This window comes from Candidatus Saccharibacteria bacterium oral taxon 488, from assembly GCA_010202115.1.
Classification (GTDB): domain Bacteria; phylum Patescibacteriota; class Saccharimonadia; order Saccharimonadales; family Saccharimonadaceae; genus Nanosynbacter.
This window is the reverse complement of record CP047917.1, coordinates 862,165-919,835: the sequence shown is the minus strand read 5'-3', so window position 1 is coordinate 919,835 and position 57,671 is coordinate 862,165. Positions and strand designations below refer to the sequence as shown.

54 protein-coding genes, 1 tRNA gene and 2 pseudogenes (2 of these 57 only partly in view) are annotated in these 57,671 nt (G+C 47.5%); 39 read left to right on the top strand and 18 right to left on the bottom strand.

Going from position 1 to position 57,671, the window contains the following annotated elements:
- On the bottom strand, positions 1-291 hold the 5' portion of the coding sequence (locus GWK74_04965; protein ID QHU90820.1) for a hypothetical protein. The gene continues 1,716 nt to the left of window position 1, outside the view; the window shows 291 of its 2,007 coding nt (coding positions 1-291); it begins with the start codon at positions 289-291; the stop codon falls past the left edge of the window.
- Positions 292-425: 134 nt separating this feature from the next.
- Here GWK74_04965 and GWK74_04960 point away from each other — a divergent pair, with 134 nt between their 5' ends.
- From GWK74_04960 to GWK74_04940, 5 genes are read left to right on the top strand one after another with little or no spacing between them, the layout of a single operon-like run.
- Positions 426-1,523 carry an aminotransferase class V-fold PLP-dependent enzyme gene (locus GWK74_04960; protein ID QHU90819.1) on the top strand — a complete coding sequence of 366 codons (1,098 nt, stop codon included), beginning with the start codon at positions 426-428 and terminating at the stop codon, positions 1,521-1,523.
- Positions 1,513-2,505, top strand: a complete 993-nt coding sequence (locus GWK74_04955) for a Gfo/Idh/MocA family oxidoreductase (GenBank protein QHU90818.1) — start codon at positions 1,513-1,515, stop codon at positions 2,503-2,505. The genes GWK74_04960 and GWK74_04955 overlap by 11 nt, the downstream gene beginning before the upstream one ends.
- A gap of 21 nt (positions 2,506-2,526) precedes the next feature.
- Entirely contained in the window at positions 2,527-3,609 is a 1,083-nt protein-coding gene (locus GWK74_04950) for a carboxylate--amine ligase (GenBank protein ID QHU90817.1), read from the top strand.
- On the top strand, positions 3,609-4,493 hold the full coding sequence (locus GWK74_04945; GenBank protein QHU90816.1) for an NAD-dependent epimerase/dehydratase family protein: 885 nt from the start codon (positions 3,609-3,611) through the stop codon (positions 4,491-4,493). The genes GWK74_04950 and GWK74_04945 overlap by 1 nt, the downstream gene beginning before the upstream one ends.
- A gap of 31 nt (positions 4,494-4,524) precedes the next feature.
- On the top strand, positions 4,525-5,136 hold the full coding sequence (locus GWK74_04940) for an HAD hydrolase-like protein (protein QHU90815.1): 612 nt from the start codon (positions 4,525-4,527) through the stop codon (positions 5,134-5,136).
- A gap of 1 nt (position 5,137) precedes the next feature.
- Here GWK74_04940 and GWK74_04935 read toward each other — a convergent pair whose 3' ends face one another.
- On the bottom strand, positions 5,138-6,094 hold the full coding sequence (locus GWK74_04935; GenBank protein ID QHU90814.1) for a glycosyltransferase: 957 nt from the start codon (positions 6,092-6,094) through the stop codon (positions 5,138-5,140).
- A gap of 62 nt (positions 6,095-6,156) precedes the next feature.
- Here GWK74_04935 and GWK74_04930 point away from each other — a divergent pair, with 62 nt between their 5' ends.
- Complete coding sequence (locus tag GWK74_04930) at positions 6,157-6,570, top strand: hypothetical protein (protein QHU90813.1); 414 nt, start codon at positions 6,157-6,159, stop codon at positions 6,568-6,570.
- Positions 6,571-6,682: 112 nt separating this feature from the next.
- Here the strand turns inward: GWK74_04930 and rfbA are convergent, their stop codons facing one another.
- Positions 6,683-7,531, bottom strand: a complete 849-nt coding sequence (gene rfbA / locus GWK74_04925) for a glucose-1-phosphate thymidylyltransferase RfbA (GenBank protein QHU90812.1) — start codon at positions 7,529-7,531, stop codon at positions 6,683-6,685.
- A gap of 167 nt (positions 7,532-7,698) precedes the next feature.
- Here rfbA and GWK74_04920 point away from each other — a divergent pair, with 167 nt between their 5' ends.
- Positions 7,699-8,937, top strand: a complete 1,239-nt coding sequence (locus GWK74_04920) for a hypothetical protein (protein QHU90811.1) — start codon at positions 7,699-7,701, stop codon at positions 8,935-8,937.
- Here the strand turns inward: GWK74_04920 and GWK74_04915 are convergent.
- From GWK74_04915 to rfbB, 3 genes and pseudogenes are all read right to left on the bottom strand, one after another.
- A pseudogene (locus GWK74_04915) lies at positions 8,934-10,371 on the bottom strand (sugar nucleotide-binding protein). The gene GWK74_04920 and the pseudogene GWK74_04915 overlap by 4 nt on opposite strands.
- Positions 10,368-10,913: an NUDIX domain-containing protein gene (locus GWK74_04910; protein QHU90810.1), complete on the bottom strand. Its 546-nt coding sequence runs from the start codon at positions 10,911-10,913 to the stop codon at positions 10,368-10,370. Before GWK74_04910 ends, GWK74_04915 begins: the two are co-directional and overlap by 4 nt.
- A 3-nt stretch (positions 10,914-10,916) precedes the next feature.
- A complete protein-coding gene (gene rfbB / locus GWK74_04905) occupies positions 10,917-11,921 on the bottom strand; it encodes a dTDP-glucose 4,6-dehydratase (GenBank protein QHU90866.1) in 1,005 nt (334 codons plus the stop codon).
- A gap of 53 nt (positions 11,922-11,974) precedes the next feature.
- Between rfbB and GWK74_04900 the strand changes: the two genes are divergently transcribed.
- Positions 11,975-13,018, top strand: coding sequence for an NTP transferase domain-containing protein (locus GWK74_04900; GenBank protein QHU90809.1), 1,044 nt, complete (start codon positions 11,975-11,977; stop codon positions 13,016-13,018).
- A gap of 79 nt (positions 13,019-13,097) precedes the next feature.
- Here the strand turns inward: GWK74_04900 and GWK74_04895 are convergent, their stop codons facing one another.
- The 4 genes from GWK74_04895 to GWK74_04880 are packed head-to-tail and all read right to left on the bottom strand — an operon-like array spanning position 13,098 to position 18,237.
- Positions 13,098-14,204 (bottom strand): glycosyltransferase, encoded by a 1,107-nt coding sequence (locus GWK74_04895; protein ID QHU90808.1) that lies wholly within the window; start codon positions 14,202-14,204, stop codon positions 13,098-13,100.
- A complete protein-coding gene (locus tag GWK74_04890) occupies positions 14,188-15,333 on the bottom strand; it encodes a glycosyltransferase (protein QHU90807.1) in 1,146 nt (381 codons plus the stop codon). Before GWK74_04890 ends, GWK74_04895 begins: the two co-directional genes overlap by 17 nt.
- Positions 15,333-16,757, bottom strand: coding sequence for an exopolysaccharide biosynthesis polyprenyl glycosylphosphotransferase (locus GWK74_04885; protein ID QHU90806.1), 1,425 nt, complete (start codon positions 16,755-16,757; stop codon positions 15,333-15,335). Before GWK74_04885 ends, GWK74_04890 begins: the two co-directional genes overlap by 1 nt.
- Positions 16,741-18,237 carry a hypothetical protein gene (locus GWK74_04880; protein ID QHU90805.1) on the bottom strand — a complete coding sequence of 499 codons (1,497 nt, stop codon included), beginning with the start codon at positions 18,235-18,237 and terminating at the stop codon, positions 16,741-16,743. The genes GWK74_04885 and GWK74_04880 overlap by 17 nt, the downstream gene beginning before the upstream one ends.
- Before the next feature lie 45 nt (positions 18,238-18,282).
- On the opposite strand from GWK74_04880, the gene GWK74_04875 reads away from it, so the two are divergent.
- Together GWK74_04875 and GWK74_04870 are read left to right on the top strand one after the other, a co-directional pair.
- A complete protein-coding gene (locus GWK74_04875; GenBank protein QHU90804.1) occupies positions 18,283-18,615 on the top strand; it encodes a hypothetical protein in 333 nt (110 codons plus the stop codon).
- A gap of 41 nt (positions 18,616-18,656) precedes the next feature.
- Positions 18,657-18,731, top strand: a tRNA-Asn gene (locus tag GWK74_04870).
- Here the strand turns inward: GWK74_04870 and GWK74_04865 are convergent.
- Entirely contained in the window at positions 18,690-19,202 is a 513-nt protein-coding gene (locus tag GWK74_04865; protein QHU90865.1) for a hypothetical protein, read from the bottom strand. The genes GWK74_04870 and GWK74_04865 overlap by 42 nt on opposite strands.
- A gap of 131 nt (positions 19,203-19,333) precedes the next feature.
- Here GWK74_04865 and GWK74_04860 point away from each other — a divergent pair, with 131 nt between their 5' ends.
- The 8 genes and pseudogenes from GWK74_04860 (at position 19,334) to GWK74_04825 (ending at position 26,164) form a co-directional block, all read left to right on the top strand.
- Positions 19,334-20,632, top strand: coding sequence for an AAA family ATPase (locus GWK74_04860; GenBank protein QHU90803.1), 1,299 nt, complete (start codon positions 19,334-19,336; stop codon positions 20,630-20,632).
- Positions 20,633-20,730: 98 nt separating this feature from the next.
- Positions 20,731-20,967, top strand: coding sequence for a hypothetical protein (locus GWK74_04855; protein ID QHU90802.1), 237 nt, complete (start codon positions 20,731-20,733; stop codon positions 20,965-20,967).
- Positions 20,927-21,268 carry a hypothetical protein gene (locus GWK74_04850; GenBank protein ID QHU90801.1) on the top strand — a complete coding sequence of 114 codons (342 nt, stop codon included), beginning with the start codon at positions 20,927-20,929 and terminating at the stop codon, positions 21,266-21,268. The genes GWK74_04855 and GWK74_04850 overlap by 41 nt, the downstream gene beginning before the upstream one ends.
- A gap of 144 nt (positions 21,269-21,412) precedes the next feature.
- Positions 21,413-24,118, top strand: a complete 2,706-nt coding sequence (locus GWK74_04845) for a glycosyltransferase (GenBank protein QHU90800.1) — start codon at positions 21,413-21,415, stop codon at positions 24,116-24,118.
- Between the two features lie 19 nt (positions 24,119-24,137).
- On the top strand, positions 24,138-24,524 hold the full coding sequence (locus GWK74_04840) for a hypothetical protein (GenBank protein QHU90799.1): 387 nt from the start codon (positions 24,138-24,140) through the stop codon (positions 24,522-24,524).
- A 150-nt stretch (positions 24,525-24,674) separates the two neighbouring features.
- Positions 24,675-24,906: pseudogene (locus tag GWK74_04835) on the top strand (hypothetical protein).
- A complete protein-coding gene (locus tag GWK74_04830; protein QHU90798.1) occupies positions 24,903-25,520 on the top strand; it encodes a hypothetical protein in 618 nt (205 codons plus the stop codon). Before GWK74_04835 ends, GWK74_04830 begins: the two are co-directional and overlap by 4 nt.
- Positions 25,521-25,891: 371 nt before the next feature.
- Positions 25,892-26,164 carry a hypothetical protein gene (locus tag GWK74_04825; protein QHU90797.1) on the top strand — a complete coding sequence of 91 codons (273 nt, stop codon included), beginning with the start codon at positions 25,892-25,894 and terminating at the stop codon, positions 26,162-26,164.
- Between the two features lie 34 nt (positions 26,165-26,198).
- Here GWK74_04825 and GWK74_04820 read toward each other — a convergent pair whose 3' ends face one another.
- Both GWK74_04820 and GWK74_04815 read right to left on the bottom strand, forming a co-directional pair.
- Positions 26,199-26,972: a ferredoxin reductase gene (locus tag GWK74_04820; protein QHU90796.1), complete on the bottom strand. Its 774-nt coding sequence runs from the start codon at positions 26,970-26,972 to the stop codon at positions 26,199-26,201.
- On the bottom strand, positions 26,969-27,535 hold the full coding sequence (locus GWK74_04815; protein ID QHU90795.1) for a TetR family transcriptional regulator: 567 nt from the start codon (positions 27,533-27,535) through the stop codon (positions 26,969-26,971). Before GWK74_04815 ends, GWK74_04820 begins: the two co-directional genes overlap by 4 nt.
- A gap of 247 nt (positions 27,536-27,782) precedes the next feature.
- Here GWK74_04815 and GWK74_04810 point away from each other — a divergent pair, with 247 nt between their 5' ends.
- The 17 genes from GWK74_04810 (at position 27,783) to GWK74_04730 (ending at position 49,323) form a co-directional block, all read left to right on the top strand.
- Positions 27,783-28,316, top strand: a complete 534-nt coding sequence (locus GWK74_04810; GenBank protein QHU90794.1) for a DUF1697 domain-containing protein — start codon at positions 27,783-27,785, stop codon at positions 28,314-28,316.
- Between the two features lie 3 nt (positions 28,317-28,319).
- Entirely contained in the window at positions 28,320-28,994 is a 675-nt protein-coding gene (locus GWK74_04805) for a response regulator (protein ID QHU90793.1), read from the top strand.
- On the top strand, positions 28,991-29,959 hold the full coding sequence (locus tag GWK74_04800; GenBank protein ID QHU90792.1) for a hypothetical protein: 969 nt from the start codon (positions 28,991-28,993) through the stop codon (positions 29,957-29,959). Before GWK74_04805 ends, GWK74_04800 begins: the two co-directional genes overlap by 4 nt.
- Before the next feature lie 117 nt (positions 29,960-30,076).
- The gene (locus GWK74_04795) at positions 30,077-30,982 is read left to right on the top strand and encodes an ATP-binding cassette domain-containing protein (GenBank protein QHU90791.1); all 906 of its coding nucleotides are present in this window, start codon (positions 30,077-30,079) and stop codon (positions 30,980-30,982) included.
- On the top strand, positions 30,979-31,758 hold the full coding sequence (locus tag GWK74_04790; GenBank protein ID QHU90790.1) for an ABC transporter permease subunit: 780 nt from the start codon (positions 30,979-30,981) through the stop codon (positions 31,756-31,758). The genes GWK74_04795 and GWK74_04790 overlap by 4 nt, the downstream gene beginning before the upstream one ends.
- 42 nt (positions 31,759-31,800) lie before the next feature.
- On the top strand, positions 31,801-32,340 hold the full coding sequence (locus GWK74_04785) for an AAA family ATPase (GenBank protein ID QHU90789.1): 540 nt from the start codon (positions 31,801-31,803) through the stop codon (positions 32,338-32,340).
- Between the two features lie 158 nt (positions 32,341-32,498).
- Positions 32,499-34,634, top strand: coding sequence for a ribonucleoside triphosphate reductase (locus tag GWK74_04780; protein QHU90788.1), 2,136 nt, complete (start codon positions 32,499-32,501; stop codon positions 34,632-34,634).
- Positions 34,588-35,325, top strand: coding sequence for an anaerobic ribonucleoside-triphosphate reductase activating protein (locus GWK74_04775; GenBank protein QHU90787.1), 738 nt, complete (start codon positions 34,588-34,590; stop codon positions 35,323-35,325). The genes GWK74_04780 and GWK74_04775 overlap by 47 nt, the downstream gene beginning before the upstream one ends.
- On the top strand, positions 35,310-35,972 hold the full coding sequence (locus tag GWK74_04770) for a hypothetical protein (GenBank protein QHU90786.1): 663 nt from the start codon (positions 35,310-35,312) through the stop codon (positions 35,970-35,972). Before GWK74_04775 ends, GWK74_04770 begins: the two co-directional genes overlap by 16 nt.
- Entirely contained in the window at positions 35,969-38,221 is a 2,253-nt protein-coding gene (locus GWK74_04765) for a hypothetical protein (protein ID QHU90785.1), read from the top strand. The genes GWK74_04770 and GWK74_04765 overlap by 4 nt, the downstream gene beginning before the upstream one ends.
- 48 nt (positions 38,222-38,269) lie before the next feature.
- The gene (locus GWK74_04760) at positions 38,270-40,375 is read left to right on the top strand and encodes a DUF262 domain-containing protein (GenBank protein QHU90784.1); all 2,106 of its coding nucleotides are present in this window, start codon (positions 38,270-38,272) and stop codon (positions 40,373-40,375) included.
- A 55-nt stretch (positions 40,376-40,430) separates the two neighbouring features.
- Entirely contained in the window at positions 40,431-41,093 is a 663-nt protein-coding gene (gene radC, locus GWK74_04755; protein ID QHU90783.1) for a DNA repair protein RadC, read from the top strand.
- Positions 41,094-41,213: 120 nt separating this feature from the next.
- On the top strand, positions 41,214-42,371 hold the full coding sequence (locus tag GWK74_04750) for a Fic family protein (GenBank protein QHU90782.1): 1,158 nt from the start codon (positions 41,214-41,216) through the stop codon (positions 42,369-42,371).
- Positions 42,372-42,638: 267 nt separating this feature from the next.
- Positions 42,639-44,219 (top strand): site-specific DNA-methyltransferase, encoded by a 1,581-nt coding sequence (locus GWK74_04745; GenBank protein QHU90864.1) that lies wholly within the window; start codon positions 42,639-42,641, stop codon positions 44,217-44,219.
- Entirely contained in the window at positions 44,219-44,983 is a 765-nt protein-coding gene (locus GWK74_04740; protein ID QHU90781.1) for a hypothetical protein, read from the top strand. Before GWK74_04745 ends, GWK74_04740 begins: the two co-directional genes overlap by 1 nt.
- Positions 44,970-46,574, top strand: a complete 1,605-nt coding sequence (locus tag GWK74_04735; GenBank protein ID QHU90780.1) for an AAA family ATPase — start codon at positions 44,970-44,972, stop codon at positions 46,572-46,574. Before GWK74_04740 ends, GWK74_04735 begins: the two co-directional genes overlap by 14 nt.
- Positions 46,575-46,578: 4 nt before the next feature.
- Positions 46,579-49,323, top strand: coding sequence for a DEAD/DEAH box helicase family protein (locus GWK74_04730; protein QHU90779.1), 2,745 nt, complete (start codon positions 46,579-46,581; stop codon positions 49,321-49,323).
- Positions 49,324-49,335: 12 nt separating this feature from the next.
- Here GWK74_04730 and GWK74_04725 read toward each other — a convergent pair whose 3' ends face one another.
- On the bottom strand, positions 49,336-49,962 hold the full coding sequence (locus GWK74_04725) for a helix-turn-helix domain-containing protein (protein ID QHU90778.1): 627 nt from the start codon (positions 49,960-49,962) through the stop codon (positions 49,336-49,338).
- A gap of 142 nt (positions 49,963-50,104) precedes the next feature.
- Between GWK74_04725 and GWK74_04720 the strand changes: the two genes are divergently transcribed.
- Positions 50,105-50,335 (top strand): DUF167 domain-containing protein, encoded by a 231-nt coding sequence (locus GWK74_04720; GenBank protein ID QHU90777.1) that lies wholly within the window; start codon positions 50,105-50,107, stop codon positions 50,333-50,335.
- A 37-nt stretch (positions 50,336-50,372) separates the two neighbouring features.
- Here GWK74_04720 and GWK74_04715 read toward each other — a convergent pair whose 3' ends face one another.
- The 3 genes from GWK74_04715 to GWK74_04705 are packed head-to-tail and all read right to left on the bottom strand — an operon-like array spanning position 50,373 to position 53,205.
- A complete protein-coding gene (locus tag GWK74_04715) occupies positions 50,373-51,884 on the bottom strand; it encodes a polysaccharide deacetylase family protein (GenBank protein QHU90776.1) in 1,512 nt (503 codons plus the stop codon).
- The gene (locus tag GWK74_04710; GenBank protein QHU90775.1) at positions 51,884-52,600 is read right to left on the bottom strand and encodes a thioredoxin domain-containing protein; all 717 of its coding nucleotides are present in this window, start codon (positions 52,598-52,600) and stop codon (positions 51,884-51,886) included. Before GWK74_04710 ends, GWK74_04715 begins: the two co-directional genes overlap by 1 nt.
- Positions 52,597-53,205, bottom strand: a complete 609-nt coding sequence (locus GWK74_04705; GenBank protein ID QHU90774.1) for a hypothetical protein — start codon at positions 53,203-53,205, stop codon at positions 52,597-52,599. The genes GWK74_04710 and GWK74_04705 overlap by 4 nt, the downstream gene beginning before the upstream one ends.
- A gap of 201 nt (positions 53,206-53,406) precedes the next feature.
- On the opposite strand from GWK74_04705, the gene GWK74_04700 reads away from it, so the two are divergent.
- From GWK74_04700 to GWK74_04690, 3 genes are read left to right on the top strand one after another with little or no spacing between them, the layout of a single operon-like run.
- Positions 53,407-53,949 (top strand): PadR family transcriptional regulator, encoded by a 543-nt coding sequence (locus GWK74_04700; protein QHU90773.1) that lies wholly within the window; start codon positions 53,407-53,409, stop codon positions 53,947-53,949.
- Positions 53,930-54,658: an ATP-binding cassette domain-containing protein gene (locus GWK74_04695; GenBank protein ID QHU90772.1), complete on the top strand. Its 729-nt coding sequence runs from the start codon at positions 53,930-53,932 to the stop codon at positions 54,656-54,658. The genes GWK74_04700 and GWK74_04695 overlap by 20 nt, the downstream gene beginning before the upstream one ends.
- A complete protein-coding gene (locus GWK74_04690; protein QHU90771.1) occupies positions 54,655-56,880 on the top strand; it encodes an FtsX-like permease family protein in 2,226 nt (741 codons plus the stop codon). Before GWK74_04695 ends, GWK74_04690 begins: the two co-directional genes overlap by 4 nt.
- Before the next feature lie 167 nt (positions 56,881-57,047).
- Here the strand turns inward: GWK74_04690 and GWK74_04685 are convergent, their stop codons facing one another.
- Positions 57,048-57,671: the 3' portion of an AAA domain-containing protein gene (locus tag GWK74_04685; GenBank protein ID QHU90770.1), read on the bottom strand. Its footprint extends 1,611 nt past the window's final position; only the last 624 of its 2,235 coding nucleotides appear in the window; the start codon falls outside the window, past its right edge; the stop codon is at positions 57,048-57,050.

Genomic DNA, 57,671 nt, shown 5'->3' with positions numbered 1-57,671 from the left:
TCCAGAATCACCGAAGTTCTTGTTGATGAGCGGATAACCGGCTGCTTTTTGTGCAATTGTAAACTGCGTAACAACCAGCCACTCATCGCTACGAATATGTCGGGTCTCACCAGCTATGAGATTTGACGACGGTTTCCCTTGAAGAAATAGATCGTAGTACGGGCCAAACGAAGACCCGGAAATTTTTAAGCCAGTTGCAAAAAGCAAACAAATGATAACCGCCGATGGAAACAGCCATTTTTTACACGAGTCGTTTTTAAGCCTTGTGAGTATAGATCGTAGTGATTGCATGGTATTAGTATACAATAAAAACAGGAAGCATAATGCTACTTTATGAAGCACATCTCTCAGAAACAAAAAATAAAAAACGAGTAGTATGCTATACTATTAAATATAGAATAGGAGTAAGAGAGGAGATTATATACATGATAAGTATAGCAGCGCCAGTTATCGAAGAGGAAGAGCGTCGGGCGGTAAATGAAGTTATAGAATCAGGCATGTTGGCTCAGGGGCCAAAGGTTGCCGAGCTAGAAAAGAACTGGGCGGAGTATTGCGGGGTAAAACATGCGTTAGCAGTAAACAGTGGTACGGCAGCTATTCACTGTGCCTTGTATGCTACTGGTGTGAGAGAAGGCGATGAGGTCATTACTACGCCGTATAGCTTTATTGCTACTATTAACCCGATAGTAATGTTGGGTGCTCGACCAGTCCTTGTAGATATTGATGAAGAAACGTTCAATATCGATGTTTCTAAGATAGAAGCTGCTATTACTGAAAAAACAAAAGCCATCGTGCCAGTTGACTTGTATGGTCAGCCATGTAATTGGGCCAAGCTACAGGAAATTGCCAAAAAGTACGACTTAAAAATTGTTGAGGATGCGTGCCAGGCCATTGGTGCAGAATATCAAGGAGTAAAAGCTGGCGCGTTGGGTGATTTCGGTTGTTTCTCTCTGTATGCCACCAAGAATATTATGTGTGGCGAAGGTGGTATCGTAACGACAAATAGTGATGAGGCTGCAGCAGCGATTCGTTCGTTTAGGCAACACGGTATGGTTGCGCCATACGAATACGCAGATTTGGGATATAACTATCGTATGTCAGATTTGCACGGTGCTATTGCTATTGAACAGTTGAAGAAGGTAGAATACTTCACAAAGAAACGTCAAGAAAATGCTCACAAATTAAATGATGCCTTAGCAGGCGTTGCGGGCATTAAAACGCCGACCGTTAGCGACAATCGAAACCATGTATATCATCAATACACCATTTTACTAGACAAAAACATACAACGAGATCAATTTATTGCCACCTTGAGGGACAAGGGTGTTGGGGCTGGTATTTACTATCCAAAGCCTTTGCACGTATATCCACATATCGCAAAGCTTGGCTATAAGGTCGGTGATTTCCCAGTGGCTGAAGACTTGGCGGCACGAGTTGTATCTCTGCCGGTTCATCCAAAGGTTACAGATGAAGATATTGAGGTAATCGTCGCGGCGATCAAGGAGTCTATCAATGGCCAATAAACAAGAGGGGAAATTGAGGGTCGCCGTCATTGGTACTGGTAACATGGGCAGAAACCACGTTCGTAACTATTTCATGCTTCCAGAGTCAGAGCTAGTAGCAATTGCCGACGTAAATCCTGAGGCAAAATCTCTCGCTGAGGATTATAAGGCGAAATTCTTTACTGACTACAAAGAGATGCTTGAAGAGGCGCGACCTGATGCGGTTTCTGTGGTGGTGCCAACACCATTTCATCTTGAGGTGGCTACGGAAGTTATGTCGCGAGGTATTCACTGTATGCTTGAGAAGCCGATTGCCTCGTCGGTGGAAGAGGCTGACAAGTTGATTGCTTGTGCTAAGAAGAATAACGTTACCTTTACGGTTGGTCACATTGAGCGATTTAATCCAGTCATCAAGAAGTTGAAACAGATGGTTGACGACGATGCCATTGGCGAGATCACCTCGGTGGTATGTAAACGCGTTGGTGGATTTCCAGCGGTGGAGCCAAAAACTGATGTCATCATTGACTTAGCAGTACACGATGTTGATATAGCGAACTACCTTTTGGGCCAAAAACCAAAATCTATTTCTAGTCACGGCTCACGCACTCGCCACAGTAGAAAGATTGATTCGGCGGAGATACTAATGGATTACGGTCGGGCTTCTGGGTTTATTCAGGCCAATTGGCTCACACCAGTGAAGATTCGCAAAATTGCTTTGACCGGATCGCTCGGTTATCTGGAGGCAAATTATATTACTCAGGAACTTGTCTACTACAAACACAATATGAAAAAGATCGAAAAAGAAGGTTTCACAGAGTTTGTGTTGCAGGTTGGCGATCCAGAAAAGCGAATTATTAAGGTTGATTTTGAAGAGCCGCTCGCCGCTGAGCTAAAAGCTTTTCTGGCGAAGGCAATGGGCCGTACCGCCGCGATAGTTGATCCAAGTGATGCTCGTGAGGCGCTAAGGGTGTCGCTAGAGGCTATTGCACCATTTGAAAAATAGTAAGGAAAGGAGTTAAGTATTATGAAACGAATTTTAGTCACAGGAGCTGGCGGCTCGCCATCAGCAAACTTTATTCGCTCGCTAAGGGCGGCTGATGAAGAATATTATATTGTTGGCACAGATGCAGATAAGTATTATTTGCAGCGTGCTGAAGTTGATGCCAGGTACCTGGCGCCACTTGCGAGCGACCCAAAATATACTGATTTCTTGAACTACGTTATCGAAAAAGAAAAGATTGAATTTGTCCACGCACAGAATGATGTCGAGGTCGGTTTCTTGAGTGAAAATCGAGAAAAGATCAATGCCAAGACATTTTTCCCGGCTAAGGAAACGGTGAAAATTTTGCAAGATAAGTTTGAGTCATTTAAGCTCTGGGAAAAGGCTGGCATTAAGGTGCCAAAGACTAAGCTGATAGAAGGCCGAGATACTGACTTGGCTGCGCTCCTCGAGGAGATGGGCGGCTCGATGTGGATTCGGGCTATATCGGGTGCTGGTGGGCGTGGGTCGCTTCCGGTTCACGATGTTAAGAGCGCTAAAAACTGGCTCGATTTTCAAGAAAAAAATGGCTCATGGGATGGTAACTTTACTGTGTCTGAGTTACTTGAGCCAGAAACGGTTACGTGGATGTCTCTCTGGAAAGATGGCGAATTGGTCGTGGCGCAGGGCCGTAAGCGGCTATATTGGGAATTGGCAAAGATTTCACCGTCTGGCGTGACCGGCGCCACTGGTACGGGCGTTACGTATTCAAGTGACGAACTGGATGATATTGCACGTCGAGCAGTGTTGGCAGTTGATGATAAACCAGATGGTTTGTTTGGCGTTGATATGGCGTATGACAAAAATGGTATACCAAACCCAACAGAGATTAACATCGGTCGCTTCTTTACAACACACGAATTCTTTACTCAAGCGGGCCTAAATATGCCAGAAATGTTTGTGAAGCTTGGGTATGGCGAAGATGTACCAAAGCTAGACAAGAACACTAACCCGCTACCTGATGATCTAGTATGGATACGCGGTATGGACTTTAAGCCGGTTTTGTCAGATATGAAAACAGTTGAAGAGGGTGTTGCCGAGCGCGACCGTATTCTTCAGGAGTTGTAATGAAACTTCTTGTTACGGGAGCCTCGGGCTTCGTTGGTAGACGTTTCTTAGAAATGGCGCCGGCTGATTGGGGGATTGTTTGTTTGGGCCGGTCTCAACCAGCCAATCTCACTGAGCGCTGGATCCAGTGTGATTTAGCAGATCAAAAAAGTGTAGAGTCAGCGGTCAAGCAGGTGAGCGATGAGGCATTTGATGCCATTGTCCATTTGGCGGCATTTGTACCAAAAACAGCTGCTGATGACACACTTGAGAATGCAAGACTGGGCAATATAGATGCAACAATTAATCTATTAACTTATTTTGGTGAGAAATCTGAGAAGATTATTATCGGTAGCACAGCAGAGGTATATGATCAATCAAAAATCCACGGCCCAATCACAGAGGATAATGTCATCGCTGGCGGTTCGTACTATGGCTCTACTAAACTGGCTAGTGAACTCATTGCCCAGTCGTACGCAAAAAAGCTGAATAAAGAACTAACTATTTTGCGGTTTTCGGTAATGTATGGCGGGTATGACTCTATCGCCCGAGCGATACCAAACTTTATTCGAGCAGCGAAAGCTGGTGATGATTTGACGATTCGTGGCGCAAATGTACTGCGTGATTATGTACATACTGATGATGTTGCCCGCAGCATTATCTGTGCGGTGAATGCGAACGGTGCTGGGGTTGTTAATATTGGTACGGGTCGGGGTATTTCTATTCGGGAGACGGCTCAGACAATTGTTGATAGTACGCAGTCAACAAGCCGCATCATTGTTTTATCTGAAGACGGTGGTTCTGATATAGTCATTGATATATCTCGAGCGGAGAAGTTACTTAATTATCATCCTGAAGTGTTTTTTCCAGATAAACTTAAAGAAATGGAGAAATTGTATAAATAATAAAAATATATTCGTTGATTTTGACGGTACGTTGGTTAATATTGCCCCGCGACACTATCGGGTTTATGAAAAATGTGTTAAGGCGCTGGGCGGGACTCCGCTTAACAAAGAAGAATATTGGGAAATGAAGCGCGCTAACCTGTCTTGGGACAGGCTACTACCACTGAGCGGCCTGAGCATTAATGAAAAAGATGCATATCTCAAGTTGTTTATTGACCGAATCGAGTCGCAAGAAGAATTGGGTGCGGATGAACTCTTTAAGGATAGTTTGCGCACACTAGAGCAGTTACGGGCAAACGATAACAAGTTGTATCTATTAAGCTTGAGACGAAATGCAAATGCTCTTGATTGGCAGATTGAACATTTGGGAATTCGGCATTTGTTTGAAAAGATTTTGTCGGGCCATAGCGACACGAAAGAGGGGACGCTGCTGAAAAAGGCGGATATCGTCAGGCAAACAGTGGACAAGCCAAGTGAAGTCGTTATCATTGGCGACACCGAAGCAGACATCGCGGCGGCTCAGCAGCTCGGTGCAACCAGCATCGCCCTTATGAGCGGTATTCGTAACGAGGAATTTTTATCAGCCATGCATCCAAACCATCTCGTTGATGGTATCGGCGATGTAAACAATATCAAGCTGTAGTTTATTTCTTAAAATTGTTGTTCTCATTAGAGACATCAATGGTGAGCGCTGTTAAAACTAGCTGTACACTTAAAATAAATGGTAGTACAGCTAGCATAACGCTGCCAGCGGTCGGTGATTGATGAGCGAATAATTTAACATACAACAAGAAAGCTGCAATTAACAGCGAGATAATCAAGAAAAACATACCAGTAAACAAGAACAGGGCTACGGGATGAAATCCATACAGGACGTATTTATAGTAAATTCGTCGCCAAAAACCCTTCCATACGGCCTTGAGGTTACGCCAAGCGGTTGGGATTAGTTTAATAGTTGACTTCTCATCACCGTAATGAGCTGGTACGGCGTGGTCAATAACTTTAGCATTGACTATGGATAAGGCGGTCAGCATGCTGGTTTCATAGTCGTAGCGCTTTTCAACTATGGAGAAATCGACCTTTTCAATTATGTCGCGGCGTAGCCAACCGCAGCCATTAGTGATGTCTGTGATAGAATAATATCCAGTCGAGAATTTTGTTAGCAATGATATGAAAATATTGCCGAATTGCCGGTATTTTGGCATAGTCTTAAAGGCTTCTCGGTGGAAGAAGCGGCTAGCTTTCACGTAATCTGCTGATTGATCGATAAAATCGTCTAGCATTGCTTCGAGGTATGTCGAGTCAAACTGGTCGTCGCCCGCCACGATCCCGATAGCGGTCGCTTTGGTCTGCTCAATAGCGTAATTATATCCTGCGATGAGAGCGCCGCCGACACCTTGATTTGTTTCGTTGTCAACGACAATCAGTCGATCATTTTGCTTTTTTAATTTATTTAGAACCCCAATGGTGTCATCAGTGCTGGCATCATTAACGGCTATAACATGGTCAATGTACTTTGGTAATTTCTTGATCGTTTGAGTGATCATTTTTTCTTCGTTATAACAAGGTATAACAACTGCGGTCTCTAATTTTCTATACATACCTTTCATTATACTATAAAACATGTATCGTTGTTGAGTGTGCTATGATTAATAAAGGCAGTATGAAAAATATTAGTTTCCAGATATTTTTGTTTGGTGTTGTTGGCGGTGTAACGTTACTGATTGATACGTTGGTGACGTACATTCTTTATCACGGCGCTCACTTGCCGGTGTTTTTAGCAAGTGGTATTGGTTTTTTGTCTGGATTTTTCTTTAATTTCCCCATGAATCGTAAACAGGTTTTTCGCCACAACGAACATGACCGTTTCTCACTAAAAACACAAATTATCCTCTATGTGCTGCTGAGCGTATTTAACCTGTTCGCTACTTCGGCGGCAGTTGATGCGCTCGTTAACTTCCATATATTAGAGATTCAGTGGGCAAAGGTTGTCATAACGGCAATTTTTGCGGTTTGGAACTTTCTAGTGTTTCGATTAGTTATTTTTACCAAGAGAAAAAATATCGAAGAAAAGTAGCGGCACTGTTCCAGACTTGTTTATAGACTAAGCAGCCGTAAATAGTATGGCTGCTTAGTATACGATAAATCAATTTTACAGTAGTGAGTTACCAAAAATAGGGTAGAACATCCTAGACCAAGTATGTTCCATACCCTGATTTTTTGAGCGGTTTGGCAAGTTTCTCGAGCTGCTCGCGAGTAATCCAACCATTTTGAAAGGCAGTTTTTTCTGGACTACCAACGATTTGCCCAGTACGGGTTTGAACGACACGAACGAAGTCCTCGGCGTCGGTTAGGCTGCTGATAGTTCCTGTATCAAGCCAGACATCACCGTTATCAAGTGCTTGCACTTTTAATTTGCCACGGCGTAGGTATTCAGCGTTGACTGAAGTAATCTCTAGCTCGCCACGATCGCTCGGCTGAACGCCTTTGGCAATTTCAATCACATCGTTGTCATAGAAATAAAGTCCAACCACCGCAAAGTTTGACTTTGGCTGGGCCGGTTTTTCTTCAATTGACACTGCTTGATTGTCTTTGTCAAACTCGACGACGCCATAGCGTTCCGGATCAGACACCTCATACGCAAAGACGACACCGCCCTCCGGATCGGTACATGCCCGTAACGAATCATCAAGTGCCGCGCCGTAAAAAATATTGTCACCAAGTACCAAGGCCACCTTATCGTCACCGACAAACTCCTCACCAATGATGAACGCCTGGGCGAGACCGTCTGGGCTTGGTTGCACGGCGTATTGTAAGTTGATACCCCACTGTGAACCATTACCCAGTAGTCGTTGAAAGCCGCTTTGCTCTTCGGGTGTGGTAATAATCAAAATATCACGAATCCCAGCTTGCATCAGTGTTGTAAGGGGGTAGTAGACCATCGGTTTGTCGTAGATCGGCATCAGCTGCTTACTGATTGCCTTGGTAATTGGCCACAATCGTGTACCTGATCCACCCGCTAAGATAATTCCTTTCATAAACCTCCTTCGTGTTACATACCCACTATAACATATATTTCACCAAGTGATACAAGGAATCATCCTTGACTTTTTCCTCTAAATCTGCTAAAGTCTAAATCGTAAAACACGTATTGTATGAGATAGTCTTCAGCGAGAAGCTTCTATCTCTAAAAGGAAACTACTACATGCCAGAAAGAGACACATTTCATCACGGTAACACTGTTCCGTCTGAGGGACAGGCCACCGGCTCTCCGGAACAGACCTCGGTACCTAATACAGCAGTACAAGAGTCTGATCGGCAATATGAGGATTATGCCTTTCATCATCAGCTAATGTGCGAAGTTACCGAGGCGTTGGGCGGCAAGCGCGACATTACTTACGTACCATTTGTGCCAGACAGTTTTGGTTATAATAATATTACCAGTGTTGACAGGAATAATGCGGCGGTGAAAGAGGCGCTCAAAACAGCGGGCGCAGTCATTTGTGTTGGTCGTGAAATTGTAGTTGATCCAAATCATGACCCAGCGTTTCCAGAGCGAAACACTACGGACACGGCATCCGCTCGGTCGAATGTTGCCACTTCAAGCGAGTTGTTTCATGAGGCATGTAAGCTAGGCAATGAAGATGTAAAAGTCATTCCTACCGCTTGGATGCACAACCGCTATATTGATATGATGTTTGCATTGCCAGTTCTGGCTGAGGCTGCAGGCGTGAATGTCGAGGACGTTACTCATATATCAGAGGGGCAGATGCTTCGGCTGTTGGCAGACAAGGATCTTGGTATTTTTAATGAAGTTGCCAAACAGATGCAGGTAAAATCCAAACTAGCGCACCAAGCGTTTCATAATATTATGGCCAAGTGTGGGGTCGATGCCGATAATAACTACGAGGTAGCAAAAGCATTTCTTAAAGAGTACAAAAGTTATCCACGAACTGGTGAGTCGGTACTTATGAAAGAGTCAGCCCTAGAACATGGCGTACCAGCGGATCGCGTGATAGAGGAACCCGATTCGGTTGATACGAATACTAACCTCCTCAATGTTGCGACTGCTATTGAGAATGGTGTTTATGGCTTTGAGTTTAGTGAGGAAACTCCGCTCGTGATCGTTGCTGGTCAAGATCACTTGCCGCGCACAATGTGGATTGCTGACAAGATATTTCCTCCAAATGTTCCACTCGTATTTGTTGAAAGTGATGCGGCGCTGCCGGATAAGGAAACTCTCCACGATTCGTGTAATCGTGAGCTTGCATCATTTAGAAAAGGCAGGGAGTGGCTTCGTAATGTCCAAGGTTCAGACTATCAAGATCACCTCGAAAAACTTGAACACGTTATTGGTGGTGGCTATTTTGGTAACGAAGATATACCAAGAAAAAATCTGGCTAAATTAGCAAAAGAGATTCAAGAGGAGGCAGCAGCCCGCTAGGCGTGGGCTGACTGCTGCTCGTTGTTGATATACTGACGAAGGTCTTCGGTCCAGTCGTGGCTAATGAAACCGGTTGCGTGTAGTTTGTCGAGACTCATATCGCTACCGAGCGGTCGAGGAGCAATGCCTTCTTTGCCAGCAAAGTACTCAGCGGTTGTCGTGTCAGTAACGGTGAGGTCGTCACGTCCAGCTAGGTTAAAGATACGGCGGGTGATGTCTGCCCAAGAAGCAAGCGGGCCATCGTTTGTGGCGTTGTATGTGCCGAAGGGTGCCCGTGTAGTTAACAGATGATCAATAATCCGAACGAGTTCGCTCGTGAATGTCAGGCGGCCAATTTGATCGCTAACCACCGTCGGCGAGATGTTCTTCTCGGCGAGTCCCAACATGGTACGAACGAAGTTTTTACCTTCGCCGATAACCCAGGTGGTGCGGAGGAGATAGAATTTTTCTAGCTGTTCAACAACGAGATCACCAGCAGCCTTACTCTCGCCGTAGACATTGAGTGGGCTAAACGGCTCATTTTCAGCGTGGGGTTCTTTCGTGCCGTCAAAGACGTAATCGCTGGAAATATGCACGAGAGTCATGTCGTGCTGGCGGCAGACTCGGGCAAGGTTTGCGACTGCTGATGCGTTTACTTTCCAGGCGGCAACGCGTCCTTCTGAAGCCTCGGCACCATCAACATTGGTGAAAGCGGCAGCATTCATAATGATCGAAATACCTGACCAGTCAAACGATTCAACTGAATTGCGGTCTGCAATATCAAGTTCGCCTACATCAGCAGATCGGCTGCCTGGGTATCGTTGTCGTAGTGCAGTACCAAGCTGACCATTGGCGCCGACGATAAAAATATGACTGTTATCCATGTTAAACCTCCATTGGGATTACGTTTGCAAGTAGCGGATGAGCAGCATCCTTTTCAGAAATAATTGCCTGGTCCTTGTTGATCGGCCAATCAATACCAAGCTCCGGGTCGAACAGATTCACAAAGGTATATTTAGCATCTGGTGACCAGTGAGCGTCAACAAGATAAGTATAAGCAACGTTGTCGTCTAATGTCTGAAAGCCATTCGCGACGCCATTCGGTACGAAGATAGCCGTGCCTGGGTTGATTTCGTGGGTAAAGACCTGACCAAAGCTGTCGCCTTGACGTAGATCACACCAAGCACCAAAGACGCGTCCATTGGCGGTGGAGATAAATTTGTTCCACGGCTCGGCGTGGAGGCCGCGGGTAGCACCGGCTTTATCGTTAAAGCTGATGTTGTTTTGCACAATGTCAAATGACGGCAGTCCCAGTGCTTCCATTTTTTCCTTTTGGTAGTTTTCTTTGAACCAGCCGCGATTATCACCGTGGACAGGCATTGTGATTACAAATAATCCTGGGATTGGTGACTCAGTGACGGTGAGTTCGTTATAATTTGATGGGTCAAAGTTCATACTTCCTCCTCCAAGAACTTTTTAAAACCTTTTCTAATATCATCATTGAACACGATCTCGGGGTTAATTCCGTCAAGCGGTAACGTGACTATTTCAGCAACGTCATCGCCTGGTTTCGGTTGTGCATCGGTATGCAGGATTGCCCAGAATAGACTGGTGAGGACTGGTAGGTCTTCACCCTGGAAATGATAGGTCGCAGGTACTGAGCAGAAGTAGGTGAGCGGGCTATACCATTCTTTCGTTAGCCCTGTTTCTTCGGTGATTTCACGATGTGTAGCATCCTCAATGCTTTCACCCGCTTCTAGGAAACCACCGATACAATCAACCATACCCTTACCGGGATTAATAGCTCGCCGGGACAATACGACATGTTGTCTGTCAGATGTCAAAAAGAATACCCCAGCAGTTGGCAGGGGATTGTTAAAAATACTATGCTGATTATCGCAGACCCAAAACCCGCCAGATGTTTGATTCAGTGCTGTGCCGCATCGTCGGCAAAAGTTCATTTCGCGCTGAGAATATATATCTTTTGTAGCAACCATTCTCTATTGCCCCTGCTTTGCATAAGCTGCCTCAACGGCCTCTTTTTGCGCTTTCCACCAATCTTCGTGATCGCGGTACCATTCAATGGTTTGCAGTAGACCGTCGTGCATGCCAGTTTGGTTATCGGTGTATTCAGGCCGCCAACCTAGTTCGCGGCGTAGTTTGCTGGAGTCCATGGCATAACGCATGTCGTGGCCGGGGCGGTCATTGACGTGCTCGTACCAATCTTTACCTTTACCCATCAGCTCGCAAATCAGTTCAATCACCATCTTGTTGTTGACGTGATCGTTGTCGGCACCAATGATGTAGGTGTCGCCCAGTTTGCCTTTTTCTAGGATGAGATGGACGGCAGCATTATGATCATCGACATGAATCCAGTCGCGAACTTGCTCGCCAGTGCCGTACAGCTTGGGCTTGATATCGCTCAAGATATTGGTGATTTGGCGCGGAATAAATTTTTCGATGTGTTGGTAGGGGCCGTAGTTGTTGGAACAATTGGAAATTGTCGCTTTGACATTGAAGCTGCGAACCCAAGCACGTACCAGCATATCGCTAGATGCTTTGGTGCTGGAGTAGGGGCTGGACGGATTGTACGGCGTATCTTCAGTGAAGCGGTTTGGATCGTCGAGTTCCAAGTCGCCAAACACTTCGTCGGTCGAGATGTGGTGTAGGCGCTTACCGTGCTTGCGGATAGCTTCAAGAATTGTGTAAGTACCGACCACGTTGGTTTCGACAAACGGCCGCGGGTTGCGCAGAGAATTATCATTATGGCTTTCGGCGGCGAAATGCACGATGATATCATTTTCAGCCACTAATTTATCCATCAACTCTGCGTCGCAAATATCACCTTCCACAAAGTCGATCTGGTCAGCCACTGGCTGTAAATTAGCGCGATTACCCGCATACGTTAGTTTGTCGATAACGGTGATGTCGTATTCTGGCTTATGTTTGACGGTATAATGCACAAAATTCGAGCCAATGAACCCCGCGCCTCCCGTGACTAGCATCTTTGTCATAGCCTCATTATACATGAGATGATGAATATTGTATAATGACCATTATGATTATCGTCATTATCGCCGGTGGCTCAGGCACGCGCCTCTGGCCACTCTCAACCTCCACTCAACCCAAACAACTATTAGCTCTCACATCAGAGCGCACCATGGTCCAACAAGCCTATGACCGGGCCAGAAAGCTTGGTGATACTATCTACGTGGTGACCGAGGCGAGCCACGCTGGGGCGCTGCAGGCGCAGCTACCGGAGCTACCGGACGAGGCCTTTTTGATCGAGCCGGGACGGCGGGGGACGGCGCACTGTATCGTGTTGGCTCTGGATTATATCAATCGCCACCATGACCGGACTGAGCCGATTGCCTTTATTCATTCCGATCATAATGTACGTGACGTCCAGGGGTTTGCCCACTCGTTTGCTACGGCGGGTCAGGTGTCAACCGAGCAGCAGTGTATTACGCTGATTGGCATCGAGCCGACCTTCCCGTCAACTGGCTTTGGTTATATTCAGCGCGATGGGGTGATTGATGTTCAAGCGGGCGTCTATAATGTCGAGTCATTCAAAGAGAAGCCTGATTACGAGACAGCGAAGCAGTATGTTGAGTCGGGAAATTATCTGTGGAATTGCGGCTACTTCGTTGGCTCAGTCGAGGTGTTTATGCGTGAAATGCAGCAGAGCGCTCCAGATTTGTGGTCGAACTATCAGACGCTGGCGTCAATTGCTGACTTTGGTAGCGAGGCCTACAATCACGCGTACCTGGCACTGGACAATCAAGTCATCGACATCGCCCTGATCGAAAAAGCTCATCAGCTGGCTATGGTATCGGCTAGCTTTGACTGGATGGACATCGGTAATTTTAAGGATCTACACGACGCGGTCGCCAAGGATGAGTCGGGTAATTACGCATACGGTGACAACATTCATACCATTGACGTCGCTAGTACCTATATTCGCAACGAGCAGCCGGATAAGCCAGTAGCAGTCATCGGCCTTGATAATGTGGTGGTGGTCAACACACCAGACGGTGTGTTGGTGGCACGGCGGGATGTGGCCGCCAAGTGTGGCGACATCGCGAAGAAATTGCAAAAATAGCCCAGTAGCCGAGCCGCAGTCTAAAAAGTTATGGTTGCAGACGTAAGTGCCTCGTGTGTGGATGAGCCAGGATCGTCCTCTATGAGTTGGCACTCTGGCGGCCATACTGTTCGTACACCGCCAGCGTCTGCTCGGCCATTCGCTGCCACGAGAAGGTTTTGACGTGCTGTTTACCCTTCTTGATGAGGTCACGGCGCCGTTTCTCGTCAGTTAAAAGTTCGTCAATTGCCCGCGCCATGTCCTCGACGCTATACGGATCAAAGTAGTGAGCTGCCTCGCTATGGGTTTCTGGTAGGCAAGTGGCGGTGCTCGAGGCGACCGGTGCGCCGTGCAGCATGGCTTCAAGGCCGGGTAGACCAAAGCCCTCGCTTAGTGACGGGAAGCAATAGACAGCCGTATGCTCGTACATCCAGCGCAGCTGCTCGTCCGACACAAAACCGGTGAAGACGACATTTGTGATACCGCGTTCAGTAACGTATGCCTCATGGCGAGCGTAGTTACCGTCCTTTTTGCCAGCCAGCGCCAGTATCAGCTCGGGGTGTTTTTGTTGCAATAATTCAAATGCATCAATCAGCCGCCGCAAATTTTTATGCGGTGTCGGTCGGCCAACATACATGATGAACTTTTTTCCAACCAGCTCCTTGATCGGATCATTGCCCTTTGGTAGCTCGTCAGCGGACTCGAGTGTCACGGTAATCTTGTCTGGACTAACCCCGGTAAAATCCACCAAGTCACGCTTCACAAACTCAGAAATGGTGATGATATGAGCCGATTTTCGGGCGACTTTTTTGTTGACCCATTTATAAATTTGCTGTTTCACCCAAAAGACTGCCGGGTTCTTGTCGGGGTTGTTGAACCGAACGGTGGTCAGGTCTTGCATGGTGGTGACGACTGGGCTGGCGTGATAGCACACGGGCTGCTGAACCATCGCAAAATGCACGAGATCTGGGTGCAGCTCCTCCAGCTGTTTCTTAAAACCTCGTTGCTCGGCAAACGAAAATTCAGCAAATGGACAGGCGACTTTTTGAAAGCGCGGGTTATCGGCCTGCCAGCTGTCCATGTCCTTTGGCTTGAGCAAGATAATATAGTCGTTCCTGTTATCAATTTTTTGTAGATAGTGAATCAGCCGTTCGACGTAACGGCCGGTGCTCGTCCGTAGTGTCCGAGCATCAATGGCGATGCGCATGAGTACCTCTCCTTTCGTTAGTCACAATTTTCTTGATGGCGAGTGTAAAGGCATGCTCGGCAAATGGTTTGGCGGAGGCGGTGATAGCCCGCGGCGAGACTCGCTGGTCGGGTAGTGTCTGGAGCGTTGCCACCAAGCTCTCGACCGTTTGTTCGGTAAAAAACCAGCCGTTCTTACCGGGGTTGATATAATCCAGTGCGCCACCAGCCTGGTAGGCCACTACTGGCAGCCCGGCGGCCAAGGCTTCGACTGGTGCGACACCAAAATCTTCGTGGGCGGTAAAGATAAATAAGTCGGCTTGTTGAATGGCGGCAGCCCGGGCCTCGTCACTGACGTAGCCAAGAAAGCGCGTTGATTCGCCCGCTAGCTTCTCTAGCTGCTCGCGATCAGGCCCATCGCCCATGATGTCGAGCGGCCAACCAAGTTGCTGACAGGCCTCAATCACCAAATCCAGCCGCTTCATCGGCACCAGTCGCCCCCACACCAGGCAGCGCGGCCGGGTGGGTAGTGTGACGGAGCGTGGCCTGGTTTTTGCGAGCGCCATAAAGCTGGTTGTTTGTACCGGCGGAAAGACGACGATACTGTCTCGGTCATAGAATTGCTTGATATCAGCTTGAATGGCGGTGGAATTAGCCAAGAAAACATCAACCCGCTGCGCCGCCTGATAATCACGTCGCCGGAGGGGCCGGACTAGCAGCCGCAAGCCCAGTCGCGCCAGCCACCGCGGTCGAAAGCTCGGTCGACGCAGGTATTCCTGGTAGTGCCGCCAATAAAAATGCGTCGGCGTATGACAATAACAGATATGTCGTTGATCGGGGCGGGTGGTTCGGATAAACTTGGCCTCGCCGTTACCAGAGCTGGAAATGATAATATCAAATTGCCCGAGATCCAGCCGCGCAAACCACCGCTGCCTGAGCACTGGCAGTAGTCGCCTGAGCTGGGCAAATGGCCAATGCTGCAAATAGCCAGTTATCACCTTGTTATCAAGTTTTTTCCGCCACGTTCGGGAGCAGTACGAGGTATAAATCGGAGCATCAGGATAGAGCTGGTGTAGCGCCAGGACAACCTGCTCGGCGCCACCACCATACAACCAGTCGTGAACGATCGCGATGGTCGGCTGGGCGCGCATCACGACTCCTTCTTAAAGATGACCAGGCAGGTCTTGAGGAGGATGGTGATATCCAGCCACAAACTCCAGTTTTGCACATAATAAAGATCCAGTCGCCGCCGCTCTTCAAAGCCGATACTACGTCGCCCCGACACAACCGCCAGGCCGGTCAGGCCAGATTTGACCGTCAGCAGCGTGTGCTTTTTCTCGTAGTTACTCAGCTCGTGCGGCACCAGCGCCCGCGGCCCAACGAGGCTAATATCGCCCTTGATAACATTAAATAACTGCGGCAGCTCGTCGAGGCTAAACCGGCGAATGAAACGACCAACCGGCGTGACGCGAAAGTCGTGATTGAGCCTATCACCGTTCTGGCGATATTCGTCGATCAGCTCTGGCTTGCCGATCATCGTGAATACTTCCTCGTCGGTCTTGCCATCAAACTTGGCGTAGTGCGAGCGAAATTTATACACCTTGAACGGGCGATTAAACTGGGTCAAGCGTCGCCGCTGCTGCCCATGCATCAGGATGGGGCCACGCGGGTCACCGAGCTTAACAGCGATTGCCACTAGCAGCATAATCGGCGAGGTAATGATGATGCCAATGGTCGCACCGATCAGATCCATCAGCCGTTTGACCACGCGTCCGTAGCCGGTAGCCAGCGGTGTTGGGTGAATGTATGCCAGCGGCACGGAATTGATAATCTCGACCGTATGGCGCGCCGTCATCAGGCCATCGAGGGCCGGCGCTTGATAAAAATCGAGATAGTGCTGCTCGGCCAAGTTATAGTGCGCTTCGCTGCGGGTGGTGTCGGTCTGGATAATGGCGTCAATTTTATCGCGAGTCAGCGCCGATGCCAGTGTCGAGCGCCGCAAACCCTTGAGTCGTGGCGGAATGAGCTCATCTTTGGATACAATAGCACTGAGGTGAAAGCCGGTTGAGGGGTGGGCACTGATAAATTCAGCTAGCGTCCGCGTCGATTCGGCATTGCCAACCAGCGCCACGCGCTTGATGCCAATGTTTTTGCGCAGCAGATGTAGCCTGACGATATTGGCAGCGCTACGCAGAATGAGCAAGATAATAAAGCTGATGATCAGCGCATAAATCACCACCATCTTGGCCGGAAATAGCGGTGTGTTGCTAAAGAAGCTAAAGGAAATCATCATCATAATGCCGCAAACTGCCGCCATGCCCAGCCGCCAAAACTCGCGCAGCGGATGAATGTAGTGCTCACGGTCGTATAGCCCAAAAAATGAGAACAAGACAACCCACAGCGGCAGCATTAGCACAATCGACGTGATAAACTCCAGTGCCCCGATTTGCACATGGAAGGGTCGCGTGTCGAGTGATACGCGCATGATGTATGCCGCCGTGAACGCACCAACTAGCGCCAGTACGTCCAGCCCGATCAACACCAATTTGAAGTAAAAATCAGAGTTCTTCTTCATGACCTTTGGGGTGATTATACAAGAAAATACCAATCCATGCAAGGCAATGTACCGAGTTGATCAAGCTGCCAAAAAACCAAAAGTGGATAGCGATAGCTGCTGTGAGCAGTAGGGCAAATTGCCCCCATGGCTTTGACGAGCATTGGCCGCTGCGCCATAGCGTGACGACGAGCAGCGCTAGTAGCGGTATCATGCCGACAACGCCGATATTACTCAGCAGCAAAATGTAGAAAATATACACTGTATGGTCGGTCGACACCGGTTGATGCAGCTGATGTTGGATAAAACTGCCGAGATTGCCAAGGCCAGTCCCAAAGAGTATGGTGCGCGGACTTGACGCCCAGGCTCGGAGTGCCAGCTGGGCGGCATTGAGTCGATCATCAGCCGAAGCGACGACGAAACCCGATGGCTGGAAATTGGCTGATGGTGCGAGCGGGTTTGGCTGGGTGGTGGGCGGTGACGGTGATGATTGCGGTGCCGTGGTCTCGTTGGTTGGTGGTGCTTGCGGTGAGGGCGTGCTGCCCGGCGTTGGGATGGTATTTTTTTGCGGTAATTTAATGCGGCCGAGCGACAACTGGTCAAGCATGCTCACTGCAGTATTATAGGCAATATGCGGTGTGTTGTGATAGCGAACCGCCGCTGATACCAGCAGTAGAGTGCATCCAATCACGAATCCGGCCGTGATGATGCCGAGTTGACGCCACGTATCACGACGAATAGGCTCCACGGTGTCAATAGAACGAGACCCGCTTCTACACCGCTGCCACCAGCGGACGATACCATACACGATACCCGCACCAATTATCGCGATAAACGCGCCGCGCGAAAACGTCAGGCTGATTGCCACGCTGCTACCAAAAACGCTCCAGCCAGCCAGTCGCCGTCGCTCTCGCCAGCACAGTCCAACGAACAGGGCTGGCAGTAAGCTGCTTGCTAAAAATTGCGGCTCAGCGGCAAACAGATTGATCCTGACAAAGCCAAACACGCCAGCATGACAGCCCGAGCAGAGCGTACCAAACGCCGTTGGCTCAACGTGAGCAAAGATGAGCTGCAGCACCGCTAACACACCAAACACGATGCCGCTCCACAAGCCAATTGTCATGAGGCGCCGCCGATCACTCGTCGATAACGCCCGGTACATCAGGGCAGCACACGCCGCGGTCAGCAGTAGCAGCAAGAGCGATGCCGTATATAATGCGGTACGCGCTCGGACATAGGATAATAACAGCCCAACGATACTGGTGACAGCCAGCATACCAATGCTCAGCCACCACCATCGCCCCCGAGGCCACAGTCGCTGGCGCACCATTATGCCAAGACCGCAGCCAACCACGCCGATCACCGCCACTTGATATAGTCCAATGCGGAATGACGGAAAATCGAGCATTACCAGGCTGATGCTCGGCTGCAAGGACAGTGCGCCGCCAAACAGTACGGCGGCCAGCAGCCACACACGTATCGTCGATGATATTCGCTTCACCTCTTTAGTATAGCGCAAATAACTCGGGCGGGTTATACTAAAAGTATGCAACCAACGAAAAAACAAAAAATACTGCTGGATTTTATCGATGGATTTATCAAGGGCAATGGCTATAGCCCGACGCTGCGGGAAATTATGCGGGCGCTGGGGTATAAGTCAGTCTCAACGGTGGCCAAGCATGTCGATAATTTGGTGGCAGCCGGCATGCTCGATAAGCGTGATGGTGAGATACGATCACTGGTGCTGCGGCAGGAAAAGCCAGCAGCGTGGTGGCATAATTTAGAGAGGGAGATTAACCGGCGGGAAGCGGCGGATGATGAAAAGTCGCGCTCGGAAGCAGCAATCTTGAAAAAAGCCCTGGCAATCGTCCGCCAGTAACTTTACAACCGCTGTAAAACTCGCTATAATACGACAGGTATTCCGGGGTAGCTCAGCGGTAGAGCGGTTGGCTGTTAACCAATAGGCCGCGGGTTCGAACCCCGCCCCCGGAGCCATGAAAAGGCACTTCTACGGAGGTGTTTTTTCTTTGTTCCTTGAAATACAATTCGGTACCACACGAAATTCCACGCTGGGCTGACGCTAGTGGCGGCTAATTTTGCCACGCTCAAACCAAAAGTGCTGGTTATCCCGAGCAGTTGGACGAGCAGCCATATGACGACTGGTTGCAAAACCCACAGGCCAGTGAGGGTGATGCCGATAAACTGAACAATTGGCTGGCGGTCGGTTTTGAAGGTGAAGCGCCTATTGAGAACATAACTACAAACCATTCCTGCGGTGGTTGAAATGATGACGGCCAATAGTAGCGGTGCGGTGAGCCATATTAACAGAGTGTATAGTGTGGCATCAACAGTAGTGTTGATAATGCCGATGGCGGCAAAGGTGGTGAGTTGCTTGTGAATAGTCATGTCGGTGAGTATAGTAGGTGGGGCTGTAAAAAGGCTGTAAATAGAATTATAAGAATTCATCTGCCAAATTGAACACTCATTGCAGTAGTAATAATAAAATTAAGCTAAAATATAGATATTTTTAGTAAGTATGCGATTTTTTCGCATTACTTATTGTTTTATAGGGGGTAATATGATACAATGTGTACACTATGATTATAGACTTCACTATTAAAAATTATAGGTCATTCAAGGAAGCGGCTAGTATATCTTTGCTGGCAGAACCACTTAAAAATGATGGTATTGCAATATCAACTACCGATTTCAAAGATAATATTCTACCTGTTGCCGGTATATTTGGCCAGAACGCTGGAGGAAAGTCTAATATCATTAGAGCTCTTTCGTATATGATAGATTCAATGTTAAATACAGACCATATAGGCTCTCCTATTAATAAACACCCGCTCCTACAACCATTCTTACTAAACACCAATAGTAGCAGTCTACCAATACATTTCGAACTATCTTTATGGGATAAGGACACTGTTTCGCAGTATAATTATGGATTTGAAGTTGATAATTCTGGCATAGTTTCAGAATGGCTCGGTCTAGTAGACAGACCGAAAACAAATCGACGCTCGCGTATGATTTTTGAGAGAAGCCGTAATAACTTTACGTTCGATAGTACGGTTAAGAGTGACCTTGAGCCTTTGTCGAGGCGCGTCTTAGATACGGCGTTGGCCGTTAATGTTTTTGCCAATTTAGCAGATCCGTACTCACGTAAGTTACTTGAGATAGTAAAAGAACAAATAAAAATTATAGACAGTACCGATATTGACGAATTAAAGCGTTATATATTAGAACGTTGTATTGTTGATCAAAAATTACGAATGCAGGTTATAAATTTTATAAATAAAGCAGATATAGGCATAAATAATATATTAATAGACAAGTCAGAAGTAAGCGTTGCCGAACTACCAGCGGGTATTCCGGAGGAATTGAAGAAAGCAATGTCTAATGGGGCTGGTTTTAGCTATCAAGTGGAGTCGAGTCATTTTATTTATGACAATAGTGGTCATAAACTTACAGAGAGCCGGAACTTTAACTTTGGTGATGAGTCGTTGGGTACACAAAAGATATTTATATTGGCAGTTGTACTACTGGATGCTTTAAATAAAGGCGAGATGGTTGTGATTGATGAACTTGGATCAAGTCTACATCCTTTCTTGACTAAGAGAATAGTTGAGGCGTTTCAAAATCCTGAATTAAATAAACACGGGGCTCAACTTATTTTTACAAGTCATGAAACTTTTCTTCTCGCAAAGAATTCCCTAAATGGCAAGCTTGATCTCCGGCGAGATCAGATTTGGTTTGCCGACAAAGGCACTGGCGAAGCTTCAGTACTGCGATGTTTATCGGAATACAAAACAAAAAAAGAGTACGATCTTGCCAAACGTTATTTGGAGGGTAGGTTTGGCGCAGTGCCTGTTATAAAATCTTGGGAAGCTTAATAAAGGTGATACATGACTCATCCTAGCAGTAAAAGCCGAAGCCAGTTCTCTTTAAGCGGAAAAAGACCTTCTGGAAAGTTAGATGAGCGAATTTTTTCTTGATTGTTACTGAAGGAAAAACAGAATCTCGTTATTTTGAACATTTTAGAAGCACAACAGGACCTCGTATTGAGTCTGTTGATAAACAAGATTCAAGGACTAGGTTGGTTGAAAAGGCGATTGAATTAAGGGGGCAATATAAGAAAGAAAAACGCTACACAAGAGGCGACGAGACGTGGGTTGTGTTTGATCGTGATGTCGATCCTGGTAAACCAAACGACAAGGAAACATTATAATCGTGCATTAGAATTAGCATATAGGGAAGATATACAGGTGGCATATTCGAATGATTCATTTGAATTATGGCTCTTACTTCATCTACAAGATATATCAACACCTATGCATAGAAAGGTTATTGAGAAGAAGTTGAAATCTCACCTGGGCGGTTATACTCATGGTGACGATGTTTTTGATAAAATTAACTCTAACTACAGTAGAGCAGTGAAGCGAGCAGAGCAAATGCTTGAGGAGGCTAATAAAAACGAAACAAGTCCTGTAAATGCAAATCCTTCAACAACAGTACATAATGCTCACTGAAAAATTGCGTAAATCTATGAATGACTAGTTATATCATCAAAAAGCTCATTATCTGGTTCGTATAGTAATTGCATCTTAGTATCATAGCTTACTTATCTTGTTGTCTACAGCAAAATTACAGACCCCTCATCTATAGTTGCTGGCATGACTATGAAAGCAGCAACCATACCCCAACCGCTGGCTCGGTCGCGACACCTCGCCGCTACTGAGAGCCAGCCGGCGTTTCGGGCGATTGCCCGTCCATTCATTGATGTTGTCGTGCCGGTGCTTAATGAGGAAAAAATCCTCCAGCAAAGTATCACGACAATTGATGAATATATGGCGAAACATTTGCCGTATCATTATCAAATCACTATCGCGGACAATGGCAGTCAGGACAAGACGCTGGAAATTGCCAAGAACTTAGCGGAAAAGCACCAATCAGTTCAGGTCGTTAGCCTGGCGGAGCGTGGTCGCGGGCGGGCGCTCAAACGAGTGTGGCAAAGTAGTCCAGCTGACATTTTGGCGTACATGGATGTCGATCTGTCCACGAATCTGGACGATTTTCTGCCAATGATTCAGCCGCTGATGGCGGGCGAAGCTGGCGTGGCGATCGGTTCGCGGCTGGCCAAGGGTGCCAAAACGACGCGTGGGCTGAAGCGGGAATTTATCTCGCGTTGCTATAACAATATTATCAAATGGACGTCAGGTACTAAGTTTAGTGACGCGCAGTGTGGTTTCAAGGCGATCCGCCGGGATGTCGCCGCAAAATTCTTACCGAAAATCAAAGACAACGAGTGGTTTTTTGACACTGAACTACTGATCAAAACTGAGCGGGCGGGCGTGCCGATTTACGAACAGCCAGTGACTTGGATTGAGGATACGGATAGCCGCGTGAAAATTGTGAAAACGGCCGTCGATGATCTGAAGGGGCTGTATCGCGTCAACAAGGAACTAGACAAGCGGTCGTGGCTTGAAAAGTGGACACTACCAGTGCTATTGGCACTGACTGGTGCACTATATCTGTTTGGTGCGTTGCATAATGGCATGGCAAATAGTTACTATGCGGCAGCGGTACAGGCAGCCAGTCAAGATTGGACAGCGTGGTTGTTTGGCAGTCTGGATGCGGCAAATTACGTGTCGGTTGATAAGCCACCATTAGCGACAATGCTGATGGGGCTGAGCGCTCGGTTGTTTGGCTTTTCGAGTTTCTCGATGTTGCTGCCAAGCGTGCTGGCGGGAGTTGGTTCGGTGTGGTTGGTGTACGGAGCGGTGAAACGACAGTTCGGGTTCACTAGCGCTGTGATTGCTGGAGCGACACTGATGCTAACGCCGGTGGTGGCACTGATGTTTGGTTTCAATAACCCCGATGCGATGTTGACATTGATGCTGACCGCTAGTGGTTATACGTTTTTACGCTCGCTGGAAGGGAAACGACCACTGTTGTGGCTGGGTCTAGCAGGGCTATTCACGGGGCTAGCATTTAATACCAAGATGCTCCAGGGGTTGATGGTGTTACCGGCAATGGTGCTAGTCTATCTGGTGTTTGCCAAGCCGCCGATTGTCACGCGATTTTTGCACGTGGTGTTTGCGGGCGTCATCACCACGATGTCGACGCTGTGGTGGAGTGTGCTGGTTTGGCTGACGCCAGCTGGTAGTCGGCCGTGGGTGGGTAGCACTAACGATAACAATATTTGGAGTTTGATTTTTGGCTATAACGGCTTTGGTCGATTGCTTGGCGGACGCGGTGGCGGTGGTGGCCCGGGTGGTGGAATCGGCGGTACTACAACACTTCAAACTGCTGGTAGCACCACGCAAACTATGGCAGATGGCGCCGGTATGATGCCGGGTGGTATGGGCGGTGGCCCAGGTGGCGGACATGGTCCAGGCGGTACGGGCTTCGGTGGGCAAACGGGAATCTTTAGGATCTTTAACAATGATTTTGGGCCGAACATTGCTTGGTTGCTAGTCTTGGCGCTGGCGGGCGGTGGATTGATGCTATGGATTTTGCGAAAAACACCCCGAACCAATCGTGGGCGGGCGGCAGTAATTTTCTGGATGCTGTGGCTGTTGATTCACATCGTGATTTTCAGCATGACTAGTGGTGTGATTCATCCGTACTACGTGGTGGTGATGGCGTCAGCGGTGGCGGCACTCGTCGGTATCAGCCTGCCGTTTCTGTGGGGTGCCTATACCAGACGTAAACCGTATGCGTGGCTACTGCCGGTGCTGGTCGGCGTGACGGCGGCGATAGCGGTGATTATCCTCGGTTACGCTGGCACGATGACGTGGCTGATATGGACGGTTGGGTTGCTGGGTCTTGCGGGGATGATTGGACTGCTGGTTAATCTCTATGTGCCGCGGCGGTGGCTACAAAACTTGGCGATTATCACCGCCATATCCGCCTGTACACTTGCCCCGACGGTTTATACATTGGCGACAGTCAACGTCGCGCACACCGGTAGCATTCCGACGGCTGGGCCGAGTTCCACGGCGATGCGGGGTAGTAATAATGAATCGTCGCAGGCCAATAGCCAGTTGGTGCAGTATCTCGTAGAGCATCAACATGGCGCAACCTGGTTGGTGGCGGTAGCCAGTGCTAATGAATCAGCAGCCATCCAGCTCACCAGCGGTCAGCCAGTCATGGCGGTCGGTGGATTTAACGGTAGCGATACACCGCTGACGCTGGAGCAATTTAAACAGTTAGTGAAGGCCGGCAAAGTCAAATATTACGCCATCAGCTCGCACAGCCGTGGTGGCGGCGGGCCAGGCGGCGGTAATAATGAAATCGCGGCGTGGGTCAAACAGACTGGCACCGTCATTAACTATGGAGGCAGCGATGTAACATTGTACGAATTATCGAGAGAGTAACGTAACGAAAGGAGACATTATGGCAATCTCACAAACCAAGCAAGCACAACTCACCACGCCAGAAGCGGTCTATGATCAGCCGCCCGCACCGCGTCCAAACGGCACAAATTCTGGCAAGAACGGGTTAAGTGCCGGGGCAATTACTGGTATAGCGGTCAGTGGCGTAGTGGCCTGTGCGCTCAGTTTTGTCGTCGGCATGCAAGTCGGTGGCACGCAAAACGGCATGAATAATCAGGCTGGCGGCCCGCCAGGAATGAGTCGAACCCAGAACGGCCAGCCAGGCGGGCCAGGTGGACAAACGGGCGGCGAGGCGCCAGGTGCCAACCAGAACCAGACTGGTCAAAATTCACAAACACCATCTAGGCGGAACAATAATAGTGCTACACAAAACAACCAAAAGGATTAACCTTTTAGGGACAGAGAAAATAATAAAAACCCGGAAAGGAGGTAACTCTCATGTCAAACAGGCGCTACTTGTCGATAAAGAGAGTTCAAAGGTCGTAAAACGCATTGTGCGGCTTGCACAACAAGAGATGATATTTTTTCAGAGGACGTAATTTATATTGAGAGCTGGTGCCCTAAGTATGAAAATCGGCAAATAGTAAAGTACTGGTTTAACGAGTTGAATACAAGAGGAAAAGTGCTTGCGTGGGATAGTATATAATAAGATAAAAGCATTGAAAAAGTTTGGTTGTAATTGCAATAACTACAATCCTGATAAAAAAGTGAAACCTCCATTATTCAGAGATGAAAAAATAAATTGGTTTCGAGAGGAGATAAAAGATTGACAAAAAATAGACCTGAGTTTGATAAAATTACATCGTTTGCTGAGTTTAATAAATACTATTGGTATCGTGAGGAAATTTCACAGATTTGCAAGTCATTAGGATTAGAATATAAAGGTACAAAACAGGAACTCAATTATATTATTGAGCAATACTTTAAGGGTAATTTGATTAAAAAGTCATCAATAAAAAATGAAAAGAAGCAAGTTGAAAATATTACGTTAGATACGCTATTGCTTGAATGTGGTTTTTCCTTTAACGCAAAATTCAGAGAATATTTTTCTGCTTTAACGGGTATCTCACCATTTAAATTTACTGCTGATATGGCTACCGCTTGGAGAAAAGTAAAGAAAGAAAAAGATTTGAGTTTTACAATTCAAGATATGCTAAAAGTTTATTATGGAGAGTCAGATTATGCCAAGTATGATAATTCGGTTTGTCAATGGAATCAATTCTTAAAGGATTTCTGTGCAGATGAAAATAGCCGCGACTATTCTAACAAATTAAAAGTAGCTGCTATTCTTTGGAAAGAAGTCAGAAATTCAAAAAATGAAAAAATTTATTCAAAGAATCTTTTGACTGAATATGCCGATAAGATAAAAGAGTATTGCAAGTAGGATATTCTTAGTTTACTAAACTAACAATTCAAAAAACTAATACAAGGGTAAAATACTAAAGCTAATCAAGAGAGAAACAGAGAAGATATACATTTATCAAAGAAGTTTTGTTTTATGTCCTTGACAAATCTTCCCAAACTGCTCCGTCGTCACAGACTGGCTCGGCGCAGCCACCAACCGCCAATACCGCGCCGGTAGACTAATTAGTTGGTGGCGAATAGTCATAAAGCAGCGCCTACCTTCTCGGGCGCTGCTTTTTCATGTAGTAATTTTCCCCACACCAAATAACTAACACTTGCCCCGAGCGACCTTACAGCGAAATTACAGATTGTTTGGCTATCATATACTCATCATTAACAGAAAGGATGATCATGAACAAGGTACACGCAAACGAAATCAATCTAACAACCAACGAGGCGCTGGTACTGCAGCAAGTCTACGAAGACGGTGGTTATGAGGCGGCCATATTGGCAGCACAAATGGGCATGCCGCGCCGAACGGCGATGAATGTGCTGGCGGACTTACGGCATAAAGGTTTGATGGCGATCGACCAGGCCTATGGCGACGCTTGGGTGTGGCTAACCACGCGCGGCAAGCGGCTGGTACAGCGAATTTGGCCGGAGGCGCAGGCTATAGCTGCCTAAGTATTACCTATCGGCAACCATGCAGTCATATTGACTACTTCAACCCCCGAAAAGTACTTGATTTGACGTTATCATGCATCGCATTGTCTCCAAGGAGTTTCTTCATCGTTTTCACATCGTCGGGCTGTCCTGCTACAAGATATTGAGCCTTGTTGCCATGTCTATCAATCGCCTGCTTGAAGCGTTCTTGGCTTTGAGAAAGGCTAGCACTGGTCTCATAAGTCATATTGGCTGTTTTGTTTGCTAGCTCTGAGAGTTCCTTGTCAAAGACCTTTACTCCCTTGTCTAGGTGATAGAGCATGATAGGGCGTTTACCGGCCCACTGCCTGACAATTGGTCGTATTGCTGAGATACCGACATCAGACGCGAAGCAAACCAGTGGCTCGTTGCCGTCTGTAACCGACAAAGAGGATTCCAGCCAACTCATCTTGATCTGGCTACCTGCTGGTAGGCTAGTCAAAGCTTTTTTATAAGGACTACCGCTATTGTGGGTTAGGATAATAATTTCATTATCCTCAGGACTAGAGGCGATACTCAGCCAACGACTTGTCTGTTCGCCCTTATGATCATTCTTTTCACCACCAGATGCCGTACTAGGTAGCGTGATCTTGGCAGAAGAGCCTGCCTTCCATGTCATGTTGTCGGGCTTTGCTAAGCGAATGACATGAAGGTCTCCGCTAGGGTTTTCAATAGATTTGACCGATAACGTTTGGCCTCTCCCTAAGTAGGCGATGACACCCCAAGTGGCAAGGCCTATAACTGTAAGAATAGATATAACGATGATTACCATTTTTTTACTCCTTTTCATGATGTAAAAATCCCTTTAACAAAGTTAGTGGCAAGTATCTCCAGTGTCCTACTGATACCTGGAAAATCGCCTTCAGTGATATGTATATCCATGTAGTAAAACAAATTATAAACCTGTAAAATATCCTGAATCTTCTCCTCTGAATATCCTTCTGCTACCATGCGACTAGTAAAGGTCTCGACCAAAAATTGATGGAAGGTGTTCCTGGCTTTACCCTTACCCGAAGAATAATAACCACGTAGTGTGCGAGAGACGGCTGGATTATGCCATTCCGCCAGAATTTTATTGGATGAAACGAGGCTTCGTGACTGTTCAAAAATCTGTCTCACAAGTTCAACCAAATCTTGCTGCCAATCAATGTCGTCCATCATCGCTTGGCGAATGCGATTGTTTTCTTCAATGTACACATCCAGAAAGATAGTTTCTTTGCCGTCGTAGTAGTTGTAGAAAGAACCGACTGCTACCCCAGCACGTTTAGCAATTTCTGAGATACCGGTCTCTTTATATCCCTTTTTTGAGAAGACATCATAGGCAGCTATTTTTAATGCTTGTCTTTTATCCAACGCTGGTGACCTCCTTCATGTTAATAATATGAATGAATAATTTTTTATATTCATTCATATCGTATCGAACTATGACCATCGTGTCAATAGGAGGGTGGCTGAGTGGCTGTCGGTAGATTCGTGATATCCAAGGACTGATGGCAATCAACCGGGTGTACGGCGACGCTTGGGTGCGGCTAACCATGCGCGGCAAACGGCTGGTGCAGCGAATTTGGCCGGAGGCGCAGGCGATAGTATACTAAGGAATATGAGATATATCCTGTTGCTTCGAGGCATCAATGTCGGCGGTAAAAACAAGGTCTCCATGAAAGACCTCACGGCGAGCCTCGAAGATTTGGGGTATCAGCATATCGTAACTTATATCAATAGTGGTAATGCCATATTTGACACTGATGATGACCTGACGACAGTCAAAGAGAATATTGCTATCTTGTTGGGGTGTTTTCCGTTTACCATCAAACACGTCATCCTGACGAAAAATGAGTATTTAGATGAAGTATCAAATCTGCCGAAATGGTGGCATCAGCCTCTGGCGCGGACTGATGTGTTGTTTTATACCGATGATGTTGATCCTGAGTATGTCAAGGAGCGGATTGGTCAAATGCCGCTTCATGATGAAATCATTCATTTTGGTAAAAAGGCGGTATTTTGGGGTAAATATAGCGAGCAAGAATTTTTGCGTACGTCATACCATAAATTACTAATGAAAGAAAAGTTTTACTCATCAATCACTATCCGCAATGGGCGAACATTTGATACGTTAGGAAAGATGCTGGGGTAGGATATGCGGATTTTACTAGTAGAAGATGACGTGGCGATTGCCCAGTCGCTGAAGGAAGGCTTGGAAGACGAAGCTTATGCAGTTGACGTGGTGCATGACGGTGACGAGGGGTATCGGACGGCGATGGCGGATGACTATGATGTGATTATTCTTGATGTGATGCTGCCAGAAATGAATGGCTATGAAGTGTGCCGGGCGCTACGCAAAGATGGTAATCAGACGCCGATTTTGATGTTGACGGCGCGTGATGCCGAGCGGGATATTGTCGAGGGCCTGGACGTGGGCGCTGATGATTATCTGGCAAAGCCGTTTAGCTTTGAGGTGCTATTGGCGCGTCTTCGTGCCTTGCTGCGCCGTCCAAACGAGAAGTTGGAAGAAGTCTTGCGGGTTGGTGATTTGACGCTTGATCCGAGTTTGAAAAAAGTGACTCGTGCCGCGCAGGAAATTAGCCTAACTGCCAAAGAATACGCCGTGTTGGAATATCTGATGCGTAACGCTGGCAAGGTCCTGTCCAAAGAGCAGATCATCTCGCACGTGTGGGATTTTGATGCCGATGTCTTGCCGAACAATGTTGAGCTATTCATCATGTTTTTGCGGCGCAAAATCGATAAACCATTTGACTCAAAACTGATCCATACCGTTCCAGGCTTTGGCTACAAACTGGAGGATAAATCATGAAACAGCAGCGCGTCAGGCGTCTAGCGCTGAGCTACTTGGCGGTGATTATGACGCTGTCGCTAGCCTTTAGTGTGATTATTTATGCCATCACTTCTGTGCAATTAAATCGTCCATTGCCACCGAGCGAACACGCTCAGCAGCCACCAGAGCTCGTCGAACGTCAGTTTAGTCGCCGCCTGGAGCAGCGCAACCGCGAAACCCGTGGGTCGGTCGTTATGTCATTGATAGTGCTGAACGGCGTGATGTTGTTGGTTGGGTATTGGTTGAGTTTGTTGTTGGCGCGGCGGACTTTGGCGCCGATTGAGCGGGCAATGCGGGCCCAGGTGCAATTTGTGTCGGATGCTAGTCACGAGCTGCGGACGCCACTGACGGCGCTAATGACCACCAACGAGGTGGCGCTACGCAAAAAAACGCTGGATGAGAAAAAGGCGAGGGTAGTTTTCCAGCGCAACATTGACGAGGTTGAAAAATTACGCGAGCTGACGGACAATTTGTTGCAACTTACCCAGGTCGATAATCAGCAGATTGAAAAACAGGCGGTCGATATGGCGAAACTTGTCCGCGACACGGTTGATCGCTATCAGCCGGTGGCTGACAAAAAACAAGTGGCACTGGATATGCAAGTGCCGTCAGTAACGCACACGGTCGCAGTCGCGGCGGTGACGCAAATTTTGGGTACGCTGATCGATAATGCCATCAAATATTCGCCACTAGGTGGTACAGTAGTCATTCGGCTGGACGGCCAAACTCTCTCAGTTGTCGACCAAGGCATTGGCATCGCCAAACAAGACCAGGCGAAAATTTTCGACAGATTTTATCGTAGTGATGAAGCGCGTACGCGTGGGTATGGTTCGGGCTATGGACTCGGGCTAGCTATCGCTAAGGCGGTGGCTGACAAAAACGGTTATCAATTGAGCGTTAAAAGCGAAGCGGGTCAGGGCTCTACCTTCAGCTTGCATTTCTGAGGGTTGGCTGGCTGATACTACTTGCAATTAAAGAAAGTTACGTTTTGATCTGGTGGCGTAAAAGCCTACCATGCGATATACTGAAACTATAGCAAATGATGACCATAAGAAGTCGCTATGAGTGATACTTCACCGCTGATGTTACACGGGCTGACCAAGCGCTTTGGGCATAAGCTGGCAGTCAACAATGTGTCGCTGGAGCTGCATGAAGGCGAGGTGTTTGGTTTTCTGGGACCGAACGGTGCGGGTAAAAGTACAACGATTCGGTCGGTGATGGATTTCTTGAGGCCGACGGACGGCTGGGTAGAGTTGCTGGGTGGACGGAATTCCAAGGAACGAACAGCCCTTCATGATCAGGTTGGGTATCTAGCGGGCGACATCGTGCTGTATGAAACTATGACTGGTCGGAAATTGCTGAAGTTCTTGGCACGGACGGGTCGGAAGGTTGATTGGCGCTATGTTGATGAATTGGCTGGGCGTTTTGAGGCGGCGCTGGATCGACCGATTCGTCAACTTTCCAAGGGTAATCGTCAGAAAATTGGCCTAATTCAGGCCTTTATGCACCGCCCGAAACTGCTGATTTTGGACGAGCCGACCAGCGGTCTGGATCCGCTGATGAAGCAGGTATTTTACGAGTTGGTGCGCGAAGTTTCTGAGCAAGGCGCCACAGTATTTGTCAGTAGCCACGACCTAGCCGAAGTGCAAAAGATTTGTCACCGCGCTGGCTTTATTCGCGATGGAAAATTGATTGCCATTGAACCTATCGTCGCCATGAAGCGCCTGTCAACGCACCGCTACATTGTGACATTTGCCAAAAAACCGTCCCTAGCGGCAGCCAGAAAACTGCCATCCATCACCGATGTTCAACGTCGCGGCGATGAATACGAATTTACGGTCAAGGGCGACGCGACGGAGTTTGTCTCGTTTATCGCCGAGTACAAACCAAAACTATTGCGCGAATCAGAGTTAGAACTAGAAGAATTATTTATGCGCTATTATGAAGGCGAGGAGGCAAAGCGATGATGTGGCAGACGGTGCGGCAAAATTACAAGTTGCCGCTGTTTTTGGGCGTTGGAATTAGCGTTGTGGCGGTGTTGTTTTCGGCGCTGTTCAATAAATTTAGCGATCAATTGAGTCCGTTCATCGATATGATACCGCCTGGCATGAAAGCAGTGGTTGGCGATTTGGCGATTGGCACCACACCAGAAGGTTGGCTGAGCATTGAGCTGTTTCCGCTGGTGGCGATGGTCGGGGTGGTGATTACGGCGATTATTTTGGGCGCTGGGGTAATTGGCCAAGAAGAAGATTCGGGCACGTTGGAGTTGCTGCTTGCTAGTCGGCGGACTCGCGTGATGATTGTACTAAAAAAATATGTGGCGATGGCAGGATTGTTGGTGATTCCTCCCGTGCTACTGTGTATAACCATTGCGTTCATCGGTCCGCTGTTTGATTTTCACCCAAACCTCACGCACGTTGCCGGGGCTTGTGTGAGTTTGTGGTTTTTGGGGCTTAGTTTTGGTAGCCTCACCTTTGTCACTCAGGCAGTGACAGGTAGGCGCGGGCTGGCTGTCGGCGTTGGTAGCCTAATTTTTCTAGCAATGTACGCCCTATCGATTACCGCTGAACTGATCGAAAGTTGGAAAGACTACGATGTCTGGTCGCTGATCCATTATTACAATATTCCGGGTACTTTGATGGACGGGTTGGACTTGGGGAAATTGGTCGTTTTGGTTTGTGTGAGCTTGGTGGCACTCGGCGTGGCGGTGGTCGGATTTTGTCGGCGAGACACGGGGGTATAATACGGAGACTGTTGTTATAATCTATGATTTGTTGGAGCGTACGTGACAGCCTCTCATCCACTAATCATTCTCCGTGGTAATTCTGGTTGCGGTAAAACCAGTACGGCGCGCTTGCTCCAGCGTCAGCTAGGCTACGGCACGATGTTGGTATCGCAGGATGTGGTGCGGCGGGAGATGCTTCGCGTGAAAGACAGTGAAAGCAACCCGGCGATTCAGCTGATTTATGATCTATGTATGTACGGCAATAACGTTGGTTATACGGTGATTCTGGAAGGTATTTTGAGCAATAAAAAATACGGCGCGATGCTGCGTCGGCTGCTGGATGATTTTCAGGGCGAAAAATTGATTTATTATTTTGATATATCATTTGAGGAAACGGTGCGCCGCCACGCTACCAAGCCAAACGCTCATGAATTTGGCGAATCGGAGATGCGCCAGTGGTGGAAAGATCAAGACGTTTTGGGTGTGCCAGGCGAGCGGCGAATTGGCGAACGGCTGACTCAGGCAGAAATTGTTGATATGATTTACCGCGACATTTTGGCGTTACTAGAGGGAACAAATACTTCCGCCTCTCATATGTAAATAATACAATGTATTTTCGTTGACAAACGCTATATATCGCGTGTATATTCTATATTAAGCACTAGATATGGTGTTTTAGAAAATAAATAACGTTTTTTGCAACACGAGCCCCTCGGGGAGGTTGGGGCTGGTTTGCTATTGCCATAATAAGGAGGGGTATGTACAAATCAATCAAAAAACGCGATGGTCGGACTGTTAAATTTGACCGTAAAAAAATTGAGAAAGCCATCGAGAAGGCGGGTCTGGAGACTGGCGAATTTGATGCCAAGCAGGCCGTCAAACTGACCGACAAGGTGCTGGCGGTACTAGAAACTCGCAATCAAAAACGCTTGCCGGGCGTTGAAGATATCCAGGATGTCGTCGAGGATATTTTGATTGATTCTAAGTTCAAGAAGACCGCCAAGGCCTACATCATTTACCGCGACCAGCATAAAAAGTTGCGCGAGATCGCCTCGGGCATACATGTTGATTTGATTGATAAGTACATTAACAATCTCGACTGGAAGATCAAAGAGAACTCTAATATGGGCTATAGCTTGCAGGGGTTGAATAACTATATCTCGGCAGAGATCACCAAAACATACTGGCTAGACAAGGTTTATTCGCCAAAGATTGGCCGGGCGCACAAAGAGGGCGATTTACATATTCACGATCTGAACCTACTGAGCGTCTACTGCGTCGGCTGGGATTTGATGGATCTACTCCGCAAAGGATTCACGGGGGTAAAGGGTAAAGTTGCCTCTAAGCCGGCCAAGCATTTCCGTTCAGCTCTTGGACAGGTGGTCAATTTCTTTTACACTTTGCAGGGCGAGGCGGCTGGCGCTCAGGCGTTCTCTGATTTTGATACATTGTTAGCGCCGTTCATTCGCGCTGATAAGCTGAGCTATGACGAGGTCAAGCAAGCGCTGCAAGAATTCGTCTTTAACGTTAACGTGCCAACGCGGGTTGGTTTCCAGACGCCGTTTACCAACATCACGCTTGATCTGGAGTGTCCGAAGCATATGGCCGGCAACCCGGTGATTATCGGCGGTGAGATGCAGGATACCAACTACGGCGATTACCAAGAAGAGATGAATATGCTTAATAAGGCGCTGCTGGAGGTGTTGTCTGAGGGCGACGCCAATGGCCGAGTCTTTACCTTCCCGATCCCGACAGTCAACATTACCAAGGATTTCAACTGGGATAATCCGGTCATTGAAAATCTTTGGGAAGCTAGCGCCAAATATGGTATCCCGTACTTCTCGAATTTCATCAATTCCGACATGGATCCAGAGGATGCGCGCTCGATGTGCTGCCGCCTGCGTATTGATAATCGCCAGCTGGAGTATCGCGGCGGCGGGTTGTTTGGCAGTAATCCGATGACCGGCTCGATCGGCGTGGTGACGATTAACCTGCCACGCTTGGCGCTGAAATCAAAGAACGAGAAAGAGTTTTTCAAAGGCCTGGGTGAATTGATGGACATGGCGCGCGACAGTCTGGAGACCAAACGCAAGGTGCTGGAGCAGCTGACCGATTCGGATATTAGTCTGTATCCGTACACCAAGTTTTACCTGCGCGATATCAAAAAGCGGTTCAATGAGTACTGGAAGAACCACTTCTCGACGATTGGCTTGATCGGTACAAATGAGGCGGCACTGAATTTGCTGGGCGTCGACATTGGTACCGAAAAGGGCAAGGCTTTTGCTGAAAAGACACTTGATTTTATGCGCGATCGGCTGGTCGAATACCAGAAAGAAACTGGCAATAATTACAATTTGGAAGCAACGCCAGCTGAGGGTACAACCTACCGTTTGGCTCAAATTGACAAAGCCAGCTTCCCGGATCGAGCACACTTTGCCAATGGTTTGGGCGCGGCGGTTAAGCATCCGTTCTACACCAACTCCAGCCACTTGCCGGTCAATTACACCGACGACTTGTTCGAGCTGATGGATTTGCAGGATAATTTGCAGACCAAATACACTGGCGGTACAGTGATTCACTTCTTCCTCGGTGAGCGCATGGATGATCCACAAACGCTCAAGAAATTGGTCAAGACAATTTGCGAAAACTACAAATTGCCGTACTTTACCTTCACGCCAAGCTTTTCAATTTGCGCCAATCACGGCTATATCGTCGGCGAGCACCCGGCTTGCCCGAATTGCGGCGAGAGTACTGAGGTCTACTCGCGGGTGGTTGGTTTCTTGCGCCCAGTTTCCCAGTGGAATAACGGTAAGCAGGCTGAATTTGACATGAGGGAGCATTATGACGATGCCGCCGAACACCAGCGAGCTTGCGCCGTCGCCGTCCCAGCTTAGGGTGGCGATTGGTGGGATTCAGAAGCTGTCGCTGGTGGACTATCCAGGGCATGTGGCGGCAGCGCTGTTTCTCTCGGGCTGTAATATGCGCTGCGGTTATTGCCATAATCCCGAGCTAGTACTGCCCGAACGCTTGGCACCGAGCATCCCGGTCGAGGAGGCGATGATTTTCCTAAAATCGCGCATTGGTCGGCTGGACGGTGTGGTGATTTCTGGTGGCGAGCCGACAGTCAACGAGGATTTGCCGGTGCTGTGCCGGATGATCAAGAGCCTCGGCTTTGATGTCAAGCTGGATACTAACGGCACGCATCCTGACATGGTGCGCGGTATGGTCGAGGAGGGGACGATTGACTTCATCGCTATGGACGTCAAGGGTTCATTGGAAAAATACGTGGAGATTGCGGCGCGGCCGATTGATCTAGCGGCGATCAAAGACAATGTGCGGCTGATGATTGACTCAGGGATTAGCCATGAGTTTCGGACGACCATCGTTCGCGAGCAGCTGGAAGTCGCGGATTTTGAAAAGATTGGTCAGTTGGTTAAAGGCGCTAAACGGTTTGCTTTGCAGCATTTTCGCACCGGCACCACCATTAGTCCGAAGTTTGCCAATTACCACACGTTCACTGACGAAGAGTTTAGAGCCGCCCAAAACATAATGGAAAGGTACGTTGAGGAATGCGTGATTCACTAACCGTCGAAATTGTGCGTGTGCGCCAGGAAAACCCCGAGGTGACGACGCTGTATGTTGCGCGGCCGTTTGACTTTATGGCGGGGCAATATATCACAGTGTTTATTGAGGGCAGCCAGGTGCGCGAAGGCAAGGCCTATAGTATTTCTTCGCGCCCGAGTGAGGAGCTGATGTCGATTACCGTGAAAAATGTTGGCGGTGAATTCTCGAGCTATTTGTGTTCGCGTCACGTTGGCGACACGCTGCAGATTAGCCGGGCGTACGGCGATTTCAATCCGCAGACTGAGCGGCCGCTGGTTGGCATCGCGGCGGGGTGCGGGCTCAGTCCGATTTGGAGTATTTTGGCGGACGCCCAGCAGCCGACCTTTCTCTATTTGAGTCAAAAATCATCAGAGTATATGGTGTTCTCGGAAGAGTTAGCGGCCTCATCCATTCAGGTCCATAAGTTTAGTACCCGCCAGCAGGTTGAGGAAACAGACGGCTGGTACAACGGGCGGTTTGAGGTAACGAAGATTGCCAGTGAAGTGCCAAGTGATGCGCATTTTTTGGTCTGCGGCAGCTTGCCGTTCGTGCGCGATGTTTGGCAAAAGCTAACCGCCGCCGGTGTCGATGAATCACATATTTCAACGGAGACATTTTTTGAACGATGATTGGGGAGGCGACTACAGTAGAATCATCACCGGCAGGAATTGACGGTGATGGTTTTGATGTATTTTCGTCGTTGAGGAGTGGTGCTGAGAGTGACAATTTTTCGTCTGGTGCTGGCGAAGCAGGTGGTGCTGATACAGACGAGGCGGCAAGCAGTCTTGATTTGGTGGCGGTGGCCAGTGGTGAGGCAGAACTCAACACTGTTACAAACAGCAAACCCGAATCAAAAGAAACATCAGCACCAGTCAATCCCGAGCAGTGTCAAAAGTATGGGACGATTGCTTGTATTGGCTGCGGTCTCAGACAATTTTGTGAAGAGCGTCAAGCCGCAATGATGGCAGACAATACTGAACTTCAGCCCGGGGAACAGCTAAGCACCCTAGAGCAATTACTCCGAGAAGACGACGTGCCGGGCGAGATTGTCTGGGCACGGCCCTTACCTGACGACTTTGATGGCGGGGAACTGCCAATTGCTGATAGTCCAAGAGTGATTGAAACTAGCGCCGACAAGACAGATGGGTCAACTGAGAAGATCACGCCGCAGGAACAAGAAAGTAAAGCTTCGACTAGCGAGCCGGTCGGAACTTCGGGCGAAGATATGGATACTGAAGCGGCAGAAGCGCCATTCTTTGGACTAAAAACAACCCCAGAAACTATCGCTGACGATACTAAAGATGTCGGAGAATCTCGGCCAGAAAGTACTAGCGAATTTTCTAACGAAGGGTCTTTTACCGAAGTGGCAGAGGTGAGTAGTCCTCCATCGGAGGTGAAGACGCACGTCATTGATACTATTTCTGACGCAGTACATAATAATAAACAGCTGACGCCGGAACTCTTAGACACACCGGCGCAGGCGGAAGCTGCGCCAGTACCATTAGCGATAAATAAGGATGCTCAAACTGGTGATGAGAATCGCAATCCGCTGAAAAATGAAACAGTTTACCCTATGGCTAACGAGGATAAGGTCACTACTAGTGTTGTGGAAAATACATATGATGGTGATGAAACCGTTGCGCCATCAAGTGTAAAAACACCATCAATTGAACGCCAAGAAGAAAACGAATTCGTTATAACAGGGTCAGAATCAGCCAATTCTGAGCCGAGCCGAGTAGCAGAAAAGGATAAGGATGCTATACCAGTTTCCGAGCAGCAGCACTTGGCAGCGCAGTTTGAGGCGGTAAAGGTGGATGAATCTGCGACCACGGGACCAATTGATAATTCTGGCACGAAAGCATCAACAGACGCTCAACCTAGCGAGATTAGTATAGATGCGGCGCCGGATTATAATAATTTTGTCGAATCGACCGATGGCGTTGATGTCGAACAGCCCAAGCATGTAATTCCAACCGCATCTAATGTGTCGCCATATCAGGAGCAAGAGGACGCCGTTAATGTGTCGGCGGAATACGAAACAAACGAGACATCTACTGAAAAGATGGTTAATGCGGCCGCATCAATTCCAGCGAAAGAGCAGCCTGATCAGCCGGTGATTGTGTCATTATCAGCTCAAGATATCGTTGAATATGGCGAGGACAACGAAGCTTGGGCTGAGGAGGATATGGTGTTTTTTGTCGAACAACAAGCGCCAGTAGTAGAGCCGGGAGTATCTTCGGCTGAAGTGGTGACGATTGCGCTGCCAATGGAGGCAACTACGGTGCGTGAAGAAGTCGATGATTTGAAACTCTCTGTAGACGACGAGATTAGTGTTGATATGGATTCCGCGGGGCAATTGGACAATTCTAAGGCGGTATCAGTTCCTGAAGTCACCAATGATTATGAGCCAGTAGTGGAAATTTTAGAGGAGCGCATCATGCCTCGCGAGGAGCGTGACAATATAGTTATGAAAGCATCGGAAAAAAGCGATTTGTTGTGTCTGGATGCTGAAGTTGAAACTATAACTATGGATACTAGTGGCATAGAGTCAGTCGTCGATTTGTCTGAAGCGCAAGCAGAACTTGCTGCTGCTGAAGTGTCTGAGGCGGTAGAATCTGAAGTGGACGAACAGAATGATTTGGCGGTTGACAGTTACGGTTATAATAGCGAAATGAGTGCCGTGAGTGACAATGTTTTGGTCGTAAAAAGCCGCCCATCTCCTGGCCTATGGCCGGACGACAGCCAGCTCAATCCGGAGGAAGAATTCACGACAACAACTCAATCAAGTGCAGACGACAGCTCATTAGTATCGCGGCTGGTTGGCATGTTTGTAGTGGCGATGTGCGTGGTGCGCGGCCGACAGTCAGTGAAAGTTTAGTAAACACATCGCCTAAAGAAGCAGCAATGAAGTAGTATAATTAGATATATGAAAGCGCTGCAAACTAACATTAAATTATTCTTATATACGCCAAACAAATTCTTTGAGATACCTAATTTTCAACGCCCTTATTCTTGGACAGCCGATAATGTCCAAATGTTTTTAGACGACCCTGAAGAGGTGAAGCGTGGAGATAAGAAACACTATTTTGGCAGTATCGTGTATATCAACGACGGCGACCGAAGTATCATTATCGACGGTCAGCAGCGTGCAACGACAGTTTTGCTGATGATCACTGCAATTTACCATTTAGCGTTAGAGTCACCTGAAAAGCTTAGACTGGTAGCCGAGCAAATCAAGGACGAATATTTATATAACAGATATGCAAAACAATATGATTCAGAGGAAAATCGGATTAAGCTTCGGGCAGTAACCACCGACAATAAAATATTTGAGAAAATATTTAGTCAGGCAGAACTGACAGAATATGAGAAGAAAAGTAATTTGTATAAATCCTACCTCCAATTCTACGACTACTTTAGAAATCGTGATCATTTAGAACAATATATTGATACGCTTGATGACTTCGAGATTGTCACGATTGTTCTAGACAAAGACGATGATAATCCGCAAAAAGTCTTTGAGAGCATCAATTCGACCGGCAAACCGTTGACAGATGGCGACAAAATCCGAAACTTCTCGTTAATGTTGCGCACCTCCGAAAAACAAGATTATGTTTTGACTAACTATTGGCAGTATATTGAAACATACCTAACCGATCCGCAGCGTGATGATATTACCGACTTCTTCCGTGTCTATTTGATTGCCAAGAACCAATCGGTCGTGAATACTGATAAGGTGTATCCAGAGTTTAAAAAAGCTTTTTCTAATAATATTTCTGATGATCAGTCATATGAATCGCTTGACGAATTTTACGGCGAGATTTTGAGAATACTAAAATATTATCGCTTTCTAAAGTTTGGCATAGACGAAAATAATGAATTTGCAAGACTTAGTTCGGTGGCATTTACAATGCGCTATCTGAGAATTGAAGCATTCTTTCCGTATGCCGTATCAGTCATGAAATATTGGCAAGATGGACATTTGTCTGATGATGAAATTGCTGAGGTGTTTGATGTGTTACGCGTCTACTTTTCGCGGCGTATCGTTATCAACTTATCGACAACAGGCTTAGGTAAATATTTCGCCGGATTACACAGAAGTATATTGTCAATTGCTGAGCAGGACAATGCCGTATATCTTGAAGTGCTGAAATACACCGTACTTTCAAAAAACAGGCAGATCCGATTGCCCCGAGATAATGAAATAGAAACAGCGATAAAAGCAAACTTTACCTATAATCAGCGCTCTTCCAATGTCATGTATTTGTTAACTGCGGTTGACGATGAGTCTAAGGACGTGTCATTGCTGAAACAGATTAATAACAAAGAGCTACACCTAACGATTGAACATATTATGCCGCAAACCATGACCAATACTTGGCGGGATGAGCTCGGTGACCGTGCCGATGAAATTCATGGCATATATTTGCATGGGCTAGCGAATTTGACATTGACGGGATATAACTCTGAATATTCAAACAAGAGTTTCCGGGAAAAGCGTGATATGCCAGACGGGTTTGCTGATAGCCCGCTTAAGATTAATAGGACTGTTGCTAAATATAGTACCTGGAATGAGAAGACTATACTGGAACGTCAGCAGTGGTGGATTGATAAAATAATTAAAATTTGGCCGCTGCCAACAAGTACGTTTGAACCGCCAATACTTGACACGAAAGTTAATATTTTCGACGATATTGATTTTACAGGCGCAGCGGTAAAAATATTCTATATCGGTGACGATTCTTATCCAGTAACGAGCTGGTCGCAAATTCTTGGCGTCTATTGTGAGTATCTGTACGACGAGAACCCTGATTTTACTGATCAGATTATGAATAGCGAAAAGACGAAAAATTGGATTAGTAATGATTCTAAAAGATTTTTTAATTCCGTAAAGATTCACGACACAGGGCTTGTGGTTGACGTAGCAACAAATACGAATCAAAAAATACGGCTCATGCGCGAACTGGCGGAGATGTTTAATGTTGATAAAATCTCTATCAATGTTGAATTGACAAAGCCGATTGAACAGTAGGTATGTGTGCGGTCTGACACTTTAGCTTAGTTGGGGTGCTTGCTATACTGTCTATATGAGAATCTCTGACCGTCATCCGTTGGATCGTCCCCGCGAGAAATTGGCGCGCTATGGTACGGCGCGGCTGAGCGACTTGGAATTGTTGATGGCGATTATCGGCAGTGGCAATGCTCGGGCGGATGTCGGTAAAATTGCGCGCGAGGTGCTGAAAATTGTGCGTCAAAAAGGCGGCGATGTTTCGTATGATGATCTGCATGGCGTAGTTGGCTTGGGTGATGCGAAAATTCCGGTGATTCTGGCGAGTTTGGAGCTGGCGCGGCGGTATTTGCTGGATAGCGACCAGCCAATCATTGACAGCCCAGAAAAAGTCGTCGAGCTGCTGGTCGACATTCGCGACAAAAAGCAGGAATACTTTGTTTGCCTGACGCTGGATGGTGCGAATCGTTTGATCGCCAAGCGGGTAGTGACTATCGGCACACTGACTGCCAGCCTAGTACACCCGCGCGAGGTCTTCGCCGACGCCATCGCCGACCGCGCGGCCAGCATCATCGTGGCGCATAATCATCCGAGCGGGAGTTTGGAGGCGAGTCAGGCTGATAAAGATGTCACGAATAGGCTAGCAGAAGCGGGAAAATTGCTCGGTATTACGCTTAATGATCATATTATTGTTACGAAAACTGACTATGTAAGCATTATCTATAAAAAGGATGAGCAGTAACTAACTATATAACAAAATGTTAAGAAATAAATTAACAGACTATGGAATATAACAGATTAATATGAGAGAAAAATGTTAAAAAGTGTTGACTGAAATTTAACAAACATATATAATGCAGGTATGAATCCTCTTAAATCTATCAACCCATCATTTAACTCAGAATTGGTGAGTGAACTATTTAATTTGGAGAAAATTCGCTATACCCATTTAGGGGGCACGACTCCGCCATGGCTATTCTTTGATTTGAGAGAGATTATGTACATATTAGAAAGTGTCGCGTCTGCTCGAATTGAAGGTAATCGTACAACGGTGGTTAGTGCCGCCATGGATTCATTGAGTAATGATGAAAAGCCCAGCGACGAAAACCTTCAAGAGCTTCGCAACATCAGGAAGGCGATAGATTTTATTGAAGAGACTTTTGATGGAGATGACAGTCAACAAATTACTCCTTCCTTTATTCGTGAAGTTCAGAAAATAGTTGTTACTGATTTAAAGCACGATGGTAGTAAGTGGCCTGGAGATTGGCGAAGTTGCTCAGTACATATTAAAAAAAGCGATCATGAGCCGCCAAATCATATAGAGATACCCCGGCTTATTCAGGAGTTATGCGACTATATTGCTGATGATAATGATAACAAAATGGATATTATCAAAATTGCTCTTGCACACCATCGACTAGCCGCAATACACCCATTTGATAATGGAAACGGTAGAACGGCAAGGCTTGTCACGTATGCGATGCTTATTAAGGCTAAATTTATCAACAAAACTATGCGGACTATTTTAAATCCTTCGGCTATTTTTTGTATGGATCGTCAAGAATACTATAATAAATTGGCTGCAGCAGACTCTGGCAAGGAAGAAGCATTAGAGGATTGGTGTCTATATGTCGCACGGGGCATAGCTAGTGAGATGGTCAGGGTGAATAAACTATTAGATCGTAATTATGCTGTGCCAAATATAATAGAGCCAGCATTAAAAAGCGCCCTTGATAGTCAATTTATATCTGCAGAAGAGCATGAGATTTTAAAGATAGCCATGCAAAAAGACCTAATTCAAGCACAAGACGTAAGACACCTATTTGGACCAACCGCCTCTGCTGCGGTGCAGACGTCTCGTGTTTTGACGAATATGAGAGACAAAGGATTGCTCATGGTTCATCCTGACTACCAAAAGAAGTACGTTATGAGGTTTGCTAATAACTATTTATTAAGAGATGTGTTGTTGGCTATGGATAGAAATGGTTTATTAGTAGTAAAAAATGAAGCAACGGAATAAAGAGAAAAAACGATGAACGGCTACAACGACAACATACATCAACAGCAAATTGACAAACTCCAACAGCTCTTCCCCGAGGCAGTCGCCGAAGGCAAAATCGACTGGCAGAAGCTCCAGGCGACTCTGGGCGAGGCGGTTGATTTGGGCGAGCGCTACGGGCTTGGCTGGAAGGGTAAGAGCGACGTCTTTGCCACCATCCAGGAGAAGACTGTCCAGACACTCCATCCCGACCAAGCGAATTCCGTCGATTGGGATACGACGGATAATATGTTTATCGAGGGTGATAACTTGGCGGCGTTGAAGATTCTCCACAAGGCGTATTATGGCAAGGTCAAGATGATCTATATCGACCCGCCCTACAACACCGGCAATGATTTTATCTACAACGATGACTTCAAGCAAACACGTCGCAGTTATGAGACAGAGGCGGGCATCACTGATGATGAGGGTAACGTTGTGCGGGATGACGGCTTGCGCACCAATACCGGCGGACATAAACACAGCAACTGGCTGAACATGATGTATCCACGCCTCTTCCTGGCTCGTAATTTGCTTCGCCAAGACGGCGTTATCTTCGTCTCGATCGACGACAATGAAGTCCACAACCTCCGCCTGATGATGAACGAGATATTTGGGGAGGAGAATTTTGTAGCTGATTTTATCTGGAAACATCGTAAGTCTAGTCAAAATGACACCGATGTTTCGCTATCGCATAACTACACTCTTTGCTATGCTCGTCGACGTGATGACTATAAACTTACGCCACTTGATATTGATGAGTCTAAATTTTCTAACCCAGACAATGATCGTCGAGGGGTGTGGGTCGCTGATCCATTTGATGCGCCAAATGTTCGAGAAAATCTAACATATCCGATAACGAACCCGGTTACGGGTGAGCAGCACCTCCCTCCAGGAGGGAGGCACTGGCGATTTTCTAGAGAGAAATTCGCCAGTGTCTTGGCGGACAATAGGGTTGTTTGGGGAAAGAATGGCAAGGGTCGTCCTCAGCTAAAACGTTTCCTGTCTGAAGCAAAAGAGAAGGGTAAAAATCCATTTACAATTTGGGATCATGTAGGGACGGCAACCGAAGGAACAAAAGAGCTAATGCGCCTATTCAATAACAAAAAGCTTTTTGATACACCAAAGCCCGTGTTGTTCTTGAAAGAAATTTTGAAAATTTCAACAGACAAAGATGACTCTGATGTTTGCTTAGATTTCTTTAGTGGATCAGGGTCGTTTGCTCATGCTGTTGCCGAACTTAACGCCGAAGACGGCGGCAATCGCCGCTGGATTTGTGTCCAGCTGCCTGAGCTGACTGACGAGAAGTCGGAGGCGTATAAAGCTGGCTACCGCACTATCGCGGACATTGCTCGTGAGCGCATCCGTCGGGCGGGCGTCAAAATCCGTGCTGACCAGGCGGACAAGCTAGCCTCTCGTGACGCTCCACTCGACCTTGGCTTTCGGGTGTATCGGGTGGATGATAGCAACTTCAAGCAGTGGAACGAGCTAGTTTCTGACCCAGAGGAGATTCGCCAGCAGGCGCTCGCTAACCTTGACCCTCTGGAGGAGGGTACGACTGACGACGACCTGCTAACCGAGCTCCTGCTCAAGCGCGGCATCTCGCCATTGGCGCAGGTTGAGCAGCATGATGACTTTTGCTTCATCCCGTCCGAAAAGCTAGTCATTTGCCTAGCGCACTCCATGACGGAGGAATTATTTGCGACCATCCTCGCCACCAAACCATCATCCATCATCCTCCTCGACCGAGCCTTCGGTGGCGACGTGAATCTAAAAGTAAACCTACTCCTCCAGGCCGAGCGTCAGGGTGTAGAGGGGGAGGTGGTGTGATGGCAGCTAGAAAGGATGATAGTAGCTTTTTGCAGCCCATATTATCTGTATTAGGGCTGATAATATCTAGTTTTAGTGCAATTGCACCATTATTTGCACAAGCACAACTATCGAAATTTTTTATAGACGATAGACTTAGTCTGCCAGCCTCTATAGTTAGCGTAGTTTTCGGTATACTTTTGAGTTGGTATTTGATTAGTATTAACGGATATATCAGTATATCTATTGGTATAAAAAAGGAAAGAGGGGCGGGATATCCACAGCCATGGAAAGAGATTAATAATAAAAACGTCATACCGATAGTATTGATAGTCTCAACGTTCTTATTTTTTACCTTCTTTGCTATTAGCCAGAGAACCGACTTCATTTGGGCAGTGGTGCAAGTAGTTATTTATGTTATATTTTTTACTCTTATAATAGGCACGTTTTCTCTGCTTATAGCACAAACAAAAAATCGATTCCAATGGGAGCAACAGATTGCGAACACAGGAAGTTTAGTGTATGAAACTCTTGAACGTAACGGTGCTGTTAATTCAGGAATACGTATCATACAAAATACCCAGGTGATAGACACTCAAGAGTTAATAGATCTGAATATAGATCCTCGCGAAAATTTCTTAACAAGGAGACTTACCGTAGAGACAATAAGTCAGAAGAGCGAACAGATGGTTGTTTTTATGTCACCAGACTACCAACAGTTAATAGCTACAAAACCTATGGATAACTATAAAGGAAATAAGACAAAAGAGAATGAAAATAACTAGAATAGAAATCAAGAACTTCCGTTCTATTGCTGAAGTAATTATTGAACCAAGTATGTTTAACGTACAGGTTGGCCAGAACAATCATGGTAAAACAAACTATTTTGAAGCATTAAACTGGTTTTTCTCTGGGTTTTCTACTAAAGATAAACCAGATACTATTTGTCGCAGGGGTACTAATTTAAAATCGATGTCTGTAGTAGTTACTTTTTCTGGTTTACAGGCTGCTATTGCTAATATGTCTAATGAGACAAAGAAAAAGGCTCTACAAAAAATATTTAACAACAACGAAGATGAGATTACAATAAAGCGTGAAGGTAGTGAGCCTAAAAAGCGTTTCCTGTTGACACCATCTGGAGAATGGTCTGATCCAATGGGGGCAGATAGAACTTGGGGTGACTTGTTACCTAAGCTGGAATATGTGAGCACACAAATAGCGGCACACGACATCAATGGATACAAGAAGAGTTCACCAATAGCAGAGATGCTGTCGGGGGTACTTGGTGCAATAATTGAGACGGATACTCAATACCAGGCGTTTAAAGAACAATTTACAAAACTATTTGGTGATAATGATTCTCCTGTTAGGGTAGAGCTAAATGCGCTTGGTAGTGCAGTACAAGGATATTTACAAAAGCAGTTCCCTGATGGGACAATGGTAAACTTTAATGTTGAAAATCCGATTTTTGAGGATCTACTAAAGAATTTTACCACTGAAGTTGACGACGGTGTGGTAACTTCGGCTGAAGAAAAAGGCGATGGTATGCAAAGAGCTTTGATGCTAGCTATTATTCAGGCTTATGCTGATTATAGGCGCGAGCGTGCGATTGCAAGGAAGTTTATTTTTTTGATTGATGAGGCAGAACTGCACCTACACCCAACAGCTCAGAGGGCACTAAAGAATGCATTAAAAGAAATATCCACAAATGGTGAACAGGTTTTTATAAATACTCACTCGTCTGTTCTGATCTCCGATGATGACCAAGATGAAAAAATATTTGAAGTAAAGAAGAATAACGGCGTTACTGGTATGCATGAAATTGAAGAACATTATAAACAATTCGTGGTTTTTGAATTGCTTGGAGGTTCTCCAGCTGATATTCTCTTACCTAAAAACTTTCTAATAGTTGAAGGTATAAGCGAATGCGCTTTTCTGGCAAGGATAGTTGATAGATTTTATCCAGGATACAAAGGAATTTTTATACTATCTGCTGAAGGTAATGAGGTTCAGCAGGGCCGTTCAATGAATATGGTAAGCAAGGCGTATATGCCAACGAAATTAATTTATAGGAATAGAGTTGTTATTTTGTGTGATAAGCCAGAAGGTAGAGAGGTTGATTTCGAACAATTTATAGACAGCTATAACCTCAAAAAAGACGAAGACTACTTTGTTCTCACACGGGCAAGCCTCGAAGAATATTATCCATCACCATGGAAGAAAAGTAGCGAAGAGACTAAAGAGTTAGGAAAGAACAGGGAAAAAGTTGTATTAGCTAAAAAGGTTGCAGAGGAGATTACGCAGGAACAGTTTGAGAAAGAGATGCCGCTTGTATTTAATGCTCTCCAAAAAGCAGCGGAGAGGGCGTTTGATTAGCTTTATGAAGCTCCACTTTGATCCCAACCAATCCTATCAACTCGACGCCATCAATGCGGTGGTGGATATATTTGCTGGGCAGCCAGCGGACAGTGACGATGCGACTCGCTATATGGATCAGGGTGGGCAGTTAAGCTTGGAAGCGACAATTGCTAGAGGGAATAGCTTGACGTTAGATATGGCGCAGATAATTGAGAATACGCATAAAATTCAAGAGAAAAATGGTATCGAGAAAAGCGAGGCTGAAGAAGGTGGCTTTAACTTGCCGATGACTTTTCCGCTAGAAATTAGTGAAAAATCTCTGAAGCACGGCATGAATTTCTCCATCGAGATGGAGACTGGTACGGGTAAAACGTATGTGTACTTGCGGACGATTCATGAGCTACATCAGTGCTACGGTTGGAAGAAGTTTATCATCGTGGTGCCGAGCGTGGCGATTCGTGAGGGTGTGCTGAAGAATTTAGCGATCACCAGGGAGCACTTCGCCGATCTCTACAACAAGCCGGAGATGGATTACTACGTTTGGGATAGTAAGAAAACCGGTCAGGCTCGTGAGTTTGCGACGAACGATACCTTGCAGATCATGGTAATTACCATTGATAGCTTTGCCAAGGCGCAGAATGTGATGAACAAGCAGAGCGATTATGGTCGGCCACTCGATTTCATCAAGGCCACTCACCCAGTGGTTATTCTCGACGAACCGCAGAATATGGAAACTGACATACGGCGGAATGCTGTTGCTAGCCTTAATCCGCTGTGCACGTTGCGCTATAGTGCCACGCATAAGTATCCGTATAATTTACTGTACCGTTTGACGCCAGTGGACGCTTATGATAAGGGGCTGGTCAAAAAGATCGAGGTGCATAGCGTCCAGAGTGAGGATAATTATAATGATGCGTATATCAATGTATTGTCGCTGGAGCGTCAGTCAAAGACTCGCTCATTCGCCAAGATAGAGGTGGATGCGAGTGATGAGTATGGCTTGCAACGCAAAATCATCAAGGTGTTCCCGGGCGATGATCTGGAGGCAAAGACGGGTCGTTTGGTCTACGCTGGCTACTATGTCGAGTCGATCAATCACGGTGATGATTGCGTCGAGTTTAGTAATGGTAAGGTAGTTTACGTTGGTCAGCGTGACGAAAGCCTACATGATGACATCATCAAGCGGCAGATTGAGCTGACGATTGATGACCACTTTGATAAACAGCGCCGACTGGGGAGTAGCGTCAAAGTGCTGAGTCTATTCTTTATCGATAAAGTCATGAACTATCGCGAATATACGGCGAACGGTATAGAGAATGGCAGATTCGCTAAGTGGTTTGAGGAAGCCTACAACAAGGTCTCGTCTAAACCAAAATATGCCGGCGTCATGGACAATTTATCGGCAAGCGAGGTGCACAATGGCTATTTTGCGGCAGACAAGAGTGGTCAGTGGAAGGACTCTCGCGACACCAAAGGCGAGGGTGGGCGGACGAAGGACGATGATACGGCGTATACCTTAATCATGAAAGATAAAGAAAGACTGCTGGATATAAATGAGCCGCTGCGGTTTATCTTTAGCCACTCCGCACTACGTGAGGGCTGGGATAATCCTAATGTATTTCAAATTTGTACGCTTAACGAAACGTCGAGCCAAATGAAAAAACGCCAAGAAATCGGGCGAGGACTGCGCTTGCCGGTGAATGTTGACGGACAACGAGTCTATGACGATAACGTTAATATACTAACGGTGATTGCTAATGAGAGTTATGCAGATTTCAGCCGTAAGCTTCAGACGGAGATTGAGGAGGAGACGGGCATTCACTTTGGTGGACGAATCAAAAATCGTGATGATCGGCGACCTGTTAGGTTTCAGAAATCACGGGCGCTTGACCCAGCATTTGAGGAGCTATGGGATAAGATTAAGCATAAAACGACTTATCGGGTGGCGATTGATACAGACAAGTTAGTGACGGAGGCGGCCAGTGAATTAGCGCAGGTCACTATTAGTAAACCCAATATCGCTGAGACAAAAACACTGATTGATCCTATGGGTAATGATAATGGCTTTATGGTGCGCGAGACTGGTTTCAACACGTATGCGGTGCGCCAAGCTGAGGTAAAGATGCCGAATTTATTAGCGGATATTCAGCGTCAGACACAAATGACTCGCCGGGTGATATTTGAAGTGCTTGATCAAGCGGGGATGTTTGCGCAGGTAGCTATTAATCCACAGCAGGTGATTGATGAAACAGCTCGGGCGATTAATCGGGTGAAGCAGCGTTTGGCAGTTGATGGCGTTAAATATCACAGGACAGGCGAGTATTATGACATGACGTTGTTTGAGAATGGTGAGCTACAGGCATACTTGTATGATGCGGCGATGAAGAGCGGGGCGATTGCAGTGGGCGACCAGACAAAAACCATCTACGACTACGTGGCGGTTGATTCAGAAGTTGAGCGAGAGTTCATGCGGTCGCTGGAGGATAATGCTGACGTTAAATTCTACATCAAGCTACCAGGTTGGTTTAAGATTGATACGCCAGTCGGCAAGTATAATCCAGATTGGGCTGTGGCGTTTGATGGTGATGAGCAGATTTACTTTGTGGCGGAGACGAAGGGGTCGGATGATATTAATGATAATCACTTGAGTTCTAATGAACGAGGTAAAATTACTGCCGCCCGCCAGCATTTTGCAGAAATTGACGTACCATATGTGGCGCCGGTGCGGAGTTTGCGGCAAGTATTGACTATGGTCAGAGATATCTAATGCTGAGCGTGTCTATTGTTGTTTATTTGATGGTTTTACAACAAACCCGCTTCGCCGATACATATAATCGCCAACCGTCAATTTCTTGCGAGGGAACGCCTCGGCTAATTCTCGTCGTTCAATGTATGTTTTTGTAACTTCGACGATCCATGAGCGACCGGACTTTTCAACCAGATAATAGCGTCTATCGCCTTTAAGTTGTCCAATGGCTTCGCCGGAAAAAGCCACATCAAGCGTTCCAGCTCCTACGAAAAAGTCGATGATTTTTTGCCACCACGTTAGTCGTCGGTGGCGATTTAGTGATTCAATGTGGTCGGCGTCGGCAAATTTGTCTGCAACTGCCAGGTCGGATGCTGAATATCCTTTCATATCTGTTGGGTAGGCATCAAGATCAAGTGGTTCGCGTATGGCCGAAGCTAATCCTGCTCGTGTGTAGTCGAGCAGCTCGTCCACACTAGTGTTGAATAATTTTGCTAGTGCTTGCATATTGTCTATGTCTGGAAAGCCCGCACCTCGTTCCCATTTAGCAACTGCTTGTCGCGTAACGTTGAGTCGATCGGCTAGTTGTTCTTGTGACCAACCAGTTTGTTGACGTAATTGTTTAAGTTTTTTGGCAAAAATCATTTGGCGCCCTTTCATTTATTTTCTAACAGCATAGCGTAATTTTAGTGTCTTGGCGAGCAACTTTGCGTTGCCTATTTGCAATACGTAAGGCTCGGCTTAAGGGGGTATAATAGGTCTAAAGGAAAGGTGATATGACAAAGCCGGTAAGATATTAACCATGAAAATCTCCGTCCACCTCAAGCCCAACTCTCGTCACCGCGAAGAAGTCGTGGTTGGTGATGATGGTTTGCTGACTATTTACACCAAGGCGCCAGCCATTGAAGGGCGGGCGAATCTGGCGGCGGTAAAATTACTGGCGAAGCATTTTGGCGTGGCGCCGTCAAAGGTAAAATTAGTGCGCGGTGCAGCTTCGAAATATAAGGTTTTTGAAGTTGATAAAACAGAATAGCCGCCGCAACGCACAGTCGTAACACTTAGCTACAATTCTACGGATATCCAGCTCCCGCCGCCATATTGCCGAGTAGTCCCTGCACCGTCACAAACGAATACCCCTGCTGCTTCAGCGCGCTGAGGATGCACGGCACGGCATTAACGGACGTTTGGTGAATGTCGTGCATCAAGATGATGGCTCCAGGGTGGGCGCCAGCGACGGCGCGCGAGCAGACGATGTCGCTATTACGATCGGCCCAGTCGCGGGTGTCGACCGACCACAAGATTGACGACATACCGTGCAGACGAAGCTGCTCCAAGACAACGCCGTTGACTGCACCGTACGGCGGGCGCATAACAGTTGGTGTGACGCCGGTGGCTTGCTTGATGGCGTCGTTGGTGCGGTCGATTTCGCTGGCAATTTGGTTAACGGGCAATTTAGGCAGTTCTGGGTGCGACCACGAATGATTGCCCAGTTGATGGCCGTGCGCATGCATGCGCCGCAATACGTCGGCTTGCGCGGAAACTTTGCTGCCGATCAAGAAAAATGTCGCTTTAGTGCCATGCTGATTCAAAATGTCTAGCAGTTGTGCGGTGTATGGTCCCGGCCCGTCGTCAAACGTCAAGGCGATCACTTTACCTGGGTTTACGGGTGTTGGCGCCGCAGGCGCTGGCTTTGGCTCGGGCGGCTTGGGGATGTTAGCCAGCTTCCGGGCTGTCGGATTTTGCAGATATTTGGCAACGGCGGCGATCGGCACTTTGATCGTCATTTCGCCGTAGGCTGACGGTAAGAGCGAAGCCTGTCCAATTGGCCAAGCCAAGGTGTTACCATCATCAGTGATGGTAAAGTTCGATAACGCCTCCTTGGTGATCATCTCATCAAGATTCGCTTCTGGTTGCTGGCGCTGCTTGATGGTTTGCGCGACGTCGTGCCGGGCAGCTGTCACGATTGCCTTGATGGCTTCCTCCGATTTCTCGGTCAAATTATCCAAGCCAATCACCTCGCCAGACTTCTTGTCAAACGTCCAAAAATGCGTCAGCGACACCGGATGCGCGCCGTGCATATCTTGTTTAATATTGACAATGATCGACAGAGCGGTCGAATTATTATGCGTAACTTGATAACTAATCGTCTCTGTCATTGGTCGGTCGAATGTCGGAGCGTTAGTGGCGGTGTGGCGGAAATCACCGTCAGCACGGTCGATTACTCGGGCGATGAGTTTGTTGATTTTGGAATTGCTAGTAATTGGATACTCAATTGAGACCTTTTCGCGTTTGGTGTCGCGCGTTACGAACTTGGAGCGGATGCCAGCATAGCGTGAATCGGTGAAATAGTACTTTTCATCTTCCAGAACGGTTGGGCGCTGGACGGGTAGTTGTATGGATTGGAGATAAAATAACGCCGCCATGGCGACTACCGCCAACAAAAGTAGTATGGCGAATAAGACACTGCTTAGTTTTGATGTGCTTTGGGGCGCTGTGCTGGTTTTTGGCTCACGACGAGGCTGAGTTGACGGTCGCTCTTTTGATAATTTTTGAGATTTCGTTTGCGTTTTTTTGGCAGACATTAGTTCACTCCACCAGCTTTCAAAATTGCCTTCAGTCCATTTTCGCCGCCCATAAATCCACTGGCGACATAGTCATTGACTACCATGTATGGTAGACCGCTCACGCCAAGCGAAAGGGCTTTTTGGGTGCTGTCATCAATCTCTTTTTGGTGAGGTTTTTTGGTTATACAATCAGTAAATGTTGCCTCATCCATGCCAATATTTTTAGCAGAAGCCAGGAAGTAGCCTAACGGCAGTGGTGGAATTTTTTGCGGTACGGCAACGTTTTTCACACCAATTCCTTTGTCAAAATAATCACGTTTGATGCGTGGCACGATGTCGTGTGTATATTGCCAATATTTGTCTTGGTCAGCGGCGCAAAAAGCAGCGTGAGCGCCAGTTTCTGTGTTGTCGGTAACTTCTTTGAGCAGCGTCACCACGCGGTGTTCGTAGCGAACTTTGCCTGATTTGAGATACTCATTTTTGAAGAAATCAGCGTTGGTGGCTGCTTCAACTTCGGCACAGAATGAGCAGAAATAATCAGTATAGTCAACGAATACGTGCTTGGCGCTCGTAGAGCCTTGCGACATCTTTTCGTTCCACGGCTTGCCGTCACCAATGTGGCGATTTGGCGGGCGATTGACAATACCATAAATAAATAGTGCTACAATTCCCGTGATCATAATCCCCAAGATGACCCAAATGAGTGCTATGCCGGCTGTTTTTTGTCGATTCATATGTCCCCCTGTTTTGCTAATTCGGTATACATAAAGGCGATTTGTCCAGACTTGTAGAGTGAAAAGAGGCTTAATAGCAGGGCTAGGATCAGCACGAGGGTGCTGGCGACAGTGGCGGCAGTGGCTGTGGCGGCGCCTGAGAAGAACACGGCAACGAGCGGCAGGATGAGTGACGTGCCGCAAGGAACGCAGCCCAAACCGATGGCGGCAGCCACGGAGGCCAAGCCGCTGAGTCCGACTTGTCGAGTGACCGACTGTTCATTACGCTTATTTTTCTTGGCAGTGAAAATGACGACGGTAATTGACAGTCCTTGGAGGAGTGACACCATGAGCAGTAGCGCGCCGTTTAGCGAGCTGAAGCCCTGTTTGAATATATCAATGAACATGGTTCCAAGAAGGGAGATTTTGTCTAATATTGGTAGTCGCGACATCATCAGCGGGCCATAAAAATTGGCGTTGATGGCAAAGAAAATAATGAGTGCAAACAGCACGAATAAGACAATTGCCAGTAGCAAGTAGGGTGGTAAGCTGAGAATTTTACTAACCCCCAACGCGGCCGACTTGACAGAGCGCCGTTTATTATACACTCGGCAAAATTGAACCATGCATCCATTATACGTCAAAATTGCATAATAGTATGCATTCTGGTGCAGTCTACTCGCGTTTGGGTGGCGGGCTACGGAATGAGGTGGCTGTGATGGGGTAGATCGTATAGCAAGAGAGCGGGTAGTTGGTCGCCAATACAAACTATACACTGAGTGTATAAAACTCTTGCAATAACTAAACACAGGGTGTATAGTAAGAGTATGAGCGTTCAATATACCCTGTTAGGTTTTTTAGCGGAAGAGTCAAATTATGGCTATGAGTTAAAGAAAAAATATGACGGCTATTTTGGTAAGGACAAGCCAATTTTAACCGGTCAGATATATTCAACTCTGGCGCGGCTCAAACGCGACAACAAGGTCAAAGAAATTACTGATACCAGCGAATCGGGCGGGCCGGATCGGGTTCGGTATGAAATTACCGACGAGGGTAAGCAAGATTTGCAGGCGTGGCTGGAATCACCAGAGGCGCCGTCGCCGCAACTGCAAGCGACCATGTATATCAAAGCAGTGCTGGCCATCCTGAAGGACGGTGACGCTTCGCCGTATCTGGATAATCAACGGCAGGCGCACATCCAACGGATGCGTGAGCTGACAGCTCAGCGGCGTGACAGCAATTTATCGGATATGCTGCTGATCGATCATGCGCTGTATCATTTGGAGGCGGATTTACGCTGGATTGAATTAACTATTTCGCGGTTAACGCGGCTAAAGGAGGAAATTTTGCATGAGCAAACCAATAATTAGCGCTAAAAATATTACAAAGTCGTTCGGGCAAACGCAGGCGCTGCGCGGTGTTAGCTTGGATGTCGAGGCGGGCGAAGTACTGGCGATTATGGGTCCGTCGGGTTCTGGTAAGTCAACACTGCTACACAGCTTGGCAGCGATTACCAAAGTTGATGGCGGCGAGATCGACTTCGACGGCCAGCGGATTGATAAGATGGGTGACGATAAGCGCAGTCTGCTAAGGCGCACCAGCTTTGGTTTTGTCTTTCAGTTTGGACAGCTAGTGCCGGAGCTAACGGCGCTGGACAATGTAGCGTTGCCACTACTGCTCAACGGCGTCAAGCGAAACGAGGCCTATCAAAAGGCGAAATCATGGCTGAACAAGGTTGAGCTGGCGAGTAAAGCTGACAGCATGCTTGGCGAGTTGTCGGGCGGACAAATGCAGCGGGTGGCGATCGCCCGAGCCATGGTGATTGAGCCGAAAGTGCTGTTCGCTGACGAGCCGACTGGTTCGCTGGATAGTCTGAACTCAGAAAAGGTCATGGAGTTATTTATCAAAACCGCCAAAGACCACGGCACAACGGTTATTATGGTGACGCACGAGCCAACGATTGCCGCCTATGCTGATCGGGAAATCATCGTCCGTGATGGGCAGATTTCTGGCGCCGAGGCGGCGGTAAATCCAATGCGGGTGAGGCTTAATAAAACTAATGCGAGGATTATCCGATGAGCGTTAGTTGGATGTTATTACAAAAGTCTGGCCGCCAGTCGTTCGCGCGTCTGGGTCTGACCACGGCGGCGGTGGCGCTGGGGATCGTGTTGGTGTGCTGCTTTACGGCTGGTATCAACGGGATAAAGGGGCGCGCTAGTGGGCTAGCAATTAATACGGCGGCGTATCAGGCGGCTCGCGGTGCGGCTGAACAAAAACCGATTGAGGGTGTTGAACCGCTGAAAATTGGCGGCACCTGGCGTGGTGATGCGTCGAAATGGCGCGGTCAGTCCATCCAGTCTTATTCAATGTACGGCACGGCTAAATCGCCGCAATTTGCCAAGCTAAAAACGCCGCGTCCTGGTGAATACTACTTATCAAAAGCGTTGGCCGATGCGGTTGCTCAGCATCCAGAGGACAATATCTTGGCACGTTTTGGTAAAAATACCAAATACCTTGGCGTAATTCCTAGCGAATATGTTGCCAGCCCGGATGCATTGATGATGGTACGTGGCGCGAGTGCCGAGGAAGTGGCCGAGAGCGATGCTTTTACCAAATCTCAGGGACAGCCGTCATACTTTGCCGATGTCTATCGGACGGATACCAATGGATTGAAGTCGAACGCTGTATTTGATCCGGTAGCGATCATTGTATTTGGTGTCGGCGGGACGATCCTGCTGTTTCCAATTGTCATTTTCGTGTCAGTAGCAACGCAACTGGGCGCCGCGCAGCGTGAGAAACGCTATGCCGCCTTGCGGCTGATTGGCGCAACTAAGCAGCAAGTGGGGCTGGTGTTGATGTTAGAATCGCTATTGGCGTCGGTGGTGGGTGTACTAATTGGGCTGGGCGCGTTCTGGCTGCTGCAAGCGCCGCTACAGGCTTTCAAGATGGACGGCATGCGATTTAATCCTAGTGACTTAGCATTAACTAGCACGCAATACGCGCTGATTATCGGATTGACGCTGGGGCTGACAATGTTTGTTAACTGGCGACGGATGCGTCGAGCACAAATTTCGCCGCTGGGCGTGTCGCGTTCACTTGAAAAGGTGAAGAAGTTACGTGTTTGGCGGGCGCTGGTGCCGGCAACTGGTATCGCGATCTTTGCGTGGCTATCGTCGAAGCCAGGGCGGGATTGGCTGGCGGCTAATAAAGAATCAGCTCTGCCGTCGGTACTATTGATGGCGGCGCTGCTGCTGGTGATGTTTGGGCTGATTCTGGCTGGCGGCTGGCTGACCAATAAGCTGTCGCTGTTGGCAGCGCGCTGGGCTAATAACGCTTCGATGTTGATCGCTGGTAAGCGTACGGCGGTGCATTCGCGGACAATTTTCCGCAGTGTCAGCGGCGTGGTATTGGCGCTGTTTGCGGGCAGCTTTTACTTGACGGCGACCAGCGGTATTGAAGGCTTAAACGCTCAAGCTATCAAGGATAACGGCTTTTCGCAACTGAAGCGCGGCACGGCAGTTGTTATCGGTCAGTCGTTACCGGGTGATATGACAGAGCAGCTCAAACAGAAAACTTACATCACGTCGGTGGCAGCGATTTATCCGCGTGAGGACGGCGATGCAATTCGCTGCCAGGATTTGGCAACGTACACTGAACACGCTTGCCCGAATAATGCCCGACCAGACCAATTTGCGCTGTTGAATTTTGACGCGCCAGTGGTAAAAAACGTGTCGCTAATTAACGACAAGGTTGATACGAACGGCGTCAAAGAATATTTGGTGACATTGAAGTCAGACAATGATATCGAGAAATTACGTACCTTGGTGACGGCGAAAGCCAATCAGTACGACCTAACGTATGCAGTGAGCGGCACTGATGCCAAGAAGCCGCATATCAATCCAACGATTCGCGAGTTTGCCGACTTAGCCTATGTCGGTATCGGCGTGACGCTGTTCGTGGCGGTGGCAAGCTTGATTGTCTCGACGATTGGCGGGCTGATGGAACGCCGCCGCTCGCTGTACACGCTGCGGCTGGGCGGTATGCGCCTCGCGCAGTTGAAGCGCTTGGTGATGGTTGAGTCGGCGGCGCCGCTGCTGATCACCTCGATTCTGTCGTGTAGCCTTGGCGTATGGACGGGGGCGGTGTTTACCAGCACATTCTCGACGACGCTGAAGCCAGTGTTAACACCAACGTACTTTGCCATCGTTGGTGTTGGCTTGGCGGCAGCGATTATCGGTATCTATCTAATTCTGCCGATGGTTGACAAGTTAACGCGGGCAGAGGCTAATCAAACCGAGTAGTGCGCCTCGGTCCGAGGATAATCTACCGAAAAGCGTTCCAGTTGGCGGCTGGGACGCTTTTTCTTGCGCTGCATTGATTCAGTCAAGACGAGACTTCCGGACGTTTGCAGTCAAATGCGGCTGTACGACGATGGAAGGTGTTAATCAGGGAAATAGGTGAAACTTAATTATTGTTTTTGGAACTTCATGCGGTCGTTAATCATATTCACTTTTACTGCCATGCCATCATGAATTCGCCCGTCAATCAGCTCCAGTGCTAGCGGGTCAAGAATACGCTTTTGCACCAAGCGCTTGAGCGGGCGGGCGCCAAAGGCCGGGTCGTAGCCATCGCGGGCCAGCATGTCGCGGACGCTATCGTCAAATTCCAGCGTAATGTCGCGGCTGTCTTTGACTTGGCGGGCGACGCGTTTCAGCTGAACGTCGACAATCGCTCGCATCGCTTCTGGTCGAATGCGGTCAAAAATAACGATATCGTCAATGCGGTTGAGGAACTCTGGACGGAAATGTTGTCTGAGCACCTCAAGCATCTGATTATCGAGTGCCGACAGATCGTCGCCAGAAAAATCCATAATTGCTTGCGAGCCGACATTGCTGGTCATGATGATGACCGTGTTCGAAAAATCGACTGTTCGCCCCTGGCCATCGGTCAGACGGCCATCATCCAGCACCTGGAGAAGCACGTTAAAGACATCGGGGTGGGCCTTCTCGATTTCATCAAACAGTACCACGCTGTAAGGGCGGCGGCGGACCGCTTCGGTGAGTTGGCCGCCCTGATCGTAACCGACGTAGCC

Coding starts and splice junctions, on each gene's coding strand:
- GWK74_04960 (QHU90819.1), top strand. CDS start 426: ATGATAAGTATAGCAGCGCCAGTTATCGAAGAGGAAGAGCGTCGGGCG.
- GWK74_04955 (QHU90818.1), top strand. CDS start 1,513: ATGGCCAATAAACAAGAGGGGAAATTGAGGGTCGCCGTCATTGGTACT.
- GWK74_04950 (QHU90817.1), top strand. CDS start 2,527: ATGAAACGAATTTTAGTCACAGGAGCTGGCGGCTCGCCATCAGCAAAC.
- GWK74_04945 (QHU90816.1), top strand. CDS start 3,609: ATGAAACTTCTTGTTACGGGAGCCTCGGGCTTCGTTGGTAGACGTTTC.
- GWK74_04935 (QHU90814.1), bottom strand. CDS start 6,094: ATGTATAGAAAATTAGAGACCGCAGTTGTTATACCTTGTTATAACGAA.
- GWK74_04930 (QHU90813.1), top strand. CDS start 6,157: ATGAAAAATATTAGTTTCCAGATATTTTTGTTTGGTGTTGTTGGCGGT.
- rfbA (QHU90812.1), bottom strand. CDS start 7,531: ATGAAAGGAATTATCTTAGCGGGTGGATCAGGTACACGATTGTGGCCA.
- GWK74_04920 (QHU90811.1), top strand. CDS start 7,699: ATGCCAGAAAGAGACACATTTCATCACGGTAACACTGTTCCGTCTGAG.
- GWK74_04910 (QHU90810.1), bottom strand. CDS start 10,913: ATGGTTGCTACAAAAGATATATATTCTCAGCGCGAAATGAACTTTTGC.
- rfbB (QHU90866.1), bottom strand. CDS start 11,921: ATGCTAGTCACGGGAGGCGCGGGGTTCATTGGCTCGAATTTTGTGCAT.
- GWK74_04900 (QHU90809.1), top strand. CDS start 11,975: ATGATTATCGTCATTATCGCCGGTGGCTCAGGCACGCGCCTCTGGCCA.
- GWK74_04895 (QHU90808.1), bottom strand. CDS start 14,204: ATGCGCATCGCCATTGATGCTCGGACACTACGGACGAGCACCGGCCGT.
- GWK74_04890 (QHU90807.1), bottom strand. CDS start 15,333: ATGCGCGCCCAGCCGACCATCGCGATCGTTCACGACTGGTTGTATGGT.
- GWK74_04885 (QHU90806.1), bottom strand. CDS start 16,757: ATGAAGAAGAACTCTGATTTTTACTTCAAATTGGTGTTGATCGGGCTG.
- GWK74_04875 (QHU90804.1), top strand. CDS start 18,283: ATGCAACCAACGAAAAAACAAAAAATACTGCTGGATTTTATCGATGGA.
- GWK74_04865 (QHU90865.1), bottom strand. CDS start 19,202: ATGAATTCTTATAATTCTATTTACAGCCTTTTTACAGCCCCACCTACT.
- GWK74_04860 (QHU90803.1), top strand. CDS start 19,334: ATGATTATAGACTTCACTATTAAAAATTATAGGTCATTCAAGGAAGCG.
- GWK74_04850 (QHU90801.1), top strand. CDS start 20,927: ATGTCGATCCTGGTAAACCAAACGACAAGGAAACATTATAATCGTGCA.
- GWK74_04845 (QHU90800.1), top strand. CDS start 21,413: ATGACTATGAAAGCAGCAACCATACCCCAACCGCTGGCTCGGTCGCGA.
- GWK74_04840 (QHU90799.1), top strand. CDS start 24,138: ATGGCAATCTCACAAACCAAGCAAGCACAACTCACCACGCCAGAAGCG.
- GWK74_04825 (QHU90797.1), top strand. CDS start 25,892: ATGAACAAGGTACACGCAAACGAAATCAATCTAACAACCAACGAGGCG.
- GWK74_04820 (QHU90796.1), bottom strand. CDS start 26,972: ATGAAAAGGAGTAAAAAAATGGTAATCATCGTTATATCTATTCTTACA.
- GWK74_04810 (QHU90794.1), top strand. CDS start 27,783: ATGAGATATATCCTGTTGCTTCGAGGCATCAATGTCGGCGGTAAAAAC.
- GWK74_04805 (QHU90793.1), top strand. CDS start 28,320: ATGCGGATTTTACTAGTAGAAGATGACGTGGCGATTGCCCAGTCGCTG.
- GWK74_04800 (QHU90792.1), top strand. CDS start 28,991: ATGAAACAGCAGCGCGTCAGGCGTCTAGCGCTGAGCTACTTGGCGGTG.
- GWK74_04795 (QHU90791.1), top strand. CDS start 30,077: ATGAGTGATACTTCACCGCTGATGTTACACGGGCTGACCAAGCGCTTT.
- GWK74_04790 (QHU90790.1), top strand. CDS start 30,979: ATGATGTGGCAGACGGTGCGGCAAAATTACAAGTTGCCGCTGTTTTTG.
- GWK74_04780 (QHU90788.1), top strand. CDS start 32,499: ATGTACAAATCAATCAAAAAACGCGATGGTCGGACTGTTAAATTTGAC.
- GWK74_04775 (QHU90787.1), top strand. CDS start 34,588: ATGCCGCCGAACACCAGCGAGCTTGCGCCGTCGCCGTCCCAGCTTAGG.
- GWK74_04770 (QHU90786.1), top strand. CDS start 35,310: ATGCGTGATTCACTAACCGTCGAAATTGTGCGTGTGCGCCAGGAAAAC.
- GWK74_04765 (QHU90785.1), top strand. CDS start 35,969: ATGATTGGGGAGGCGACTACAGTAGAATCATCACCGGCAGGAATTGAC.
- GWK74_04760 (QHU90784.1), top strand. CDS start 38,270: ATGAAAGCGCTGCAAACTAACATTAAATTATTCTTATATACGCCAAAC.
- radC (QHU90783.1), top strand. CDS start 40,431: ATGAGAATCTCTGACCGTCATCCGTTGGATCGTCCCCGCGAGAAATTG.
- GWK74_04750 (QHU90782.1), top strand. CDS start 41,214: ATGAATCCTCTTAAATCTATCAACCCATCATTTAACTCAGAATTGGTG.
- GWK74_04745 (QHU90864.1), top strand. CDS start 42,639: ATGTTTATCGAGGGTGATAACTTGGCGGCGTTGAAGATTCTCCACAAG.
- GWK74_04740 (QHU90781.1), top strand. CDS start 44,219: ATGGCAGCTAGAAAGGATGATAGTAGCTTTTTGCAGCCCATATTATCT.
- GWK74_04735 (QHU90780.1), top strand. CDS start 44,970: ATGAAAATAACTAGAATAGAAATCAAGAACTTCCGTTCTATTGCTGAA.
- GWK74_04730 (QHU90779.1), top strand. CDS start 46,579: ATGAAGCTCCACTTTGATCCCAACCAATCCTATCAACTCGACGCCATC.
- GWK74_04725 (QHU90778.1), bottom strand. CDS start 49,962: ATGAAAGGGCGCCAAATGATTTTTGCCAAAAAACTTAAACAATTACGT.
- GWK74_04720 (QHU90777.1), top strand. CDS start 50,105: ATGAAAATCTCCGTCCACCTCAAGCCCAACTCTCGTCACCGCGAAGAA.
- GWK74_04715 (QHU90776.1), bottom strand. CDS start 51,884: ATGTCTGCCAAAAAAACGCAAACGAAATCTCAAAAATTATCAAAAGAG.
- GWK74_04710 (QHU90775.1), bottom strand. CDS start 52,600: ATGAATCGACAAAAAACAGCCGGCATAGCACTCATTTGGGTCATCTTG.
- GWK74_04705 (QHU90774.1), bottom strand. CDS start 53,205: ATGGTTCAATTTTGCCGAGTGTATAATAAACGGCGCTCTGTCAAGTCG.
- GWK74_04700 (QHU90773.1), top strand. CDS start 53,407: ATGAGCGTTCAATATACCCTGTTAGGTTTTTTAGCGGAAGAGTCAAAT.
- GWK74_04695 (QHU90772.1), top strand. CDS start 53,930: ATGAGCAAACCAATAATTAGCGCTAAAAATATTACAAAGTCGTTCGGG.
- GWK74_04690 (QHU90771.1), top strand. CDS start 54,655: ATGAGCGTTAGTTGGATGTTATTACAAAAGTCTGGCCGCCAGTCGTTC.